The organism is Rhizobium aouanii, from assembly GCF_037002925.1.
In the GTDB taxonomy this organism is placed as follows: Bacteria; Pseudomonadota; Alphaproteobacteria; order Rhizobiales; family Rhizobiaceae; genus Rhizobium; species Rhizobium aouanii.
Map to the genome: position 1 here is coordinate 114,154 of NZ_JBAMYD010000011.1, position 55,080 is coordinate 169,233.

General features: G+C 61.7%; 60 protein-coding genes and 1 tRNA gene (2 of these 61 cut by a window edge). 30 read left to right on the forward strand and 31 right to left on the reverse strand.

The window, feature by feature from the left end; all coding sequences use genetic code 11:
• The 15 genes from V8P77_RS19980 to phnG form a co-directional block, all read right to left on the reverse strand.
• Positions 1-492 carry the 5' portion of a GrpB family protein gene (locus tag V8P77_RS19980; protein ID WP_335913924.1) on the reverse strand. 12 nt of this gene lie to the left of the window's left edge, so only the first 492 of its 504 coding nucleotides appear in the window; it begins with the start codon at positions 490-492; its stop codon lies off the left edge, out of view.
• 19 nt (positions 493-511) lie between these two features.
• On the reverse strand, positions 512-1,108 hold the full coding sequence (gene phnN / locus V8P77_RS19985; protein WP_335914048.1) for a phosphonate metabolism protein/1,5-bisphosphokinase (PRPP-forming) PhnN: 597 nt from the start codon (positions 1,106-1,108) through the stop codon (positions 512-514).
• Positions 1,108-2,247, reverse strand: coding sequence for an alpha-D-ribose 1-methylphosphonate 5-triphosphate diphosphatase (locus V8P77_RS19990; RefSeq protein WP_335913925.1), 1,140 nt, complete (start codon positions 2,245-2,247; stop codon positions 1,108-1,110). The genes phnN and V8P77_RS19990 overlap by 1 nt, the downstream gene beginning before the upstream one ends.
• Before the next feature lie 13 nt (positions 2,248-2,260).
• Positions 2,261-2,956 (reverse strand): DUF1045 domain-containing protein, encoded by a 696-nt coding sequence (locus V8P77_RS19995; protein ID WP_335913926.1) that lies wholly within the window; start codon positions 2,954-2,956, stop codon positions 2,261-2,263.
• Between the two features lie 120 nt (positions 2,957-3,076).
• Entirely contained in the window at positions 3,077-4,429 is a 1,353-nt protein-coding gene (phnE, locus tag V8P77_RS20000) for a phosphonate ABC transporter, permease protein PhnE (protein ID WP_335913927.1), read from the reverse strand.
• Positions 4,429-5,409: a phosphonate ABC transporter, permease protein PhnE gene (gene phnE, locus V8P77_RS20005; RefSeq protein ID WP_011649983.1), complete on the reverse strand. Its 981-nt coding sequence runs from the start codon at positions 5,407-5,409 to the stop codon at positions 4,429-4,431. Before phnE (V8P77_RS20005) ends, phnE (V8P77_RS20000) begins: the two co-directional genes overlap by 1 nt.
• 68 nt (positions 5,410-5,477) lie before the next feature.
• Positions 5,478-6,389: a phosphonate ABC transporter substrate-binding protein gene (gene phnD, locus V8P77_RS20010; protein ID WP_335913928.1), complete on the reverse strand. Its 912-nt coding sequence runs from the start codon at positions 6,387-6,389 to the stop codon at positions 5,478-5,480.
• Between the two features lie 72 nt (positions 6,390-6,461).
• Complete coding sequence (gene phnC, locus V8P77_RS20015) at positions 6,462-7,304, reverse strand: phosphonate ABC transporter ATP-binding protein (RefSeq protein WP_335913929.1); 843 nt, start codon at positions 7,302-7,304, stop codon at positions 6,462-6,464.
• A 120-nt stretch (positions 7,305-7,424) separates the two neighbouring features.
• Entirely contained in the window at positions 7,425-8,042 is a 618-nt protein-coding gene (locus V8P77_RS20020) for a DapH/DapD/GlmU-related protein (protein WP_335913930.1), read from the reverse strand.
• Positions 8,039-8,746: a phosphonate C-P lyase system protein PhnL gene (phnL, locus tag V8P77_RS20025; RefSeq protein WP_335913931.1), complete on the reverse strand. Its 708-nt coding sequence runs from the start codon at positions 8,744-8,746 to the stop codon at positions 8,039-8,041. The genes V8P77_RS20020 and phnL overlap by 4 nt, the downstream gene beginning before the upstream one ends.
• A 26-nt stretch (positions 8,747-8,772) precedes the next feature.
• Positions 8,773-9,549 carry a phosphonate C-P lyase system protein PhnK gene (phnK, locus tag V8P77_RS20030; protein WP_335913932.1) on the reverse strand — a complete coding sequence of 259 codons (777 nt, stop codon included), beginning with the start codon at positions 9,547-9,549 and terminating at the stop codon, positions 8,773-8,775.
• Positions 9,546-10,421 (reverse strand): alpha-D-ribose 1-methylphosphonate 5-phosphate C-P-lyase PhnJ, encoded by an 876-nt coding sequence (locus V8P77_RS20035; protein ID WP_003544415.1) that lies wholly within the window; start codon positions 10,419-10,421, stop codon positions 9,546-9,548. The genes phnK and V8P77_RS20035 overlap by 4 nt, the downstream gene beginning before the upstream one ends.
• A complete protein-coding gene (locus V8P77_RS20040) occupies positions 10,418-11,524 on the reverse strand; it encodes a carbon-phosphorus lyase complex subunit (protein ID WP_335913933.1) in 1,107 nt (368 codons plus the stop codon). The genes V8P77_RS20035 and V8P77_RS20040 overlap by 4 nt, the downstream gene beginning before the upstream one ends.
• Before the next feature lie 4 nt (positions 11,525-11,528).
• Positions 11,529-12,137 (reverse strand): phosphonate C-P lyase system protein PhnH, encoded by a 609-nt coding sequence (gene phnH / locus V8P77_RS20045; RefSeq protein ID WP_335913934.1) that lies wholly within the window; start codon positions 12,135-12,137, stop codon positions 11,529-11,531.
• The gene (gene phnG, locus V8P77_RS20050) at positions 12,137-12,613 is read right to left on the reverse strand and encodes a phosphonate C-P lyase system protein PhnG (RefSeq protein ID WP_335913935.1); all 477 of its coding nucleotides are present in this window, start codon (positions 12,611-12,613) and stop codon (positions 12,137-12,139) included. Before phnG ends, phnH begins: the two co-directional genes overlap by 1 nt.
• A 108-nt stretch (positions 12,614-12,721) precedes the next feature.
• Here phnG and phnF point away from each other — a divergent pair, with 108 nt between their 5' ends.
• Positions 12,722-13,459, forward strand: a complete 738-nt coding sequence (gene phnF / locus V8P77_RS20055; RefSeq protein WP_335913936.1) for a phosphonate metabolism transcriptional regulator PhnF — start codon at positions 12,722-12,724, stop codon at positions 13,457-13,459.
• 39 nt (positions 13,460-13,498) lie between these two features.
• Here phnF and V8P77_RS20060 read toward each other — a convergent pair whose 3' ends face one another.
• From V8P77_RS20060 to mepA, 6 genes are all read right to left on the reverse strand, one after another.
• Positions 13,499-14,134 carry a 2,3-bisphosphoglycerate-dependent phosphoglycerate mutase gene (locus V8P77_RS20060; RefSeq protein WP_335913937.1) on the reverse strand — a complete coding sequence of 212 codons (636 nt, stop codon included), beginning with the start codon at positions 14,132-14,134 and terminating at the stop codon, positions 13,499-13,501.
• Positions 14,135-14,155: 21 nt separating this feature from the next.
• Positions 14,156-14,980: a 4-hydroxy-tetrahydrodipicolinate reductase gene (gene dapB / locus V8P77_RS20065; protein WP_335913938.1), complete on the reverse strand. Its 825-nt coding sequence runs from the start codon at positions 14,978-14,980 to the stop codon at positions 14,156-14,158.
• A 15-nt stretch (positions 14,981-14,995) separates the two neighbouring features.
• Positions 14,996-16,783, reverse strand: coding sequence for an ABC transporter ATP-binding protein (locus tag V8P77_RS20070; protein WP_335913939.1), 1,788 nt, complete (start codon positions 16,781-16,783; stop codon positions 14,996-14,998).
• A gap of 147 nt (positions 16,784-16,930) precedes the next feature.
• Positions 16,931-17,956, reverse strand: a complete 1,026-nt coding sequence (locus V8P77_RS20075; RefSeq protein ID WP_335913940.1) for a glucokinase — start codon at positions 17,954-17,956, stop codon at positions 16,931-16,933.
• A gap of 17 nt (positions 17,957-17,973) precedes the next feature.
• On the reverse strand, positions 17,974-18,354 hold the full coding sequence (locus tag V8P77_RS20080) for a methylglyoxal synthase (protein ID WP_335913941.1): 381 nt from the start codon (positions 18,352-18,354) through the stop codon (positions 17,974-17,976).
• Positions 18,355-18,467: 113 nt separating this feature from the next.
• Complete coding sequence (gene mepA, locus V8P77_RS20085; RefSeq protein WP_335913942.1) at positions 18,468-19,541, reverse strand: penicillin-insensitive murein endopeptidase; 1,074 nt, start codon at positions 19,539-19,541, stop codon at positions 18,468-18,470.
• A 47-nt stretch (positions 19,542-19,588) separates the two neighbouring features.
• On the opposite strand from mepA, the gene V8P77_RS20090 reads away from it, so the two are divergent.
• The 10 genes from V8P77_RS20090 to pncB all read left to right on the forward strand — a co-directional run bounded on the left by V8P77_RS20090 (position 19,589) and on the right by pncB (position 29,412).
• Complete coding sequence (locus tag V8P77_RS20090) at positions 19,589-19,804, forward strand: hypothetical protein (protein WP_335913943.1); 216 nt, start codon at positions 19,589-19,591, stop codon at positions 19,802-19,804.
• Positions 19,805-21,637: an extracellular solute-binding protein gene (locus V8P77_RS20095; protein WP_335913944.1), complete on the forward strand. Its 1,833-nt coding sequence runs from the start codon at positions 19,805-19,807 to the stop codon at positions 21,635-21,637.
• Between the two features lie 150 nt (positions 21,638-21,787).
• A complete protein-coding gene (locus tag V8P77_RS20100; protein WP_017962784.1) occupies positions 21,788-22,876 on the forward strand; it encodes a microcin C ABC transporter permease YejB in 1,089 nt (362 codons plus the stop codon).
• A complete protein-coding gene (locus V8P77_RS20105) occupies positions 22,876-24,024 on the forward strand; it encodes an ABC transporter permease (RefSeq protein ID WP_094086970.1) in 1,149 nt (382 codons plus the stop codon). Before V8P77_RS20100 ends, V8P77_RS20105 begins: the two co-directional genes overlap by 1 nt.
• A gap of 72 nt (positions 24,025-24,096) precedes the next feature.
• Positions 24,097-24,387 (forward strand): hypothetical protein, encoded by a 291-nt coding sequence (locus tag V8P77_RS20110; RefSeq protein ID WP_335913945.1) that lies wholly within the window; start codon positions 24,097-24,099, stop codon positions 24,385-24,387.
• Positions 24,387-24,890, forward strand: coding sequence for a type II toxin-antitoxin system VapC family toxin (locus V8P77_RS20115; protein WP_335913946.1), 504 nt, complete (start codon positions 24,387-24,389; stop codon positions 24,888-24,890). Before V8P77_RS20110 ends, V8P77_RS20115 begins: the two co-directional genes overlap by 1 nt.
• Positions 24,887-26,515 (forward strand): ABC transporter ATP-binding protein, encoded by a 1,629-nt coding sequence (locus V8P77_RS20120; protein ID WP_335913947.1) that lies wholly within the window; start codon positions 24,887-24,889, stop codon positions 26,513-26,515. The genes V8P77_RS20115 and V8P77_RS20120 overlap by 4 nt, the downstream gene beginning before the upstream one ends.
• Before the next feature lie 9 nt (positions 26,516-26,524).
• Entirely contained in the window at positions 26,525-27,484 is a 960-nt protein-coding gene (locus V8P77_RS20125; protein WP_335913948.1) for a 2-hydroxyacid dehydrogenase, read from the forward strand.
• 88 nt (positions 27,485-27,572) lie between these two features.
• The gene (locus tag V8P77_RS20130; RefSeq protein ID WP_335913949.1) at positions 27,573-27,920 is read left to right on the forward strand and encodes a flagellar basal body-associated FliL family protein; all 348 of its coding nucleotides are present in this window, start codon (positions 27,573-27,575) and stop codon (positions 27,918-27,920) included.
• Positions 27,921-28,107: 187 nt separating this feature from the next.
• Positions 28,108-29,412, forward strand: coding sequence for a nicotinate phosphoribosyltransferase (gene pncB, locus V8P77_RS20135; protein WP_335913950.1), 1,305 nt, complete (start codon positions 28,108-28,110; stop codon positions 29,410-29,412).
• On the opposite strand, the gene V8P77_RS20140 is transcribed toward pncB, so the two are convergent.
• The 3 genes from V8P77_RS20140 to V8P77_RS20150 form a co-directional block, all read right to left on the reverse strand.
• The gene (locus tag V8P77_RS20140) at positions 29,394-29,633 is read right to left on the reverse strand and encodes a CrpP-related protein (protein WP_335913951.1); all 240 of its coding nucleotides are present in this window, start codon (positions 29,631-29,633) and stop codon (positions 29,394-29,396) included. The two genes, pncB and V8P77_RS20140, sit on opposite strands and share 19 nt — an antisense overlap.
• A 429-nt stretch (positions 29,634-30,062) precedes the next feature.
• Entirely contained in the window at positions 30,063-30,272 is a 210-nt protein-coding gene (locus V8P77_RS20145) for a KTSC domain-containing protein (protein ID WP_025396685.1), read from the reverse strand.
• Positions 30,273-30,525: 253 nt separating this feature from the next.
• Positions 30,526-30,615, reverse strand: a tRNA-Ser gene (locus V8P77_RS20150).
• A 226-nt stretch (positions 30,616-30,841) separates the two neighbouring features.
• On the opposite strand from V8P77_RS20150, the gene V8P77_RS20155 reads away from it, so the two are divergent.
• The 9 genes from V8P77_RS20155 (at position 30,842) to deoA (ending at position 39,540) form a co-directional block, all read left to right on the forward strand.
• A complete protein-coding gene (locus V8P77_RS20155; RefSeq protein WP_018070333.1) occupies positions 30,842-31,159 on the forward strand; it encodes a hypothetical protein in 318 nt (105 codons plus the stop codon).
• Between the two features lie 316 nt (positions 31,160-31,475).
• Positions 31,476-32,468 (forward strand): BMP family lipoprotein, encoded by a 993-nt coding sequence (locus tag V8P77_RS20160; protein ID WP_335913952.1) that lies wholly within the window; start codon positions 31,476-31,478, stop codon positions 32,466-32,468.
• Between the two features lie 84 nt (positions 32,469-32,552).
• Entirely contained in the window at positions 32,553-34,064 is a 1,512-nt protein-coding gene (locus V8P77_RS20165) for an ABC transporter ATP-binding protein (RefSeq protein ID WP_335913953.1), read from the forward strand.
• Positions 34,065-34,071: 7 nt separating this feature from the next.
• Positions 34,072-35,175, forward strand: coding sequence for an ABC transporter permease (locus tag V8P77_RS20170; protein ID WP_335913954.1), 1,104 nt, complete (start codon positions 34,072-34,074; stop codon positions 35,173-35,175).
• Between the two features lie 10 nt (positions 35,176-35,185).
• Positions 35,186-36,157 (forward strand): ABC transporter permease, encoded by a 972-nt coding sequence (locus V8P77_RS20175; protein WP_335913955.1) that lies wholly within the window; start codon positions 35,186-35,188, stop codon positions 36,155-36,157.
• A gap of 1 nt (position 36,158) precedes the next feature.
• Positions 36,159-36,548, forward strand: coding sequence for a cytidine deaminase (locus V8P77_RS20180; protein WP_028757711.1), 390 nt, complete (start codon positions 36,159-36,161; stop codon positions 36,546-36,548).
• The gene (locus V8P77_RS20185) at positions 36,545-37,345 is read left to right on the forward strand and encodes a purine-nucleoside phosphorylase (protein ID WP_335913956.1); all 801 of its coding nucleotides are present in this window, start codon (positions 36,545-36,547) and stop codon (positions 37,343-37,345) included. Before V8P77_RS20180 ends, V8P77_RS20185 begins: the two co-directional genes overlap by 4 nt.
• 109 nt (positions 37,346-37,454) lie before the next feature.
• Positions 37,455-38,231: a deoxyribose-phosphate aldolase gene (deoC, locus tag V8P77_RS20190; RefSeq protein WP_335913957.1), complete on the forward strand. Its 777-nt coding sequence runs from the start codon at positions 37,455-37,457 to the stop codon at positions 38,229-38,231.
• Between the two features lies 1 nt (position 38,232).
• Positions 38,233-39,540 (forward strand): thymidine phosphorylase, encoded by a 1,308-nt coding sequence (gene deoA, locus V8P77_RS20195; protein ID WP_335913958.1) that lies wholly within the window; start codon positions 38,233-38,235, stop codon positions 39,538-39,540.
• Between the two features lie 6 nt (positions 39,541-39,546).
• Here deoA and V8P77_RS20200 read toward each other — a convergent pair whose 3' ends face one another.
• The 7 genes from V8P77_RS20200 to V8P77_RS20230 form a co-directional block, all read right to left on the reverse strand.
• Entirely contained in the window at positions 39,547-40,116 is a 570-nt protein-coding gene (locus tag V8P77_RS20200) for a TIGR02281 family clan AA aspartic protease (RefSeq protein ID WP_335913959.1), read from the reverse strand.
• Positions 40,117-40,241: 125 nt separating this feature from the next.
• Positions 40,242-40,871: a uracil phosphoribosyltransferase gene (upp, locus tag V8P77_RS20205; RefSeq protein ID WP_003544477.1), complete on the reverse strand. Its 630-nt coding sequence runs from the start codon at positions 40,869-40,871 to the stop codon at positions 40,242-40,244.
• Positions 40,872-40,977: 106 nt separating this feature from the next.
• Positions 40,978-41,946: an adenosine deaminase gene (locus V8P77_RS20210; protein ID WP_335913960.1), complete on the reverse strand. Its 969-nt coding sequence runs from the start codon at positions 41,944-41,946 to the stop codon at positions 40,978-40,980.
• Positions 41,943-43,163: a phosphopentomutase gene (locus V8P77_RS20215; protein WP_335913961.1), complete on the reverse strand. Its 1,221-nt coding sequence runs from the start codon at positions 43,161-43,163 to the stop codon at positions 41,943-41,945. Before V8P77_RS20215 ends, V8P77_RS20210 begins: the two co-directional genes overlap by 4 nt.
• 206 nt (positions 43,164-43,369) lie before the next feature.
• Positions 43,370-43,951: a TadE/TadG family type IV pilus assembly protein gene (locus V8P77_RS20220; RefSeq protein ID WP_335914049.1), complete on the reverse strand. Its 582-nt coding sequence runs from the start codon at positions 43,949-43,951 to the stop codon at positions 43,370-43,372.
• Positions 43,951-44,586 (reverse strand): TadE/TadG family type IV pilus assembly protein, encoded by a 636-nt coding sequence (locus V8P77_RS20225; protein ID WP_335913962.1) that lies wholly within the window; start codon positions 44,584-44,586, stop codon positions 43,951-43,953. Before V8P77_RS20225 ends, V8P77_RS20220 begins: the two co-directional genes overlap by 1 nt.
• A 114-nt stretch (positions 44,587-44,700) precedes the next feature.
• Positions 44,701-45,102: a pilus assembly protein N-terminal domain-containing protein gene (locus V8P77_RS20230; protein WP_062943055.1), complete on the reverse strand. Its 402-nt coding sequence runs from the start codon at positions 45,100-45,102 to the stop codon at positions 44,701-44,703.
• Positions 45,103-45,481: 379 nt separating this feature from the next.
• Here V8P77_RS20230 and V8P77_RS20235 point away from each other — a divergent pair, with 379 nt between their 5' ends.
• From V8P77_RS20235 to V8P77_RS20280, 10 genes are all read left to right on the forward strand, one after another.
• Positions 45,482-45,667 (forward strand): Flp family type IVb pilin, encoded by a 186-nt coding sequence (locus V8P77_RS20235; RefSeq protein WP_064653453.1) that lies wholly within the window; start codon positions 45,482-45,484, stop codon positions 45,665-45,667.
• Between the two features lie 125 nt (positions 45,668-45,792).
• The gene (locus V8P77_RS20240) at positions 45,793-46,305 is read left to right on the forward strand and encodes an A24 family peptidase (protein ID WP_335913963.1); all 513 of its coding nucleotides are present in this window, start codon (positions 45,793-45,795) and stop codon (positions 46,303-46,305) included.
• Between the two features lie 110 nt (positions 46,306-46,415).
• A complete protein-coding gene (gene cpaB / locus V8P77_RS20245; protein WP_335913964.1) occupies positions 46,416-47,231 on the forward strand; it encodes a Flp pilus assembly protein CpaB in 816 nt (271 codons plus the stop codon).
• Between the two features lie 11 nt (positions 47,232-47,242).
• Positions 47,243-48,742 (forward strand): type II and III secretion system protein family protein, encoded by a 1,500-nt coding sequence (locus V8P77_RS20250; protein WP_335913965.1) that lies wholly within the window; start codon positions 47,243-47,245, stop codon positions 48,740-48,742.
• Complete coding sequence (locus V8P77_RS20255; RefSeq protein WP_335913966.1) at positions 48,739-49,491, forward strand: CpaD family pilus assembly protein; 753 nt, start codon at positions 48,739-48,741, stop codon at positions 49,489-49,491. Before V8P77_RS20250 ends, V8P77_RS20255 begins: the two co-directional genes overlap by 4 nt.
• A 14-nt stretch (positions 49,492-49,505) precedes the next feature.
• A complete protein-coding gene (locus V8P77_RS20260; protein ID WP_335913967.1) occupies positions 49,506-50,783 on the forward strand; it encodes a CpaE/TadZ family protein in 1,278 nt (425 codons plus the stop codon).
• 132 nt (positions 50,784-50,915) lie between these two features.
• On the forward strand, positions 50,916-52,391 hold the full coding sequence (locus V8P77_RS20265; RefSeq protein WP_335913968.1) for a TadA family conjugal transfer-associated ATPase: 1,476 nt from the start codon (positions 50,916-50,918) through the stop codon (positions 52,389-52,391).
• A gap of 5 nt (positions 52,392-52,396) precedes the next feature.
• Positions 52,397-53,404, forward strand: coding sequence for a type II secretion system F family protein (locus V8P77_RS20270; RefSeq protein WP_335913969.1), 1,008 nt, complete (start codon positions 52,397-52,399; stop codon positions 53,402-53,404).
• Positions 53,405-53,419: 15 nt separating this feature from the next.
• A complete protein-coding gene (locus tag V8P77_RS20275) occupies positions 53,420-54,406 on the forward strand; it encodes a type II secretion system F family protein (RefSeq protein WP_335913970.1) in 987 nt (328 codons plus the stop codon).
• 200 nt (positions 54,407-54,606) lie between these two features.
• On the forward strand, positions 54,607-55,080 hold the 5' portion of the coding sequence (locus tag V8P77_RS20280; protein WP_335913971.1) for a LysE family translocator. Its footprint extends 159 nt past the window's final position; the window shows 474 of its 633 coding nt (coding positions 1-474); its start codon is at positions 54,607-54,609; its stop codon lies off the right edge, out of view.

Sequence of the window (55,080 nt, forward strand, 5' to 3'; positions counted from 1 at the left end):
CGCAGCCAGCCGAACCGTCTCGCTGACAAACTCGGTCTTTCCGCCGGTGTAAAAATCCCAATCGCCATCTGCCTCAGCAGCCAGCCGGCGTTTCAGATCGGCATAGGCCTTGGCCCTCTCGGCGTGTTCCCTGAGATAATCGCGAAACAGAATGCGGTCCCGATGCCCGCGATTATTGGGCCTGCAAAGATAGAGCTTGAACCCATAACCGTCATGATCGCGGGTGAAGGCCCATCGTTGCTCTCCGGTATCGCCGTGGAAGACGAAGTTGGCAGCGCGCACGATCTCGATCGCCGCTGCCAGGAACGCGTCCGATATCATCACCGCATCGAGGTCGATCTTCGGCTTGGCCGGCAGGCCAGGCACCGACGTGCTGCCGATATGATCGATGGAAAGCAGGCGGTCACCGAGCAAGGCGGAGACCTCGATGCTGATCTCGGCAAATAGCCGCGGCCAGGAAGGATCGTAGTCGACCACCTTGATGGCGCGCATGCCCTTCCTCTCGATCTGTTCAGGGCGCCTTGGTCAGCAATCCGTCGAGGATCTCGATCATCTTCTGCTCGGCCTCTTCGAGCGAGCCGCTATTGTCGAGCTCCACCACGTCATACTCGCCACGCACCGTCAGCGGTCCGCGGGCGAGCCGGGCCATGATATCTTCATGCGTCTCGCGTCCGCGCGCCTCCAGCCGGCCGGCGAGCACTTCGGGGCGGGCGGTGACGTTGATGACCTTAAGCCGCGGGAATGCGGCCTGGAAACGGTGAAGCGCCGAGCGTGAACCGTTAGCGACGACAACGTGGCCTCGCGAAAGCGCCACCGAGACCTCGGCCGGAATGCCGTATTTCAGGCCGTGCGCTTCCCACCAGACGGCGAAGGAGCCTGACTGCTCCATGGAGGCAAAACCTTCGAGGGAGACGGAAAGATGGTCCTCGCCGCCGGCGTCACGGTGACGGGTGATGACGCGGCGGACGAAATGCACATCGTCGCGGCCTTTGAAACGCCGGGCCGCGAGGTTCATCAGCGTGTCCTTGCCGGCCCCGCTCGGTCCGACGACGACGACCATGATGCCGCGCTCGGCTCCGGCTCCTGCGTGGGGTTCGTGCGACGTCATCATGCGACACGGCGTCCCTGGCGCCAGACCGAGCGTGTCACCGGCACGCCGCGCGAACGGTGGACGCGCACGAGATCGGCGCGCAGCCCCGTCGCGATCCGACCGCGGTCATCGAGGCTGACGGTGCGGGCGGGCGTCGACGTTACCATGGCGATCGCCTTCGGCAGGCTGATGCTCTCGACCTCGTCGGCGAGGATGAAGGGCGCATGCAGCAGGCTGAGCGGCACGTAGTCGGAGGAAAGCACGTCGAGCACGCCCATCTCGGCAAGGTCGCGGGCGGCGATATTGCCGGAATGGGATTTGCCGCGCACGATGTTCGGCGCGCCCATCAGCACGCTCATGCCGTGTCCGTGCGACGCCCGGGCGGCATCGAAACTGGTCGGGAATTCGGCCAGGCGCACGCCGTTGTCGATCGCCTCGTCGACATGCGAGAGCGTCGCATCGTCATGGCTTGCCACGGTGATGCCGCGCTCGGCGCAGACCTTGGCGATGGCGTTGCGGTGCGGCGTCGAATTGCGCGCCGATTCTGCCTGGCGCTTGGCGACGAAACGGGCGAAGGCCTCGTCGCTCAGGCCCCGCTTCTTCTGGTAGTAGAAAATGTACTGATCCATCGTCTGGAACTGACGTTGGCCGGGCGCATGATCCATCAGCGAGACGAGCCGCACATGCCGGTCGTTTTCGAAATCGGCGAAATGTTCGAGCACATTGTCTGCCGAGACCTCGCAGCGCAAATGAAGCAGGTGCTCGGCGCGCAGCCTGCCTTCCGTCTCCGCCGACTGGATGGCATCGGCCATCTCGCGCATCTCGCCATGTTCGAAGCCGCCGTCCTCGTCCGCCCCCATGCGCAGGCAGTCGAACACCGTGGTGATGCCTGATGTGACGATCTGGGCGTCATGCGCCTGGATGGCAGCGGTCTTGTTCCAGCGAATGCCGGGGCGCGGCTGATAATGCCCTTCGAGATGGTCGGTGTGCAGCTCGACAAGGCCGGGAATGATGTAGTCGCCTTCAAAATCTTCGCCGGCTATCGAGTTGCCCTCGGCGATATCGGCGATCTTCCCGTCGCGAATGAGGATCGAGCCCGAGAGGATGTCGTCCTCAAGAACGATGCGGGCGTTGGAAAACACGGTCTCTTTGCTCATGGCGTCAGGTCTTTCAGCTTTTGGCGCCGGCAAGCGGCAGCCAGGAATGAACTTTGAATGGGGCGCCGCGCGTCTCCTCGATGAAAACGGCAAGGCCGGAAATCGAAAGCGGCCGGCCGGTGAAATCGGCAAAACGCTCGGTCAGGATCGTTTTCATCACCGCGGCGCGTGTCTCGGGCACCTGGCCGCTCAGCGTCATGTGAAAGCCGAAATCCTCCATAACGTAAGGATAACCCCAGCGCTGCAGATGGGCGCGCTGGCTGTCGCTGAGCTTCTCCGGATTGCGCCGCGCCATATCGGCCTCGGAAAGCGCTGCGCGGAACGGTTCGAACGACCTTACCACCTTCGCGGCGAAATCCTGAAGTGGTTGATGAAGAGAACCGGGAACGAGGGCAAAAAAACGGCCGAGCTGGCCAAGCACAAGTTCGGGAATCTCGAAGGCTTGGGTGCGCTGGGCAAAGTCCTCGGCAACGGTCATGAGATCCTTCTCGGTGACGGAGGAGGCGAGCGAAAACGGCGCCTTGATCGTGGCGTGAAAGCCGTAGCGGCGGGGGTCGGCGGTCAGCTCGAACTGTTCTACAGCACCCAGCTGCTCATGTTCCGGTGCAGGATAGGTCTCGCCGGTGAACGCATTGCGGCCGAGCCAGAGCGAGGCCGCGCCGGTCAGGGGATCATCCTTCGGCGGCGAGAAATAGAGAGCGTAACGCAAGGCTTTTATCCTGGGGATCGTCCAAACGGGGAGCGCACTGTGCAGTGATTTGGCGGCGAACCGCAAGCAGGCTCCCCGGCTAAAAGATTTCCGTGACAGAATGATGATGGCGTCAGTTCGTCAGTGGCCCTTTTTTCCCATCACGCGCGAACGCAGCGCATTCGAGAGGTTGTCGAAGGCGAAGACCACGAGGAGGATCAGCAGGACCATATAGGCGACTTTGTCCCAGTCCGAATTGGTCTTCATGGATTCGAGCAGCTTGAGGCCAATGCCGCCCGCACCGACGGCGCCGATGACGGTCGCCGAGCGGGTATTCGATTCCCAGAAATAGAGCGATTGCGAGATGAACACCGGCAGGACTTGGGGGATGACCCCGTAGCGTTGGACGGCCACCGGTGCCGCACCGACCGATCTCACGCCCTCACGCTGCTTGTCGTCGATGTTCTCAAGCGCCTCGGCATAGACCTTTCCGAGCGCGCCCGTATCGGTGAAGAAGATCGCCGCGATGCCCGGAAGCGGCCCTGGGCCGAAGGCACGGGTGAAGAACAACGCCCAGATCAGCATGTCGATCGAGCGCAGGAAATCGAAGAGCCGCTTCGTGGCCCAGTTCGCGGCGCGGCTGCGCGTGATGTTGCGCGCGGCGATGAAGGCGAGCGGGAAAGCGACCAGCGTGCCGAACAGCGTACCGACAAAGGCCATGACCAGCGTCTGCATCAACTTCGACAGGATGTCGCCATGCTGCCAGCTTGCGTTGTTCAGGAAGTTGTCCAACGCCAGCGAGGCATTGGACTGGTTGGGATCGAACCGTTCGCCGGAGAACATCAGGCCGACCACTTCAAGCAGGTTCCGGCCCCAGAAGGGCGACTGCGTATCGAAGAAGAAGTTCGCCCAGCCGAGAAAGCGGCGCTGGACATAGACCTGGCTGGTACGGATTTCCGCCTGTCCCGCAAAGCCGTAATAGACGATCACCTTGTTGTCGTCCTGCTCCATCTGGGCAGGCGCATCGGACGGCAGGGAGGCACGATCGTGGGTGATGGTCACGGGATAGAGCTTGCCGCCGATATAGACGTCGACGCGGCTCGGCGTCACTTCCATGCGGTTGCCGTCGCTGCCGAAGGTGACGGTGTATCGGCTGCCGTCGGCATTGGGCTTCAGCCAGCTGATATCGGCGCCCTCGGGATACTGGCGGCGGCTTGTCCATTGGGGGACGACCTGATCGTTCTGGAAACGCAGGCGCGGCTGGGCGCGCCAGGAATACCAGTCCTGGACATAGATCGCAGCACGGTCCCAGTTGCCGTTCACGAAGGTGGGGATGACGTTGAAGAAGGCGAAGCAGAAGGCAAGGTAAACGAAAACCGCAGCTGAAATGAGGAGCAGACCCCAGCGCTGCATGAAGCTGCGATGGAAGACGTCCGGATAGGTGGAAAGCAGTCGCTCGCGCTCGGCGGCATTGATGGTCGGAACCGAGGACATCAGGCTGCTCCCTGTCCGAATTCGAAGGACTGCTTGCCGATCAGCCGGCGGCGCAGCCAGGCGGAGAACTGGTCGACGCAAATGACGGTGATCAGCAGCAGGATGATGATTGCATAGGTCTTGGCAGCATGGTCGCGTCCGATCGACAGGCTGAAGACCTCGCCTATGCCGCCGCCGCCGACGGCGCCGATAATAGTCGAGGCGCGCACGTTGATCTCTGTCCGCAGCAGCGTGTAGGAGACGAAGTTCGGCAGCACCTGCGGCAGGATCGCGAAGCGCACGCGCTCCAGCCAGCCGGCGCCGGCGGCGCGCAGGCCTTCATCCGGCTTCATGTCGGCATTCTCGACGACTTCGAAAAACAGCTTCCCAAGCGCGCCGACAGTATGGACCCATACCGCGATGATCGCCGAAATCGGTCCGATCGACAGGATCGCGGCGAGAAGACCGGCGACGACGATTTCCGGGAAGGCGCGCATGATTTCCATGATGCGCCGCACGACCCAGCGCGTCACGCCTGCACCGACCAGATTGGTGGAAGCGAAAAAGCAGAGCAAGAACGCGCCGCTCGCACCGAGAATGGTGGAGACAATGGCGATGTTGAGCGTGATCGCGAGCTGGTAGAAGAAATTCGGGATGTAGAAACTATCGGTGATCCAGACGCGGTCGCTTGTATAGTCGTATTTGATCGAACCATCGGAAAAGGGCGACGGCAGGTCGAACATGGCGCGGAAGATCTCCAGCGGACTGTCCGGCACGAAGCTCTTCATGAAGTCGAAGAAATAGGGAAGGCGCTCGAAGAACTTGCCCGAATTGGCGCTGTTGGCGAAGTCGAGCGAGGCGCCGAGGATGATCAGGAAGACCACGATTGAAACGACGGTATAGATCCGCCGCGTTCGAACCTGGCTCTGATAATGATCGAGGATGGTGCGGGAGCCCTCCTGCAATCCGCTCAGAGAGTCCGCGCCGGCCGAGTGCGCCATATGTGGCTTCCTTCTTGAAAAACGGCGGCATCATCATGATGCCGCCGCAAGACTGTTCAGACTGAGGATCAGCCGCCGATGACGGCCTTACGGGCGTCGATGATTGTCTGATAGAAGCTCTGGTCGACCGGCGCCCAGTCAACGTAGCCGCCGCCCGTGAACGATTCGAAGCAGCTCTTGTCTGTCTTCGGCAGCTCGGCGAAATAGGCGGTAACCTTCTTCTGGAGGTCGGCCGGCAGCTTTTGGGAAACCATCAGCGGACCGTTCGGGATGAGCGGCGACTTCCAGACTTCGACGATATCGTCCATGTCGAGCAGGCCCTTGGTGACCATCTGGTGCAGGTTGCCGGAGGTATAGCCCTGCGCCCAGTCGCCCTGACCGGAACCGAAGGTGGTCCCGACGTCGAACTTTTTGTCGAGAACGCCGAGAACGAGGTTCTCGTGGCCGCCGCCGAAGCCGGTTTCAGAGAAGTACTGCTTGACTGGAGCGCCGGTGTCCTTCGGAAGGGCAACGTTAGGGACAAGGTAGCCGGAGGTAGAGTCCGGATCGGCGAAGCCGAGCTTCTTGCCCTTGGCGTCGGCAAGCGTCTTGATGCCGGAATCTTTGCGGGCAACCATGATCGAGTAGTAGCCGGTCGAACCGTCGGCCTGCTTGGTGGTCAGAACCGGAGTGACGGCGTTCGGATCCTTGATATAGACCGCGGCGTAAGAGGCGGCGCCCATGACGGCGAGGTCGATCGTACCGCCAAGGAGGCCCTGGATGACGCCGTTGTAGTTCGGCGACGGGAAGAGCTGAACTTCGGAAACGCCGGTGGCAGCGATCAGGCCCGGCTTGACGCATTCGGTCCGGCGAACCTGGTCGGCTTCGTTTTCACCGCCATCGAGACCGATGCGGAGGACCTTGACGTCCTGGGCAGCAGCATTGCCGGCGAGGGCGGCGACGGCAATGGTTGCCATCATGATCTTGCGGAATGCAGACATGGAAGTCTCCTTTTGTGACATGGTTTGTTTGTCAGTTATTTTTCCGACCGTTGTCCCGTCGGCCGGAAACGGTCAGTGCACGGCGGCGGCTTTGGCCACCATGCCGGATGAGAGATCCGCGGCGCGCCGCTTGGATTCGAGGCTGGTCGAGGTCAGCGTTTCGTCGATGCCGGCGCCATCCTTGTCGGTCCCGTAGATTTCCTTCACCGCTTCGGCGGTCAGCTCCGAGGGCTGGCCGTCGAAGACGACGCGGCCGCCGGCCATGCCGACGATGCGCTCACAATAGTTGCGGGCGGTATCGAGCGTGTGAAGGTTGGTGATGACGGTGATGCCCTCGCGCTCGTTGATATCGCGCAGCGCATCCATGACGATCTTGGCATTCAGCGGATCGAGCGAGGCGATCGGCTCGTCGGCGAGAACCATTTTCGGGTTCTGCATCAGCGCGCGGGCGATTGCCACGCGCTGCTGCTGGCCACCGGAAAGCGTGCCGGCTGCCTGCAGTGCCGTCTGCTCGATGCCGAGGCGTTCGAGTGCTGCGATCGCATGCACGCGTTCGTCGCGGGTGAAGATGCTGAGCAGGCTTAGAAGCGTCGAGCGATGGTTGAGGCGGCCGAGCATGACATTGGTGAGAACGTCGAGGCGCGGCACCAGGTTGAACTGCTGGAAGATCATCGCGCAGTCGCGCTGCCAGTTGCGCAGTGCCTGGCCGCGAAGCCCGGAGACCTCGACGCCGGCGAAATGAACGGAGCCGGAGCTCGGCTCCTGAAGGCGATTGATCATGCGCAGCAGCGTCGACTTGCCGGCGCCGGAGCGGCCGATGATGCCGACCATCTGGCCTTGGGGAATGGCGAGCGTGACGGAATCGACAGCGAGCTTTTTTCCGAAACGACGTGTGACATTCCTCAGCTCGAACATCATGCTCTCTTCCCTTGCGATACAGGCCCTGATGAGCATCGCATTAGTCCCGCTTGATGAACCTCGCATGTCATATTTGTGTAAGTCCTGTCACAATTCTTCGCCCCTATATCGGGGGTTTTAACCGCCGTAGCGGGACAGGAAATCTTCCGCGTCAAGGTTGCGAAAATCCTGGAGCGCCTGGCGCAGCCGGTCATGCTCCCAGTCCCACCAGGAAAGTCTGTCCATCCGTTCGCCGACCTCTCTTGGAAAGCGCTCGCGGATAAGCTTTGCCGGTACACCGCCGACGATCGTATAGGGCGCGACGTCCTTCGAGACGACGGCGCCGGCCCCGACCACCGCGCCGTTTCCGACGCTGACGCCGGGCAGGATCGTCGCCCCGTGGCCGATCCAGACGTCATTGCCGATCGTCACGCGGTTTGCCCGCCGCCAGGCAAAAAAGCCCGTCTCCATGTCGCCGTCCGGCCAGTAGTCGGCGGCGCGATAGGTGAAATGATGCAGCGTCGCGCGCCAGGTCGGATGGTTGGTGGCGTTGATGCGCACGGCGGCGGCGATATTGACGAACTTGCCGATCGTCGCGCACCAGACGGAACCGTCCTGCATGATGTAGGAATAGTCGCCGAAGCTGGCCTCGCTGATGCGGCAGCGTTCGGAAACCTCGGTATAGCGCCCGAAGGTGGAATCGATGACGGATGCCGTTTCATGAAAGTAGGGCTCGATACCCAGCTTGCGGCTCATGCAGCGATCTTTCTCGGTGAGAACTGCTGGAGGTCGAGGATACGGTCGGCGACGGCTTCGCGCACTTCTTCGTCGTGGAAGATACCGAGAAGGGCCACACCCGCCTTCTTCTTTTCCGCGATCATGCCGACGACGACCGCACGGTTCCTGGCATCGAGCGAGGCTGTGGGTTCGTCGAGAAGCAGGATCGTGTGTTCGGTGATGAAGCCGCGTGCGATGTTGACGCGTTGCTGCTCGCCGCCGGAGAAGGTGGCTGGCGGAAGCTGCCAGAGCGTTTCCGGCAGATTGAGCCTGGCAAGCAGGGCGCCCGCCTTTTCCCGTGCCGTGCCGGCGTCCTCGCCGCGTGCCACCAGCGGTTCGGCAACCACGTCGATCGCCGCGACGCGCGGCACGGTGCGCAGGAACTGGCTGACATAGCCAAGCGTATTGCGGCGGACGTTGAGCACGGTGCGCGGATCGGTGGAGGCGAGATCGACGATGCGTCCGTCGTGGCGGATGAGGATCTGGCCGGTATCGACGGCATAATTGCCGTAGATCATCTTGAGCAGCGAACTCTTTCCAATGCCCGATGGGCCGCCGAGCACGACGCACTCGCCCGAAGCGACCGAGAAGGCGACATCGGAGACGACGGGCAGCTTGATGCCGTCGCGCAGATGCATGGTGAAGCTCTTCGAGACTTCGGAAACGACGAGGGGCGTTGCCATGATTTCTTCTTCCTTGGTTTCTGGCCTCAGACCTGCAGGATCGAGGAGACGAGCAGCTGCGTATAGGGTTCGCGCGGGTCGTCGAGCACGCGGTCGGTGAGCCCGTGTTCGATGACGTAGCCGTCCTTCATCACCATCATCCGGTGCGAGAGAAGACGGGCGACGGCGAGATCGTGGGTGACGATGATGGCCGAGAGGCCGAGATCGTTGACGAGGCCGCGCACGAGGTCGAGCAGTCGCGCCTGCACCGAGACGTCGAGGCCGCCGGTCGGCTCGTCCATGAAGACGAGGCGTGGGCCGGTGACCAGGTTGCGGGCGATCTGCAATCGCTGGCGCATGCCGCCGGAAAAGGCACGCGGCTGGTCGTCGATGCGGTCAGCGTCGATCTCGACGCGTTCGAGCCAGTCGATCGCCGAAGCGCGGATCTTGCCGTAGTGCCGGTCGCCGATCGCCATCAGCCGTTCGCCGACATTGGCGCCGGCAGAAACGGTCATGCGCAGGCCGTCGGCCGGGTTCTGGTGCACGAAGCCCCAGTCGGTGCGCATCAGGAAACGCCGCTCGGCCTCGTTCATGCGATAGAGATCGCGGTAGCTTCCGTCGCGCATGTGATATTCGACGCTGCCGGTGCTCGGCAGCAGCCGGGTGGAGAGGCAGTTGAGCAGCGTCGTCTTGCCGGAGCCCGATTCACCGACGATGGCGAGCACTTCGCCGGGCCAGAGCTCGAAGGAGACGTCGCGGCAGCCAATGCGGTTGCCGTAGAATTTCGAAACGTCACGGACTTTGAGGAGGGACGTATCGCTCATTCTGCAGCCTCCCGGGCCAGCATCTCGCCGGCATGTCCATGCGCGCGGCGGTCTTCGCAATGATCGGTGTCGGAGCAGACGAACATGCGCCCGCCCTTGTCGTCGAGAACCACTTCGTCGAGATAGACGTCCTCGGCGCCGCAAAGGGCGCAGGGTTTGTCGAAGCGCTGGATATCGAAGGGATAATCCTCGAAATCCAGGCTGACGACGTCGGTATAGGGTGGAACCGCATAGATGCGCTTCTCGCGCCCGGCGCCGAAGAGCTGCAGTGCGTCCGACATATGCATCTTCGGATTGTCGAATTTCGGCGTCGGCGACGGGTCCATGACATAGCGGCCATGGACCTTCACCGGATAGGCGTAAGTCCGCGAGATGCGGCCGTTATGGGCGATGTCCTCGTAGAGCTTCACATGCATGAGGCCGTATTCTTCGAGCGCATGCATCTTGCGGGTCTCGGTCTCGCGCGGCTCGAGGAAACGCAGCGGCTCGGGGATCGGCACCTGGTAGACGAGCACCTGCCCGACCCCGAGCTTTTCCTCGGGAATGCGGTGGCGCGTCTGGATGATCGTCGCATCCTTGGTATGCGTCGTCACCGCGACATTGGCGACCTTCTGGAAGAAGGCGCGGATCGAAACGGCGTTGGTCGTGTCGTCGGCGCCCTGGTCGATGACCTTCAGCACGTCGTCAGGTCCGATGATCGAGGCCGTCACCTGCACGCCGCCGGTGCCCCAGCCGTAGGGCATCGGCATTTCGCGCGAGGCGAAGGGCACCTGGTAACCCGGAATAGCGATCGCCTTCAGGATGGCGCGGCGGATCATCCGCTTGGTCTGTTCGTCGAGATAGGCGAAGTTGTAGCTGGCCAGATCGGTCATTCGGCGGCTTCCTTCATGTCTTCGCCACCGTTGCGGGCGGCGTCGAATTCGCGGCGCATGCGGCGGACGAGATCGAGTTCCGCCTGGAAGTCCACATAATGCGGAAGTTTCAGGTGCTCGACGAAGCCCGTCGCCTGGACGTTGTCGGAGTGCGAGATGACGAATTCCTCGTCCTGTGCCGGTGCGGTGATATCCTCGCCGAGTTCTTCGGCGCGAAGCGCCCGGTCGACCAGTGACATCGCCATCGCCTTGCGCTCGCTCTGGCCGAAGACCAGGCCGTAGCCGCGGGTAAATTGCGGCGGCGCCTTGGCCGAACCCTTGAACTGGTTGACCATCTGGCATTCGGTGATCTGGATCGTGCCGAGCGAGACGGCGAAACCGAGTTCCGGCACGTCGAATTCCACCTCGACGTCGCCGATGCGGATTTCACCGGTGAAGGGGTGATTGCGGCCGTAGCCGCGCTGGGTGGAATAACCGAGCGCCAGCAGGAAGCCCTCGTCGCCGCGGGCAAGCGCCTGCAGGCGGAGATCCCGTGTCATCGGGAATTCCATCGGCTCTCGGGTCAGGTCGCCGATTTCGTGATCTTCCGGCATGTCGCCGTCGGCCTCGATCAGGCCCTCTTCGCCGAGGATCTCGGAGACGCGCATGACGCGACCGGTCTCGGCGGCGCGCTGGGCGGGGGTCTCGACCGCCTCGTCCGAAAGCAGCGAGGGATCGAGCAGGCGGTGGGTATAGTCGAAGGTGGGCCCAAGAAGCTGCCCGCCCGGCAGATCCTTGTAGGTCGCCGAGATGCGGCGTTCGATCGTCATATCAGCCGTGTCGAGCGGCTTCGAATAGCCGAAACGCGGCAGTGTCGGGCGGTAGGCGCGCAGCAGGAAGATCGCCTCGATCATGTCGCCCCGCGATTGGCGGATGGCAAGGGCTGCGAGCCTGCGGTCGAAAAGCGAAGCCTCGGCCATGACGCGATCGACGGCGAGCGCCAGCTGCGCCACGATCTGGTCAATGCCGATCGCCGGCAGCGAACGGTCGCCGCGGCGGCGGTCGGCGAGCAGGCGGTGGGCATTGGCGATGGCGGTCTCGCCACCCTTGACGGCAACATACATGAGCTCAGATCTCCGTTGCTGTGATCTTGGTGGTGCGCGGCAGGCAGAGGAAGCGCTTGGCCGATGTCAGTACGATGTCGACGCCGCGCGGAAAGAGCGCACAGTTCTCGGTCCAGAGCCGCAGGAAAGTCTCCGGCAGGCCGATAGGCGCCATCTCCGTTACACTCTGGATGCCCGGACCCATCAGCGCCAGCCTGCGGCCGCCCTCGAGTTCGGCGAGCTCGATGATGAGGGTCGTAGAGCGGTCTGGATATTCCTGCGTGCCTGACGCAAAGAGGCCGAAGGAGGAAAGTGCGGTGCCGGCCTCGGTGAAGGCAAAGCGCGCCTCGGCCTTTTCGGTCGTCAGCGGCGCGCCGGTGTGGAAGCCGAGCCACTCCGGCACGGCGGATTTCGCCAGTCCCTGGGAAAGCCAGACGGGCGTGTCGTGGTCGCAAAGCGTCAGCGCGATCGTGCCGGCGGCGATGCCGAGCGGCGCCGGCGGAGCGACGTCGGGCTGGACGGTCTGGATCGTGCCGGGGCGCGCCATGCCGTCCATCAGCATCTTAAAGACGCTTTGGGCATGGAAGACCGGCTCGGCAAAGCCGCCGGTCAGAGCTTCTGTCTTCAGGCCCATCAGTTGTCTCCCCGCACCATGGTGAAGAAATCGACGCGGGTTGCGGCCGTCTCGTCCGCCTTGCGGCGTTCGGCATCGGCGATCCGCTCAGTGATCGGCAAAAGCAGTGCCTGTTCGACGAAGTCCTTCGTCGCATCCTCCTGCCAGAGCGCGTCGAAGATCGCCGCAAGCCTGGCCTTCTCGCGGTCGGTGCCGAGCGCCTGCGCATGGCCGACCGAGCCGGAGTCGAGCCGGACCGTGGCCCGCGTCACGGTCACTTCGCCCAGATTGAAAGGAGCGCCGCCGCCGCCGATGCGTCCGCGAACCATCACCAGCCCGGTTTCCGGTCCACGCACCGGATGGGCAACAGGCTCTTCCGGCAATGCATCGAAGACCGCCTGGAGTTCGCTGCGTTCCGCCCGCGCCAGCAGATCGGCGGCGCGTTTGCGCCCGGATGCCGTCTGTGACGCAGCGTCTGTCCTGTCCGCTGATATCATCACCGCTTCCCTTAAAATGTCTATTGATATAGACAACCATACAAGATACACTTAGCTCTAAATCGATGTCGTGACAAGCGTGTGACATCGTGAGCAAGCAGGGGCGGAATGGCGGGATTGAAGCAGGTGCAAAGGCAGACCGGCGTGGCGCTCTGGCGCCAGATTGCCGACCGGATTCGCGAAGCGATCAGCACCGGAGCCTATGATGAAACGGGAATGGTGCCGCCGGAAACCATGTTGGCGCTGCAATTCGGCGTCAACCGGCATACGGTGCGCAGCGCGCTGGCGGCGCTGGCGCAGGAAGGCATCGTCCGTGCGGTACAAGGTCGCGGCACGCTGATCGAGCGCAAGGAGCGGCTGAATTTCCCGATCACCAGGCGCACGCGCTTCACTGCCGGCATCGGCGACCAGGCGCGCGAGATGCGCGGCCTTCTGCTCGATGAAGCCAAGGAAGAGGCGAGCACCGAGATTGCCCGCTGGCTGGGCTTGAAGCCAAGAGCACAGGTGATCCGCCTGGAAACGTTGCGCGAGGCCGACAAGCGGCCGGTTTCAAGGGCGACGAGCTGGTTTCCCGCCGAACGTTTCGCCGGCATCGGCGAGGCCTATCGCAAGCGCGAATCGATCACCAAGGCTTTCGCCGAACTCGGCCTGCCGGACTATGTGCGCGCCACGACCGAGGTGACGGCCGCTCATGCGAGTGCAGCCGATATGGCAGATTTGGAACTCACCCCCGGCGCGATCCTTCTGATCGCCAAGGCGATGAATACCGATCTTGAGGGTGTGCCGGTGCAATATTCGATCAGCCGCTTCGCGGCCGACCGGGTGCAGTTCACCATCGAGAACTGAGCGCCTTTCCCCGCCGAAGCGGGGAAAGATCAGCTGACATCAATGCGCGCCCGACATATCGCCGAGCACTTCCTTGGAAGCGACGGTAGAATCCGCCTTCAGCTTGTAGACCATCGGCACGCCGGTCGCGAGGTTGAGGGCGAGCACACCTTCTTTGTTCAGCTTGTCGAGCACCATGACAAGCGAACGCAGCGAATTGCCGTGTGCGGCAACCAGCACCTTTTCGCCCCTGAGCACACGCGGCAGGATTTCGGTGAGGTAGTAGGGCCAGACGCGGGCGCCGGTGTCGCGCAGGCTTTCACCGCCGGGCGGCGGCACGTCATAGGAACGGCGCCAGATATGCACCTGTTCCTCGCCCCATTTGGCGCGCGCATCGTCCTTGTTGAGGCCGGAGAGGTCGCCGTAGTCGCGCTCGTTCAGCGCCTGATCGCGAATCGTCAGGAGATCGGGCTGGCCGACCTTGTCGAGGATCAGCTTCAGCGTGTGCTGCGCACGCACCAGCACCGAGGTGTAGGCGACGTCGAATTTGATCCCGTATTCCGCAAGTGCGGCACCACCGGCATTGGCTTCCTGAACGCCGAGCTCCGTCAGATCGGGATCCTTCCAGCCGGTGAAGAGATTCTTCAGGTTCCAGTCACTCTGGCCGTGGCGAACGAGGACGAGGGTACCGCTCATGAATATGCCTCCGTAGTATCGTTATGGGGAAGAAAGCCCGAGCACGTCGAGCATGGAATAGAGACCCGGCTTCTTGTCGCGCGCCCAGAGGGCCGCCTTGATGGCGCCGCGGGCGAAGATCGAGCGGTCGGCCGCACTGTGCGACAAGGTGACGATTTCGCCTTCGCCGGCAAAAAGCACGGAATGCTCGCCGATGACGGAGCCACCGCGCAGTGTCGCAAAGCCGATCGTACCCGCCTCGCGGGCGCCGGTATGGCCGTCGCGCACCCGGACCGACTTCGAAGCAAGATCGATGCCGCGCCCTTTTGCCGCTGCCTCGCCGAGGAGAAGGGCGGTGCCGGACGGCGCATCTACCTTGTGCTTGTGGTGCATTTCCAGGATCTCGATATCCCAGTCATCAGGATCGAGCGCACGCGCTGCCTGCTCCGCGAGCACGCCGAGCAGATTGACCCCGAGGCTCATATTGCCTGACTTGACGACGCGCGCATGGCGGGCCGCCGCGGCGATCCTGGCATTGTCGTCGTCCGAACAGCCGGTCGTGCCGACGACATGGACGATGCGGGCCTGCGCGGCGAGGCCTGAAAATTCCACCGTTGCGGCAGGCGAGGTGAAGTCGAGCACGCCTTCGGCATCCAGAAAGGCGTTGAGCGGATCGTCGCCGATGATGACGCCGGTCGGGCCGAGGCCGGCGATCTCGCCGGCATCCTTGCCGACGAAGGGCGAGCCGGCGCGCTCCACGGCGGCATGCAGGCTCACGCCCTCGATGGAATGGATGAGCCGGATCAGCGTCTGCCCCATGCGTCCTGCTGCGCCAACCACCGCCAGTTTCATCGCAGCATCGCTCATGTCAGTCTCACCAGGTCAGTTTGAATCGGAGGCCGAAGGCCTCTGCAGGTTGTTGAGGCGAGCGTAAAGACCGTCGCTGACCTTCGCAAGCGTCTCGTGATTGCCTTCCTCGACGACGCGGCCCTGCTGCATGACGACGATCTTGTCGGCCCGCACCACGGTCGAAAGCCGATGGGCGATGACGACGACGGTGCGTCCGCTCATCGCCTCGTCGAGCGCCTTCTGCACGGCGGCTTCGGATTCGGTGTCGAGGGCGGAGGTCGCCTCGTCGAGAAGCAGGATCGGCGCATTGCGCACCAAAGCGCGCGCGATCGATAGCCGCTGGCGCTGGCCGCCCGAAAGCGTCACGCCGTTCTCGCCGACCGGCGTCTCGTAACCTTGCGGCTGCGCAGAGATGAAGTCATGCGCATAGGCAAGCCGCGCCGCCTCTTCCACCTCGGCATCGCTCGCTTCCGGCCGGCCATAGCGGATATTGTCGCGGATCGTGCCCTCGAACAGATAGGGCTGCTGCGAGACATAGGCGAGCTGCTGGCGCAGCGACTTTTTGGTGATGTGGGCGATGTCCTGTCCGTCGATCAGGATTTCGCCCTCGCGCGGATCGTAGAAGCGCGGAATGAGGCTGATCACGGTGGATTTGCCGGCGCCGGAGGGGCCGACCAGCGCTGTGGTCGCGCCGCCCTCGGCGGTGAAGCTGACGCCGCTGAGCACGCTCTCATTGCCGTAGGCGAAGGACACATTGCGGAATTCGATCCTCGCCTGCGTCACCGTCAGCGGCCGGGCATCCGGCAGGTCGCGCTGGCGCGGTTCCATGTCGAGCAGTTCATAGATCATCCGCGCATTGACGACGGCACGCTCCATCTGCACCTGCAGGCGGGCAAGCCGGCGGGCCGGATCATAGGCAAGCAGCAGCGCCGTGACGAAGGAGAAGAAGGCGCCCGGCGGCACATTGAAGTAGATCGAGCGGTAGGCGGCATAGGCAAGCACGCTGGCGACGGCAAAGCCTGCGAAGCTTTCCGTCAGCGGAGAGGTGCGTTCGGAAAGCCGGGCAATCCGGTTCGCCCGGTTTTCGGCGCCCTTGATGAGCTTGTTGACCTTGCGCTCCAGTTCTTCTTCCATCGTGAAGGCTTTCACGATGGCGATGCCCTGGATCGTCTCCTGCATGGCGCCGAGAACGTGGCTGTTCAGATGCACGGCCTCGCGGGTCGCCGAGCGCAGCCGCTTGGAAACATAGCGCAATGCATAAAGCAGCGGCGGCGCCATGATGAACACGGCAAGGCTGAGCAGCGGATCCTGGATGATCATCACGGCGAGCAGCGAAACGAAGGTCAGCAGGTCGCGCACCGTCGAGGTGATCGTCAGGTTGAGCACGTCGCGGATGCCGCTGACATTCTGGCTCACCTGCGCGGCGATATGGGCCGAGCGCGCCTCGCTGAAGAAGCCGACCGAAAGCGTCATCAGATGCGCATAGAGCCGGCGCTGGTAGCGGGCGACGATATCGTTGCCGACCCTGGAAAGCGCCACCGCCTGGCCATAGCTCGCAAAACCGCGCAGCACGAAGGCGATGAAGATCGAAAGACAGATGATCCAGACGACGTCGGCGCGGCGATTGGCGAAGGCCTCGTCGATGATCGCCCGCATGATCCAGGCGGTGAATGCCGTCGAAAGCGCCACCACGATGAGGCAGGCGATCGCAAAGACGTAGCCCCACAGATGATCGCGGCCGTTTTCAGCGATGATGCGCTTCAGGATGCCGGTTACGGTATCGCTGTTGACGCTCTGCGTTCTGCTTTCCGCCGCTTCCAAATAGGGTTTCCTGTCTCGGGCCAAGCGCCCCGCGAGGGCGACACGCACTTTTGCCGGGGTCTATAAAGAGTTGGGACCGGTTTGGCTAGAGCGCCGCGCGTCCGGATGGGACGCGCCAAGAACGCTCTATTGCCTTGCATGCCGAGCTTAGCGCCGCCAGCGGCGGCCTTCCGTCGAGACGCCGAAATTCGCCGGCATGCGCGCATAGGAGGAAAGCCCGGCAAGCGCCGCCAGCGGATGTGTCACCACATAGGTCGGGATGGTGCGAAGCAGCGCCGTATGCGGCGCCTTGTCCTCGAAGGCGATGCGGAATTCCGGTCTCTTCAGTGCCGGGAGGATTTTCTGCGAAATGCCGCCTGAGAGATAGACGCCGCCGCGCGCCATGAACACCATCGCCATGTCGCCCGCCACGCGGCCGAGATAGGTGGCAAACAGCGAGACGGTCTCTACCGCCGCCTTGTCGCTGCCGGCAAGCGCGTGCGAGGTGATATCGGCGGGATCCTTCATCGTCGGCGCGATGCCGTCGACCACGCAGATGGCATGGTAGAGGTTGACGAGGCCGCGGCCGCAGAGGATCTGCTCGGCCGAGACGCGGCCTTCGATCGTCTCGATATGCGGGAAGATTTCATAGTCGCGCTTGCTGCGCGGCCCGAGATCGACATGGCCGCCTTCGCCGGGAACCGGGATCCAGCTGTGCTGGGCATGCACGAGCCCGCCGACGCCGAGGCCGGTGCCCGGTCCGAGCACGACGCGCGAGGCGATCATGTCGCCGGTGGCGTTGCCGATGCGCTCGCGGTTTTCATCCGAAAGTGCGGCGATCGCCAGCGCCTGCGCCTCGAAATCGTTGACGACGAGTACGTCCTCGATGCCGAGGCCCTCGATCATCGTCTTTGGCCGCACCACCCAGTCGCAATTGGTCAGCGGGATTTCGTCATCGTTGATCGGGCCGGCGACGGCAAGGATCGCCGAGCGCGGCTGCACGGCGGTCTTGTCGAGCACGCCTTGCTGGATCGCTTCGTCGATCGTGGCGAAATCCGCCGTGCGCACGTTCGGAAACTGCTTCGGCTCGGCATAGGCATCGGTCAGGATGGAGAAGCGGGCATTCGTGCCGCCGATATCGCCGATCAGGATCGGGAAAGGCAGCGGAGCGGTGCTGTTGTTCGGTTTTGGCATGGCCGGTTCCGTGCTGATCAGGCTTTAAGTGTGGGAAGGAGTTTTATAGCGGTCGCGTGGTTGAGCGCCATCGGAATATCGTAGACGATCGCCAGCCGCATCAGCGCCTTCACGTCGACATCGTGCGGCATCGGCGTCAAGGGGTCGACGAAGAAGATCAGGGCGTCGACCTCGCCGGTCGAAATCAGCGCGCCGATCTGCTGGTCGCCGCCGAGCGGTCCGCTCTTCAGCCTCGCAACGTTGAGATCGGGGGCGGCGTCGAGCACGCGCCCGCCGGTGGTGCCGGTGGCGACGATCTTCCAATGGGAGAGAATGTCCCTGTTGGCGCGGGCGAAATCCGCCATTTCGTCTTTCTTCTGGTCATGCGCAATCAATGCAAGGCATTTGCCGCCGGCCATCAACCCCTCCGCCCGAGAAATTCAATCGATTTGACCGCTTTATACCAAGAATTTGCGATTTGAAAGACAGCTATCCCGGGTCACCGTCCCCGGGTTCGGTCCCAGGACCTCGATCATTGTATCGCCGGCTTGTCGTTCGGAACCGGGCCGACATCGGGCAGAGCGCCATCGGCATCGGCGGCAGGGGCTGCTGCCGGAGCGGCGGCGAGCGCGCTTGCGGCGGAAGCTCCGCCGTAGGTGGCTGCCTGCATCGAGGCGACGGATGCAGCATTGAGCACGGCGGCGCAGGCCTTCGGCAGGTCGGAGACCATCATCTCGCGCGGCTTCGGCGGCTTGGCACCGGGCTTCGGCGGTTTCGGCGGCGCCCAAGGCGCCGGCGTGAACCAATAGGCGAGCGACTTGTCGCAGCCGTCGCCGGCGGGGACAGGAGCTTGCGGCGTGCATCCGGCAGCGCCCGGCGGGCATTTGATGCGGATGTGGAAATGCGAGTCATGGCCGTATATCGGCCGGAGCTTACCAAGGTTGGTGCGGTCGCCGGCCCAGGTGTCGCACATCTTCTTCTTGATCGCCGGATTGACGAAGATACGCTCCACCTCGGGATAGCTTGCCGCCAGCATCAGCAGCCGCGCGTGCGATTGCGTCCACACCTTGGGGTCGACGGTCAGGAACTTGCCCTTCTGCAGCATGGTGGTGAAGGGCAGATCCTGGCGCTCCTCGGCCGTCATGCGGCGCGTGGGCATCGGCGTAAACCAGATGTCGGCATCGAGGCCAATCTGGTGCGAGGAATGGCCGTTGAGCATCGGCCCGCCGCGTGGTTGCGCGATATCGCCGACAAGGATGCCCGGCCAGCCGGCATATTTGACCCCATCCTGCGAAAACCGCTCCAAGAGCGCGATCATCGCCGGATTGCCCCAGCGGCGATTGCGCGAAAGCCGCATCGCCTGCCAGGTCGGCCCGTCGGTCGGCAGCGCCACCGCACCCGTCATGCAGCCCTTTGCGTAAAAGCCGATCGGCTGTGCCGGCCCCTGTGTCGGCAGGCCGGCGGCGCCGAACTGCCCTTTGGCGCTCGCCGGGCTCGGCGTCTTCTGCTGGGCGCTGACATCGCCGGCGGCAAGGCTTGCGCCGATTGCGCCGGCAAGCGTCAGTTTGCCGAATGTCCTGAAAGCCTGAGCGAAGCCGAAAGCCATACTGTTCCCTTGAGTCGCTGCCGAAGTGATTTGCGATCGAACCTATCGTGAAAAGCAATTTTGGTGAATCGATGATTTGGCTGGCCGCCGTCGAAGGAGGCGGTGACGGATCGCCGCATGCTGCGAAGGCGACCGGAAGAGGCGACGCTCTGACACGAGCCGATGCTCAAAATTTCGCGCGCCCGGCAAAAACCGAATTCTCTCCTGTTTTTCGCCTGTATTTTTCGTATTGTCGAACCATCAATAATCAGGGGAAAGCGTGAATGGCGGCTCTGTGGTCGAAGATCGGTTTGCTTCTGTCGCTTGCGGGTGCCTTGGCGCCAATGACGGCAGCGGCTCAGGACCAGCCGTTTCTGATCGGAAGCTCGGTCATCAGCGAGATGAAGTACAAGCCGGGCTTTGCGCACTTCGACTACGTCAATCCCGATGCTCCGAAAGGCGGAGATCTGCGCCTCTCCGCAAGCGGCGCCTTCGACACCTTCAACCCGCTGCTTGCCAAAGGTCAGGCTGCAGTGGGCTTGACGCTCGTTTACGACACGTTGATGAAGCCCGCCGCCGACGAACTCCTCGTCTCCTACGGTCTGCTTGCCGAAGGGCTGTCTTTTCCCGCCGACGTCTCGAGCACGACTTTCCGCCTGCGCAAGGAAGCGAAATGGGCGGATGGTCAGCCGGTAACGCCCGAGGATGTCATCTTCAGCCTGGACAAGACCAAGGAGCTGAATCCCCTTACCGCGAACTATTACCGCCACGTGGTGAAGGCCGAAAAGACCGGTGATCACGACGTCACCTTCACCTTCGACGAGAAGAACAACCGGGAGCTCCCGAATATTCTCGGCCAGTTGGTGGTCGTGCCGAAACATTGGTGGGAGGGGCAGGGACCAGACGGCAAGCCACGCGATATCTCAAAGACGACGCTCGAGCCCGTGATGGGTTCGGGACCGTATAGGATCGCATCCTTCTCGCCTGGCGCGACGATCCGCTATGAACTGCGTGACGACTATTGGGGCAAGGACCTCAATGTGAATGTCGGCCAGAACAATTTCCGCAATGTCATCTACACCTACTTCGGCGATCGGGATGTCGAGTTCGAAGCCTTTCGTGCCGGCAATAGCGACTATTGGCAGGAGACCACGGCCGCTCGCTGGGCGACGGGATATGATTTTCCCGCGGTGAAGGAAGGACGCGTCAAGAAGGAAGAGGTCGCAAATCCGCTGCGCTCCACCGGTATCCTGCAGGCTCTGGTGCCCAATATGCGGCGTGACCTCTTTAAGGATGAGCGGGTCCGCGAGGCACTGAACTACGGTTTCGACTTCGAGGAGTTGAACCGCACGGTTGCCTTCAACAGCTACAAGCGTATCGACAGCTATTTCTGGAATACCGAGCTCGCCTCCTCCGGCCTGCCGCAGGGGCGTGAGTTGGAAATACTGCAGGGCATGAAGGACAAGGTTCCGCCCGAGGTCTTCACGACGCCCTATGCCAATCCCGTCGGCGGCGACCCGCAGAAAAGCCGCGACAATCTCCGCAAGGCGATTGCGCTTCTGAAGGAAGCGGGGTGGGAGATCAAGGGCAATCGCATGGTCAATACCAAGACCGGCCAGCCGATGAGTTTCGAGATCCTGTTGTCGAGCCCCATGCTGGAGCGCTGGGCGGTGCCCTATGCCAGCAATCTCAAGAAAATAGGCATAGATGCGCGCGTGCGGACGGTCGACGCCTCGCAGGCCGTCAATCGCGAACGCAGCTTCGATTACGACATGATCTGGAATGTCTGGGCCCAGACGATGAACCCTGGCAACGAACAGTCCGACTATTGGGGCTCCGGTTCGGTCAATCAGCAGGGGTCTCAAAATTACGCAGGCATTGCCAATCCGGCTGTCGATGAGCTCATCCGCATGATCATCTTCGCGCCGAACCGCGATGAACAGGTCGCGGCGATCAAGGCGATGGACAGGGTACTGCTTGCAAACCACTACGTCATCCCGCTGTTCTACCGCGGTACCCAGAACATCGTCTATTGGAACACGATCACGCATCCCGCCGAATTCCCGGCCTATAGCCTAGGCTTCCCCGATGCCTGGTGGTCGACCTCGGCGAAATGAGCGGGCTTGCATTGAAGGCGGCCTCGGCTCCAAATGGCGCAAGCGAATCACGACAAGCCGGTACGGCCGGCAAGGGAAGGCTGGCGGATTGAGCAGCATCGGACTGGACGGCAGGCAGACAAGAAGAAGATTTCCGGAGGCTGAAGGCTGATGGGCGCCTATGTCATTCGCCGCCTGCTTCTGATGATCCCGACCATCGTCGGCATCATGGCGATTTCCTTCATCGTCATTCAATTCGCACCGGGTGGTCCGGTCGAGCAGGTGATCGCCCAATTGACCGGCCAGGCCGATGGCGCCGATCAGCGCCTGTCCGGTGGCGGTGACCTGATGGGTGACGGAGGAGGGGACGAAGGCTCCAGATATCGCGGCGCCCAAGGGCTCGATCCTGAACTGATCGCCAAGCTCGAAAAACAGTTCGGCTTCGACAAGCCGCCGCTGACGCGTTTTGGCGAGATGATGTGGAATTACATCCGCTTCGATTTCGGCGAGAGCTTCTTCCGCAACACCTCCGTGCTCGACCTCATCAAGGAGAAGCTGCCGGTGTCGATCTCGCTCGGCATCTGGATACTGATCTTCTCCTATGCGATCTCCATCCCGCTCGGCATTCGCAAGGCGGTCAAGGACGGATCGACCTTCGACGTCTGGACCTCGGGTGTCATCGTCGTCGGCTACGCCGTGCCGAGCTTCCTCTTTGGCATTCTGCTGATCGTGCTTTTCGCCGGCGGCTCCTTCTACGACTGGTTTCCGCTGCGCGGCCTGGTTTCCGACAATTTCGATCAGCTCGCCTGGTGGCAGAAGCCGCTCGATTATTTCTGGCACCTCACCCTGCCGCTGATCTCGCTTTCGCTTGCAGCCTTCGCGACGACAACCTTGCTGACCAAGAATTCCTTCATCGAGGAGATCAAGAAGCAGTATGTCGTCACCGCCCGCGCCAAGGGTCTGAATGAGCGGCAGGTGCTTTACGGCCATATTTTCCGCAATGCCATGCTGATCATCATCGCCGGTTTCCCCGGCGCCTTCATCTCCGCCTTCTTCACCGGATCGCTGCTGATCGAAAATATCTTCTCGCTCGATGGCCTCGGCCGTCTCGGCTATCTCTCGGTGGTCAACCGGGATTATCCGATCGTCTTCGCCACACTCTACATCTTCTCGCTGCTCGGTCTGTTCGTCAGCTTGATTTCGGACCTGATCTACACCTGGATCGATCCGCGCATCGATTTCGAGCGGAGGGATGTCTGATGGACGCCGCCGCAAATCCTGTCACTGCAACCCCCGTCAAGCCGCCGCGCAAGGGGCTGCTGTCGCCGACCAACATCCGTCGCTGGAAGAACTTCCGGGCGAACGGCCGCGGCTACTGGTCGCTGTGGCTTTTCCTGCTGCTGTTCGGGCTCAGCCTGTTTGCAGAATTCCTTGCCAACGACCGACCGGTCATCGCCTCCTACAAGGGCGAAATCCTGTTTCCCGTGCTGATCGACTATCCCGAAGAGAAGTTCGGCGGCTTCCTGGCCGAAACCGACTACCGCTCCTCGGTGATCGCAGACGAGATCAACGCCAATGGCTGGATGATCTGGCCGCCGATCCGTTATTCCTACCGCTCGGTCAATTCGAACATTCCGCATTCGGCGCCGACCGCCCCGTTCTGGCTGATGACGAAGGAGGAGCGTTGCTCCGGCTATCCGCAAGGGATGAACGATCCCGCCTGCACCCTCGGCAATCTCAACTGGCTCGGCACCGATGACCAGGCCCGAGATGTGCTCGCCCGCGTCATCTATGGTTTCCGCATATCGGTGCTCTTCGGCCTGGCGCTCACCATCTGCTCGGCGATCATCGGCGTCACGGCAGGTGCGGTGCAGGGCTATTTCGGCGGCTGGACCGACCTCCTGCTGCAGCGTCTCATCGAAATCTGGTCGTCGATGCCGGTGCTTTACATCCTGCTGATCATCGCCGCCATTCTGCCGCCAGGCTTCTTCGTGCTGCTCGGCATCATGCTGCTCTTTTCCTGGGTGGGTTTCGTCGGCATCGTGCGCGCCGAATTCCTGCGCGCCCGCAATTTCGAATATGTCCGCGCCGCCCGCGCGCTCGGCGTCAACAACCGCACCATCATGTGGCGGCATATGCTGCCGAACGCCATGGTCGCGACGCTTACCTTCCTGCCCTTCATCCTCTCCGGATCGATCACGACGCTGACTTCGCTCGATTTCCTCGGCTTCGGCATGCCGCCCGGCTCCCCCTCGCTCGGCGAGATGATCGCTCAGGGCAAGACCAATCTGCAGGCGCCGTGGCTCGGGCTGACGGCCTTTTTCACCATGTCAATCATGCTTTCGCTACTGATCTTCATCGGCGAAGCGGTGCGCGATGCCTTCGATCCGAGGAAGACGTTTCAATGATTGGAGTCATCTCGTCATTTGCAGGCGTTCAGACTAAGGTTGGGTATGACGCAACTTTTGAGGCACAGGCCGATGAACAAGATCGTGTTTGAGCATTATCCTGCATCGAAGCTGCCGGAAGAACTCCGAAAGGGCCTGGAGAAAGACGCCATGGTGCGTGTGGTGATCGAGGAAGAAGCCAAGGACGAGCGGAGAGATCCTTTTCCGGGATTCAAAAACCTGCCGAAGATTGAGCGGAAGCCGATGACCACAGGCGAAACCCTCGCCGCCATTCGGCGCATAAAAGCGGAAGACAGGCCATCTGTGACTGCCGAGGAAGCGGTCGCCAGAATTCGCCGGCTGCGGGATGATTGGGATGATTGATGCAAGGTGTCAGTAGAATTTATCTCGACACGAATATTTTCATCATGGCATTCGAGAGGCGGGACGAGACGAGTGATCGCCTCGCTCAACTGCTTGCCGCAGGCGACGCTTCCGCCGAGCCGAGATTCGTGACGAGTGAGTTGACGCTGTCCGAGCTTCTGGTGACGCCATATCGTCAGAATGACGACAGCCTGATTGATGTGTATGAAGGGCTGATCCTGACGAACAGCTGGCTTGAAGTGCTTCCGGTCGCTTCGCCCACACTTCGGTATGCTGCTGTGCTGCGGTCTCAATATGGCAGTCTGAAACTACCGGACGCCATTCATCAATCGACGGCCATCGGCGCAAACTGTTCGCATATCCTGACGGACGATCAGCGAATAAAGGATGAATACCAGCTCACGCATCAGAGATATGGGCGGACAGCGCAAGCTCGGCCCTTGACCATTCTTCGTCCGGATGAGCCCACTCTTTCCTCCCTCCTGAAAAGTCTGCCCGAATGACAGAACCGCTCCTCTCAGTCCGCGATCTCTCGGTTGCCTTTCATCAGGGCGGCGAGACCTCGCTCGCCGTCGATCACATCTCCTTCGATATCGCCAAAGGCGAGGTCGTGGCGCTGGTCGGCGAATCCGGCTCCGGCAAATCGGTCTCGGCCAACTCGATCCTGCGGCTTTTGCCTTATCCTTCGGCAAGCCATCCCTCCGGCGAAATCCTGTTCAAGGGCAAGGACCTCCTGAAGGCGTCGGAGCGGGCGCTGCGGGAAGTGCGCGGCAACGACATCACCATGATCTTCCAGGAGCCGATGACCTCGCTCAATCCGCTTCATACGATCGAGAAGCAGATCGCCGAGATCCTGGCCCTGCACCAGGGCCTTACCGGCCAGCCGGCGCGTGAGCGCGTGCTGGAATTGCTGAACCAGGTCGGCATCCGCGAACCGGAAAAGCGGTTGAAGGCCTATCCGCACGAACTGTCAGGTGGCCAGCGCCAGCGCGTCATGATCGCCATGGCGCTCGCCAACCGGCCAGAATTACTGATCGCCGACGAGCCCACCACGGCGCTTGACGTCACCGTGCAGGCGCAGATCCTCGAATTGCTCCGGCAGTTGAAGGCCGTCCACGGCATGTCGCTGCTGTTCATCACCCATGATCTCGGCATCGTCCGCGAATTCGCCGATCGGGTCTGCGTCATGACCAAGGGCAAGATCGTCGAAACCGGGACGGTCGCGGAGGTCTTCGCCGATCCCAAGCACGAATATACCCGCCACCTTCTCGCTTCCGAACCGCGCGGCGAGCCGCCGCTTGCCGATCCGTCGAAACCATTGGTGATGGAAGGTTCGGATATCCGCGTCTGGTTCCCGATCAAAGCGGGGCTGATGCGCCGCGTTGTCGATCACGTGAAGGCCGTCGATGGCATCGATCTTTCGCTGCGCGCCGGCCAGACCCTCGGCGTCGTCGGCGAATCCGGTTCCGGCAAGACCACGCTCGGCCTGGCGCTCACACGGCTGATCTCCTCGCAAGGACGAATTGCCTTTGTCGGCAAGGATATAGCCGGCTATTCATTCAGCGAGATGCGGCCGCTGCGCAACCAGCTGCAGGTCGTCTTTCAGGATCCCTATGGATCGCTCAGCCCCCGCATGTCGGTCGGCGATATCGTCGCCGAAGGGCTGAAGGTGCATGAGCGCTCGCTGACATCAGAAGAACGCGATCAGCGCGTCTGCTGGGCGCTGGAGGAGGTGGGTCTCGATCCCCTGACCCGCTGGCGTTACCCGCACGAATTCTCCGGCGGCCAGCGCCAGCGCATCGCCATTGCCCGGGCCATGGTGCTGAAGCCACGCTTCGTCATGCTTGACGAGCCGACCTCCGCGCTCGACATGAGCGTGCAGGCCCAGGTGGTCGATCTCCTGCGCGATCTGCAGAAGAAGCACGATCTCGCCTATCTCTTCATCAGCCACGACCTGAAGGTAGTGAAGGCGCTCGCCAACGACGTCATCGTCATGCGTTTCGGCAAGGTAGTGGAGCAGGGACCGTCGGCGGAAATCTTCCGCGCGCCGAAGGACGATTACACCAGGGCGCTGATGGCCGCCGCTTTCAACATCGAGGCGGTGCCGACACCCGCCGTACAGCAATAAAAGAAGATCATGCCCGCAACTCCTCCCGTTCTCGTCGATATCAAGTTCAATCCCGAAGGCGTCGCCCTCGTACTGAAGACGGCCTTCGCCGACCGCGGCAGCATCAATCTCGCCGATCCGGCCGATCGGACACGCGATCTCCGCGACGTCGAATACGCGCTTCTCTGGAAGCCGGATGCCGATCTCTTCAAACGGGCGCCGAACCTGAAAGTGATCTTCTCCGGCGGCGCCGGCGTCGACCATATTATCGGCATGGACGGCCTGCCCGAGATCCCGATCGTCCGCTTCGTCGACCGCAGCCTGACGACCCGCATGAGCGAATGGGTGGTCATGCAATGCCTGATGCATCTGCGCGGGCAATACACCCATGACAGCCACCAGCGGCAGCGTGAGTGGGCCAAGCTGATCGCGCCGGAGGCGGCAGAAGTGACGGTCGGCGTCATGGGTCTCGGCATTCTTGGGCAGGATGCGGTCGCCAAGCTGAGAGTGATGGGGTTCAACGTCATCGGGTGGTCGCGCAGCCGCAAGCAGATCGACGGCGTCGAAACCTTCGATGCCAGCGAGTTTGACAGCTTCCTCGCAAGGACTGACATCCTCGTCGGCCTGCTGCCGCTGACGCCTGAAACATCAGGCTTCTATGACGCCGGGCTGTTTGCAAAGCTGCGCCGCAACGGCGCGCTCGGGCGGCCGGTCTTCATCAATGCCGGCCGCGGCAAGAGCCAGGTCGAGGCCGATATCGTCTCCGCCATCCGTGACGGTACCCTCGGCGGCGCTTCCCTCGATGTCTTCGAGGCGGAGCCGCTTGCATCAGACCACCCGCTATGGGACTTGCAGAACGTCTTCATCACGCCGCATGACGCGGCCGTCTCCGAAGAAAACGCGCTGTTCCGGCATGTCGAGACGCAGATCGCCCGTTTCGAGCGTGGTGAGCCGCTGCAATTCGTCGTCGACCGCGCCGTCGGCTATTGAGCTTTCGGAACCTTCCTGACAGCCACCCGTTTCTTCTGCGGAAATTCTTCGCGGCCGGATCGGCCCGTCAATACAGCGGAAGGAGACGATGATGGCCCATCAGACCGAAACACGCTGGGAAAAGTCGGATGGCAAGCTTCACAAGGAAGAGCAGATCCCGCCGGTGAAGGCAAGGCAGGGACGCATGGGTTATCGCATCCTGACGGTGCTGATCGTCGCGCTGGTGCTTGCCTTCGTGGTTTGGATCCCGGTCGAAATTTGGGGTAATCGCGAGGCAGAAGAAGTGGCGCCGCAACAGCCGGGTGAACAGCTCCAGTCGCAGCAGCCTTCGCCGGCTCCCGCGCCGGCGCTGCAGAATGGGACTGCCGTTCCAACCGAAACGCCGAACATCACGCCGGCCGCTCCGAATGTGGCGCCTGCAACCCCGGCCCAATAATCGTGAGCAAAACCATGTTCACGTCCCGTCGCGACACTGTGGCGGGACGTTTATTGTTTTGTCTGGACTTTAGCCGCCGATTTTTCGATAAGAAGGCGCACGAGCCGGTTTTGTGCGCCGGCTGGGAACTTGGCAGTACCCGGGAATTTGGCAGCACCTGACCGGAGTGGACAGGGGCGGGAGTTTGATGGCCAGGACCGATATCGCAAGACGCGTCTACAATCACGCCTGGAAACTCGATCCGATCATCCGCAGTCTGATCGATACCGACTTCTACAAGCTTTTGATGCTGCAGATGATCTGGAAGCTCTATCCGGAGGTGAACGCTTCGTTCACCCTCATCAACCGCACCAAACGGGTGCGTCTGGCCGAGGAGCTCGACGAAGGCGAATTGCGCGAACAGCTCGATCATGCTCGCACGCTGAGGCTTTCGAAGAAGGAGATGATCTGGCTTGCGGGTAACAGCTTCTATGGTCGCGCGCAGATCTTCGAACCGGAATTCCTTGCCTGGCTTTCCAATTTCCAGCTTCCCGAATACGAGCTGTCGAAGAAGGACGGCCAGTATGTGCTGGATTTCCACGGATCGTGGAAGGAAACCACCATGTGGGAAATCCCGGCGCTCGCCATCGTCAACGAGCTGCGCTCGCGCTCCGCGATGAAGGCGCTCGGTCCCTTCACCCTCGATGTGCTCTATGCTCGCGCCAAGGCGAAGATGTGGTCGAAGGTCGAACGGCTGAAGGAATTGCCGGGCCTGCGTATCTCCGATTTCGGCACTCGCCGCCGCCACAGTTTCCTCTGGCAGCGTTGGTGCGTCGAGGCGCTGAAGGAAGGCATCGGCCCGGCCTTTGCCGGCACCAGCAACGTATTGCTGGCGATGGATTCCGATCTTGAGGCCGTCGGCACCAATGCTCACGAGCTGCCGATGGTGGCCGCCGCCCTTGCCGAAACCGACGAGCAGTTGCGCAACGCGCCCTACAAGATCCTGCGCGACTGGAACAAGCTCTATGGCGGCAACCTTCTGATCGTCCTGCCGGACGCCTTCGGCACCGCTGCTTTCCTGCGCGACGCGCCGGAGTGGGTCGCCGACTGGACCGGCTTCCGCCCGGACAGTGCCCCGCCGATCGAAGGCGGCGAGAAGATTATCGACTGGTGGAAGAAGATGGGCCGCGATCCGCGCCAGAAGCTGCTGATCTTCTCCGACGGCCTCGATGTCGATGCCATCATCGATACCTACCGGCATTTCGAAGGCCGCGTGCGCATGAGTTTCGGCTGGGGCACGAACCTGACGAACGATTTTTCCGGCTGCGCGCCGATCGAGATCTCCGGCCTCAACCCGATCTCCGTCGTCTGCAAGGTCAGCGACGCCAACGGCCGTCCGGCAGTAAAACTCTCCGACAATCCGCAGAAGGCGACCGGCGACCCGGCCGAGGTCGAACGCTACCTGAAATTCTTCGGCGCCGAGGACAGGATCGATCAGACCGTTCTGGTGTAGGTCTGGGTCAATGTGCCACCATGCCGGGGCATGTTGATGTGCCCCGCCATCGCATCCTCGATCGACCAACCGAAGCGCCAGGCGTCGAACATCGAGTACCATTCCTGAAAATCAGCGATCGGCAGGATATCCGGCTTCGACATCGGATTGTCGGCCAGACTGCGGCCACGCGCACGGTCTCGTGCGCCACGCTCCTGCATCTCAAGCAGATTCTCGAACATCATTACCCCCGTCTTTATTCCGATTTATGCAATCATTCTAATAAAGCGTTGTCGAGTCCGGATGCGATAATTCGGGTTTTTCACAGGATTAGCCCCAATTCGCTAGTTCAGGAGATGATGAGGTCGCAGCCGTTCTGGGTCATTCCAGACAAACAGAGCATGGCGGCGTCCGAGAGCTGCTCATGCGCTTCGCCATCACGCACACCGAGCATCGGTGACGGGGAGGCTCGGCTTCCTGGCTGGGGTCCGCCGCCGAGCCTCCTGGCTGGCCGACCTTGAACAAAGCCGACAGCGCCGACACGTTGCCGCTTTCCGACAGCCGCGATCCAACCCGGATGGTATCGAGGGTTAACAGCCGGTTACTATCCACCGGCCTTGTCCCGATCTCGCACAATCCCGCAATGCGCGCTGGCGGTATCGGCTCGGGTTTCAGGCTGCCAATCTGCGAAACCGGGTTCTGATCCGGTCGAGATAATAATGGCCGGGAGACGGCGCCACCGTCATCGCGTGCGCTTCCGAGGAGGGAACGCCTTCAAACAAACGTTCCTCGCCATTCTTGAAACAAATCCGCAGTCGTCCGTCTTCCTGGCCGAAATAGACGGATTTGATGATCTTCGACTTTACCGAAAGTTCTTCCACCTGTTTTACCTCTGTTTTTGATTTTGGCAGACGGTAAACCCAAACGTGCAAAGAGGCGGTGAAGCCGCATGGTAAAAATTCAGGAATCTTTCGACGTGCTGAACTTGAGTTCGCGCTGCGTTTCCAAGGCACGGAGATCACGGCGCTGGCGATGACGAAGGTGGAGCACGTCTTCCACGAACGTAGATTGGGGATCCGACAGCTTCGGCCAGTTGTCGACAACGGTTTAAGGTGAATATCGAAATCGATACCATGGCGGACAGGGTGGGATTCGAACCCACGGTACGCTTTCACGTACACACGCGTTCCAGGCGTGCGCCTTAAACCACTCGGCCACCTGTCCATTGGGCGTTCGCGCCTAGGGTAGGAGCAAATCGTCGGAACGGCGCGATATATACCGATGAATTTTTACCGATCAACCTAAATCTAACAGTTTTTTGACTTCTTCGGATAAAACTCGCCTCGGCCCATCCATTGTGCTTCACCTCATCGACGACTATGTAATTCTCTAGGTGGAGAATGGCGCGGCCGGCCGGAATTGTCCGGCATATCGAGCGTCGGAGGAATTGATGCGTTTCCTGTTGCGTCTGGCGAGTCTTGTCGCGCTTGCGGCGGCCGTGATTGCCGGGACCATCGATTCGATCCAATCGGTTGCGGCGTCCTCCGTGGTGATGACGCCGATCTCCGATGCCTGGCAGGATGTGAGCCCGACAACGCTGACGTCGCTGCAATCCTCCCTTTCCTACTATATCCACCCGCGTTTCTACACCTTCATCTTCCAGTGGCTGATGCTCCAGCCGGCCTTTGCCGTTTTCCTGGTGATCGCGCTGCTTCTGTGGATGATCGGCTACAAGAAGCCGCCGGTGGCCGGCCGCTTCACCGCATAGGAAACCGGTTCTGCCGGCACGATCCCGCTTGAAATCGGCGTAGGTACCGCCCCTTTCTTTGCCTCGGCATTGCTGTTGGATTGGCTAGAAATCCAGCATCCGGGCGGCGGAAATGTCCAAAAATAAGCCCCGAAGAGCTGATTTTCGGCAATCACTGCAAATCTTTACCAGCTGAAAAATTTCTGGTGAATTTTTCCGTGAGCCATGCAAGGATGCACGCAGCCAGGCCTCCGGGGGGAGGTCGGTGGTTCCGCAGACATGCCCGAAAAGGGCTTGCGGGAGGACCCCTAACGAATAGCAACAACAGGGCTGCACAATGAAAAAATCCCTTCTCACTCTCTTTGCCGTGGCTGCCATGTCGACGACGGCGCTTGCCGCCGATGTCAAGCCGGCGCTGGTTTACGGCACCGGCGGGAAGTTCGATAAGTCCTTCAACGAGGCGGCCTATAACGGTGCCGAGAAGTTCAAGACCGAGACCGGCATCGCCTACCGCGACTTCGAGCCGACGGGCGACACCCAGGGCGAACAGGCCATCCGCAACTTCGCCAGCCGCGGTTTCAATCCGGTGGTTGCCGTTTCCTTCGCCTGGACCTCGGCCATCGAGAAGGTTGCAGCCGAATTCCCGGATACCAAATTCATCATCGTCGATTCCGTCGTCGACAAACCGAACGTCCGCTCGGTTGTCTACAAGGAAGAAGAAGGCTCCTACCTCGTCGGCGTTCTCGCCGGCATGGCCTCGAAGACCGGCAAGATCGGCTTCGTCGGCGGCATGGACATCCCGCTGATCCGCAAGTTCGAATGCGGCTACGAGCAGGGCGCACGCTCGGTCAAGGCCGATATCGAAGTGTTCCAGAACATGACCGGCACCACGGGCGCTGCCTGGAACGACCCGGTCCGTGGCGGCGAGCTCACCAAGAACCAGATCGACCAGGGCGCTGACGTCGTTTATGCGGCAGCCGGCGCCACCGGTCTCGGCGTTCTGCAGACCGCCGCCGACAACAAGAAGCTGTCGATCGGCGTCGACTCCAACCAGAACCATCTGCATCCGGGCTCGGTCCTGACCTCGATGGTCAAGCGCGTCGACCTCGCCGTCTACAACGCCTACAACGACACCAAGAACGACAAGTTCACCGGCGGTGTCCAGGCGCTCGGCGTCAAGGAAGATGGTGTCGGCGCCGCGATCGACGACAACAACAAGTCCCTGATCACACCGGAAATGCAGGCTGCCGTCGACAAGGCTAAGGCCGATATCATCGCGGGCACCATCAAGGTTCACGATTACACCTCGGACAACGCTTGCCCGAAGTGATCCGCGCCCGAAAGTGATGATTGAGATCAGGCGTATGGCGGAGGGGATTTTCGCCATACGCCCTTTTCTTATTTGGAGCCTGCAGTGACAGATAAGCCCGCTATCGAGCTTGTCGGCATCGACAAGAAATTCGGTGCCGTCCATGCGAACAGGGACATCAACCTGACCGTTGCCAAGGGGACGATCCACGGCATCATCGGTGAAAACGGCGCCGGCAAATCGACGCTGATGTCGATCATTTATGGTTTCTACCATGCCGATAGCGGCGAGATCCGCGTCAACGGCAATCCCGTCACCATCCGCGACAGCCAGGCGGCGATCGCCACCGGCATCGGCATGGTGCATCAGCACTTCATGCTGGTCGATAATTTCACGGTGCTCGAGAACATCATGCTTGGCGCCGAAGGCGGCATGCTGTTGGCGAGGGGCGTCGCCTCGGCCCGCGCCGAGCTCAAGCGGCTGGAAACGGAATATGGCCTGGAGGTCGATCCGGACGCGCTGATCGAAGAGCTCCCGGTCGGCCTGCAGCAGCGTGTCGAGATCCTGAAAGCGATGTATCGCGGCGCCGAGATCCTGATCCTCGACGAGCCGACCGGCGTTCTGACGCCGGCAGAGGCCGATCATCTCTTCCGGATCCTCAAGGTGCTGCGCGACCAGGGCAAGACGATCATCCTCATAACCCACAAGCTGCGCGAGATCATGGCGATCACCGATACGGTCTCGGTCATGCGCCGCGGTGAAATGGTCGCGACCCGCAAGACGGCGGAGACGACGGTGGAGGAACTCGCCGAGCTGATGGTCGGCCGCCGCGTGCTGCTGCGCGTGCAGAAGGGCGAGGCCAACCCCGGATCTCCCGTGCTGTCCGTCCGCAACCTGACGGTCAAGGACAATCGCGGCGTCACCATGGTCGACAATGTCTCCTTCGACGTGCGCGCCGGTGAGATCGTCGGCATCGCCGGTGTCGCCGGCAATGGCCAATCCGAATTGCTGGAGGCGATTGCCGGCATTCGCAAGCCGACCTCCGGTGAAATCCTCCTCGACGGCCAGACGATCGACAAGGCCGATCCCGCCCGCCTGCGTGATCTCGGCCTCGCTCATATTCCCGAGGACCGACACCATATGGGCCTGGTGCTGAAATTCGAGGAATATGAAAATTCCGTGCTCGGCTATCATCGCCACCCGGCCTACAGCAAGGGCCCGCTGCTCGATCTCGAAGCGATCCGCAAGGATGCGATGGAGAAGATCGAGAAATACGACATCCGCCCGCCGAACCCGCGTCTGAAAACGGCGAATTTCTCCGGCGGCAATCAGCAGAAGATCGTCGTCGCCCGCGAGATCGAACGCGATCCGAAGATGCTGATCATCGGCCAGCCGACACGCGGCGTCGATATCGGCGCCATCGAATTCATTCACCGCCGGATTATCGAAATGCGCGACGCGGGCAAGGCGATCCTGCTCGTCTCCGTCGAACTCGATGAAATCCGCTCCCTTTCAGACCGTATCCTTGTCATGTTTGCCGGCCACGTCGTCGGCGAGAAGACGCCCGATGCCGGTGAACAGACCCTCGGCCTGATGATGGCCGGCATTGCCGCGTGAGGCCTTTATGAGCACTGCTTCCGTTCCGCTACCAAACTGGATCAACTACGGCCTCATCCCGATTTTGAACCTCACCGTCGCCTTCCTGATCTCCGGCTTCGTCGTTTGGCTGATCGGCGAGAGCCCGCTCGATGCGCTGTCGCTGCTGATCCAGGGCGCGCTCGGCAATGGCGAAGGCATCGGCTTCACGCTATACTATGCGACGAGTTTCATCTTCACCGGCCTTTCCGTCGCGGTGGCGATCCATGCCGGACTTTTCAACATCGGTTCCGAAGGCCAGGCCTATCTCGGCGGCCTCGGCTGCGCGCTGGTGGCGCTGGCGCTCGACCGCTACGTCCCATGGTATGTAACGATGCCGATCGCGGTCGTCGGCGCCGGCCTGTTTGGTGCGGCCTGGGCCTTCATTCCGGCCTTCCTGCAGGCAAAACGCGGCAGCCACATCGTCATCACGACGATCATGTTCAATTATATCGGCGCAGCGCTGATGGTGTACCTCCTGGTGCATGTGCTGATCGTGCCAGGCAAGATGGCGCCGGAAACCCGCACCTTCCTCGAAGGCGGTCAGTTGCCGAAGCTCGGCTGGGTCATGCAGCTGTTCGGCGCCAAGCTGGGGGCTGCCCCGTTCAACGTCTCCTTCATCATTGCGCTCGTCGTCAGCTACCTCGTCTGGCTGCTCGTCTGGCGCACCAAGCTCGGTTTCGAGATGCGCACGCTGGGCGTCAGCCCGACGGCAGCGGCCTATGCCGGCATCCCCTATGCCCGCACCGTGATCATCGCCATGCTGCTCTCCGGTGCGCTCGCCGGCATGATGGCGCTGAACCCCGTCATGGGTTCGTCGGCCCGTCTGCAGGTGGAATTCGTCGGCGGCGCCGGCTTCGTCGGCATCGCCGTATCGCTGATGGGCCGCAACCATCCGCTCGGCATCATCGTGGCCGCGATCCTCTTCGGTATCCTCTATCAGGGCGGTGACTGGATTTCCTTCGAAATGCCGAATATCACCCGCGAGATGATCCTCGTCATCCAGGGTCTGGTGATCCTCTTTGCCGGCGCGCTGGAATATATGTTCCGGCCGGCGATGGTGCGCCTCTATCAGCAGTTCAAGCGCGGTTAAGGAGCGGGCGATGGATTATTACGACATCCTTATCAACGTTTTGAGCTCGACCATCCGCCTGTCGATCCCGCTGATCTTCACCGCTCTTGCCGGTCTGTTTTCGGAACGCGCCGGCATTTTCGATATCGGCCTGGAGGGCAAGATGCTGGGCTCGGCCTTTGCCGCCGCCTGCGTTGCCTATCTCACCGATTCGGCCTGGCTCGGTCTCGGTGCCGGCATCCTCTGCTCGGTGGCGCTGAGCCTGGTGCATGGCTTTGCCTCGATCACCAATCGCGGCAACCAGATTGTGTCAGGCGTCGCGATCAACTTCTTCATCGCCGGCATCACCATCGTGCTCGGCCAGGCCTGGTTCGGCCAGGGCGGACGTACGCCGCAGTTGTCGCCGGATTCGCGCTTCGCGCCGATCATCCTGCCGGGCGCCGATGCCGCCCGCGACATACCGATCATCGGCCCGATCTATGCCAATGTCATATCGGGCAACAACGTCCTCACTTATCTCGCCTTTCTCGCCGTGCCGTTTTCCTGGTGGGTGCTTTACCGCACACGCTTCGGCCTGCGGCTCCGCGCCGTCGGTGAAAACCCGGGCGCAGTGGATACGGCAGGTATTTCCGTTGCCTGGCTGCGCTATCGCGCCGTCATGTGCGCCGGCATCCTTTGCGGCTTTGCCGGCACCTATCTGGCGATCGCCCAGTCCGCTGCCTTCATCAAGGACATGTCGGCCGGCAAGGGCTACATTGCGCTCGCAGCACTCGTCTTTGCCAAGTGGAAGCCGGTGCCCGTCATGTTTGCCTGCCTGCTCTTCGGCTTCCTCGATGCGCTCGCAAATTTCATGCAGGGAAAGCAGGTGCCGCTGATCGGCGAAGTGCCGGTTCAGGTCTTCCAGGCGCTGCCCTATGTCCTCACCTGCGTCCTGCTTGCTGGCTTCATCGGCGTCGCGACCCCGCCGAAAGCTGGTGGCGTGCCCTATACGAAGGAGCGTTGATATGTCTCACGATCTGTTCGAAGCCGCCCGCGGCGCCATGGCCTTTGCCCATGCGCCCTATTCGAAATTCCCGGTTGGCGCCGCGATCCGCGCCGAGGACGGCAAGGTCTATACTGGCGCCAACATCGAAAACCTCTCCTTTCCGCAAGGGTGGTGCGCCGAGCCGACGGCGATCGGCGCGATGATCATGGGCGGCGCCAAGAAGATCGTCGAAATGGCGGTCATTGCCGAGAAGCTGCCGCTCTGCCCGCCCTGCGGCGGCTGTCGGCAGAAGATCTCCGAATTCGCCTCCAAGGAGACGAGGATCTATCTCTGCGATGAGGCGGGCGTGAAGAAGACCATGACGATGGAAGAGCTTCTTCCCTTCAGTTTCGAGACCGAACTCGGATGAAGGCGACCGTCAACCTGCTTGCCGCATTGCTCGGCGGCATCAAGCCGCGCCACGGTATCGTGCTCGGCTCCGGTCTCGGCTCCCTCGTCGGTGCGCTGGACGGCGCTGTGCGTGTTCCCTATCGCGACCTGCCGGGCTTTCCCGTCAGTGCCGTCTCCGGCCATGCAGGCGAAGTCGTCGCCGGCCGCCTCGGCGGCGTGCCTGTCGTCATGCTCTCCGGCCGCGTGCATTATTACGAGAAGGGCGATGCCAATGCCATGCGCCTGCCGATCGAGGTGCTGAAGGCGCTCGGCGTCGAGGCGCTGATCCTGACCAATTCGGCCGGATCTCTGCGCGACGACCTGCCGCCCGGTTCGGTGATGCAGATCACCGATCACATCAACTATTCCGGCGTGAACCCGCTGATCGGCGAGGAAAGCGATCATCGTTTCGTCGGCATGACCAATGCCTATGATGCTGGCCTTGCCGCGGCGATGCAAAGGGCAGCGGCAAAGCTTAAAATCGAGCTGGCGCAGGGAGTTTATATGTGGTTCTCCGGTCCAAGCTTCGAAACGCCGGCGGAAATCCGCATGGCGCGCATCCTGGGCGCCGATGCCGTCGGCATGTCGACGGTGCCCGAGGTCATCATCGCAAGAATGCTGGGCCTGAGGGTTGCAGCCGCCTCCGTTATCACCAACTATGGGGCAGGCATGACCGGCAATGAGCTCAGCCATGAAGAAACCAAGGACATGGCGCCCATCGGCGGCGCCCGTCTCGCCGCCATATTGAAAGACATGATTGCAGCTGGAACAGGATGATTTTAGGCCGGGTCGGCCTAAAATCTGAATCCTGTTCTAAATTAGATAGTTAGAACATGGCGCCGAAACCGCGCACACTTTGCGGCTTCATGCTCTAGAGGAAGCGAAGATGAATAGCCATTCCAACCGGGAGACGGCGGCTGTCGCCCTTTCTCTTCTCGATCTCACCAATTTGAAGGATGATTGCACCGAGGCGCAGATCGACGCGCTCTGTGCCCGTGCGCAGACGCCCTACGGCACCAGCGCTGCGATCTGCATCTGGCCGCGGTTCGTCGCTCAGGCCCGCACTATCCTTGGCACTGGGCACGCCGTGCGTATCGCGACCGTCGTCAACCTCCCTTCCGGCGATATGGAAGTAGCCGATGTCGCCGCTGAAGCCCGCGAGGCGATTGCCGATGGCGCCGATGAGATCGATCTGGTCATCCCCTACCGCAAGCTGCTCGCGGGCAATGAGAAGGCGGTGACCGACATGGTCAAGGCCGTGCGCGCAGAATGCGCCGGCCCCGTCCTGCTGAAGGTCATTATCGAGACTGGCGAGCTGAAGGATGCCGCATTGATCCGCCGTGCCTCCGAACTCGCCATCGAAGCCGGCGCCGATTTCATCAAGACCTCGACCGGCAAGGTCGCCGTCAATGCTACGCTCGAAGCCGCCGACATCATGATCCGCACCATTCGTGAAAGTGGACGCAAGGTCGGCTTCAAGCCATCAGGCGGCATCGGCTCGGTGACCGATGCCGCACTCTATCTGAGTCTTGCCGAAACCATCATGACACCGGACTGGGCGATGCCGTCGACGTTCCGCTTCGGCGCTTCCGACCTGCTCGACGATATCCTGGCGGTTCTGGGCGGAACACAGTCGGCACCGGCTACTGCGTCGAGCTACTGAAATGATTCCGCAGGAGATCATCCGACGTAAGCGCGACGGCGACGAACTCGACGCCGCCGATATCAGGTCCTTCATCGCTGCGCTTGCTGCTGGCCGATTGTCGGAAGGCCAGATCGGCGCATTCGCCATGGCCGTCTGGTTCAAGGGCATGTCGCGGGCCGAAATCGTGGCCCTGACGCTGGCGATGGCCGATTCCGGTGACAGACTGCAATGGGCCGATATCGACCGCCCGATCGCCGACAAACATTCGACCGGAGGCGTCGGCGACAATGTTTCTCTGATGCTGGCGCCGATCGCCGCTGCCTGCGGCCTCGCCGTTCCGATGATCTCCGGACGCGGCCTCGGCCACACCGGCGGCACGCTGGATAAGCTCGAATCCATTCCCGGCTATATGATCACCCCGGACGCGGACCTGTTCCACAAGGTCGTGAAGGAGGCGGGATGCGCCATCATCGGCCAGACCGGGACCTTGGCGCCCGCCGACGGCAGGCTCTATGCCGTGCGCGATGTGACCGCCACCGTCGATTCCATTCCCCTCATCACCGCTTCTATTCTCTCGAAGAAACTTGCGGCCGGGCTCGAGACGCTGGTGCTCGACGTCAAGGTCGGCAACGGCGCCTTCATGGCTGACCGCGGCCAGGCGGAGATCCTGGCGCAATCGCTGGTCGAGGTGGCCAATGGCGCAGGCGTGAAGACCTCGGCCCTGATCACCGACATGAACCAGCCGCTTGCCGATAGTGCCGGCAATGCCGTCGAGATGCGCAACTGCCTGGATTTCCTGGTGGGCGGGAAAAAGGACACGCGGCTTGAGACTGTCGTTCTTGCTTTCGCCGCCGAAATGCTGGTGAAATCCGGCATTGCCGCTTCCTTTGATGAAGCCGAGAGGATGGCGCGTCAGGCTCTGTCATCGGGAAAGGCGGCTGAAGTCTTCGCGCGTATGGTATCGATGCTCGGCGGCCCGGCCGATCTCATCGAAAATCCCGACCGACATCTGGCCAGGGCGCCGGTCGCAAAGCCTGTTCCGGCCGCCCGGTCCGGCTGGCTTGCCGCCTGCGATGCGCGCGGTATCGGCGTCAGTGTCATCGATCTCGGCGGCGGAAGACGCCATCCGGCCGACCGGATCGATCATCGCGTCGGCTTTTCCGAACTCCTGCCGCTCGGCACCCGCGTCAATGCCGGCGAACCGATCGCGCTGGTTCACGCCGCCGACGAAGCCGCGGCAGAGAGGGCTGCTGCGGCACTTGCCGCGCACTACCGCATTACCGAGGAGAAGCCGGAGCTGACACCGGTGATTGCCGGCCTGATCTGACGCGGTTTACTGCTTGAGGCTGAGCGAACCGTCGGCGACGGAATAGGAGGCGAGCTTCTGCAGGAAGCTCATGCCCACCAGCGTCGTCGTCAGCGCATTGTCCTTCAGGACGAAGGCTTCGACCTCACGCACGCGAATACCGCCGATCTCGACCCGGTCGAGCGTCACATGCGCGGCCTTGGTCTGGCCGTTCGCGGTGTTCACCCCATAGCGGAAATCGAGCTGGTTGGCGGTGTAGCCGAGCCGGCGGGCGAGCGTCTCGTTGAGCGCCACATAGGTGGCGCCGGTGTCGATCAGGCCCTGCACCGGCTTGCCGTTGATCTTGAAGCTGCCGGTGTAGTGGCCCTGCGCATCGGCCCGCAGGCGGATCGCATTGCTGCCGTAGAGGGGCTCCGGTGCGACCGGCTGCTCGGTTTCGGTCGATGCGTAATTGGCGGAGAGAGCGTCAGCGGGCTTCTGGCTGGTGCCTCCGAAGAAGGAAGGCACCTGTGTGGCGAGCACCGCGGCGATGCTGGCGAATAGAACGGTACGCACGAGCATGAAACAGAAATCCTTCCTGTATAAACCCGGCTTCATGCAGGGCCTCATGCTTCAAGCTTGCTAAACTTCAAGTGCTGATAAGTTGCTAATATCGACAACAAAAGGCCCGGAACGAACCTCCAGGCCTCAAAGTCTTTCGATTTGGTAAAGGAAGGTTGAAATTACTTGGTGCCGTACATGCGGTCGCCGGCATCGCCGAGGCCGGGCATGATATAGCCCTTCTCGTTGAGATGACTGTCGATCGATGCGGTGAAGACAGGAACATCGGGATGCGCGGCGCGAAAGTTGCGGATGCCTTCCGGGGCGGCAAGCAGGCAGAGGAAGCGGATATTGTGGGCGCCGCGTTCCTTGAGCTTGTCGATCGCCGCGATCGAGGAATTGCCGGTCGCAAGCATCGGGTCGACGACGATGATCAGCCGCTCGGCAACGTCTTCCGGCGCCTTGAAATAATATTCGACCGGCTGCAACGTCTCGTGGTCGCGGTAGACGCCGATATGCGAGACGCGGGCGGACGGCACGAGATCGAGCATGCCTTCGAGCAGCCCGTTGCCGGCGCGCAGGATCGAGGCGAAGACCAGCTTCTTGCCCTCGAGGATCGGCGATTCCATCGTCTGCAGCGGCGTCTCGATCGTTTCCATCGTCAGTTCGAGATCGCGGGTCACTTCGTAGCAGAGCAGCGTCGAGATTTCGCGCAGCAAGCGCCGGAAACTTCCCGTCGATGTCTCCTTGCGCCGCATGATGGTGAGCTTGTGCTGCACAAGCGGATGATCGATGACAGTGACGCCGTCCATGGGGAAGCCTTTCATTCTTTCTATCGAACGTTTCTTTCACGGAAATCGGCCCGACCGCAAGAGTGGCGGTCAATTTGCGTCGATCTTCCCCAGCCTCTCGAGTCTTTTAAAGCCGAGCGAGCAAAGCCTTTTGTGTCTCATCGTCGACGAAGGCGGCTTCGATCGCCGTGCGCGTCATGGCATCGATCTCGGCGTCGCTGAAGCCGAAGGTCCCGGCCGCAAGTTCGTATTCCCGCTTGAGCGAAGTATGAAAGAAAGGCGGATCGTCCGAGCTGATCGTCACCCTGACACCTGCTTCCTTCAGCCGGCGCAGCGGATGGGACGCGAAATCGGGAAAGACCCCGAGCGCGATATTGGAGCCCGGGCAGATCTCGAGCACGGTGCCGAGATCGGCAAGCCGCGTTACGAGATCGAGATCCTCGATAGCGCGCACGCCGTGGCCGATGCGCGAGGGGCGCACCGCATCGAGCGCGTCGGCGACGCTGAAGGCGCCGCAGACCTCGCCGGCATGGATGGTGAGCCCGAGGCCGGCATCGCGGGCGATATCGAAGGCGCGGGCATAGTCGGCCACACGGCCCCTGCGCTCTTCGCCGGCAAGGTTGAACCCGGTAATCAGAGGGTTAGCGGCCTTTGCCGCATATTCGGCAGCACCAATCACGCTCTCCGGACCGAAATGCCGCTCGCCGGTGACGATCAGTCGGGCCTCGATGCCGCTCTTTTCCTTGGCCCGCCGGATGCCTTCGCAGATACCGGATATATAGGCATCGGCGCCCAGCCCGATGCGCTTGCCGTGGTCGGGCGAAACGATGAGCTCGCTGTAGATCGTATCGATGCCGGCGAGTTCGTCGAGATAGGTTTCGGTCAGAAGCGCATAGTCCTCCTCCGTCCTGTAGACCTCGGAAACCTTGTCGTAACATTCGAGGAAGCTTGCGAAATCATGCCAGACATAGGCGCCGTCGCGAAGCTCGGCGCTGATGTCGACGCCGTATTTCTGCGCCTGCGCCGCGGTCAGAGCGGGCGGTGCCGCACCCTCCAGATGGCAGTGCAGTTCGACCTTCTTCAAATGCGATGTCACAGAAAACTCCTTCCGTGCGCTCCGGCCGGGATGCCGAGATGCCGCGCGATGCTCTCGCCGATATCGGCATAGCTGCGGCGCACGCCGATCGAACGCGATCGGATGCCGGGACCATAGGCGATGACAGGCACGCGTTCGCGCGTATGGTCCGTGCCGCGCCAGGTCGGGTCGCAGCCATGATCGGCGGTGAGCACGACGAGATCGCCGGGCTTCAGTTTCTTGTGAACGTCGGGCAAGCGCGCATCGAAGGCTTCGAGTGCCGCGGCATAACCCGGCACGTCGCGGCGATGACCGTAGATCATGTCGAAATCGACGAAATTGGTGAAAACGAGATCGCCGTCCTCAGCCTCGTCGATCGCCGACAGTGACGCATTCATCAGCGCCTCGTTGCCGTTCGCCTTGATGACCCTGGAAATGCCCTGATGCGCGAAGATGTCGCCGATCTTTCCCACAGCATGCACGTGCCGGCCATGCTCGATCAGCCGGTCGAGCAGCGTCGGCTCCGGCGGCAGCACGGAGAAGTCGCGCCGGTTTCCGGTGCGCTGGAAAGTAGAGGCGGACTGGCCGATAAAGGGCCGGGCGATGACGCGGCCGATATTGTAGGGATCGAGCAGCCCCCGGGCCAAACGGCAGAAGGCGAGCAGACGATCGAGGCCGAAATGTACCTCATGCGCGGCGACCTGAAAGACCGAATCCGAGGAGGTGTAGCAGATCGGTTTGCCGGTGCGGATATGCTCCTCGCCGAGCCGGGCGATGATCTCCGTTCCCGAGGCATGGCAGTTGCCGAGGATGCCGGGCACGCCAGCCTCCCTGCACAGCGCCTCGATGAATTCCGGGGGAAAGGCGTCACCCTCTAGCGGGAAATAACCCCAATCGAAACTGACAGGTGTTCCCGCGATCTCCCAATGGCCCGACGGCGTATCCTTGCCACGGGAAATTTCGGTGGCGGCGCCATAAATGCCGTAGACCTTCTCCGGGACGGGCATGCCGGCCGGAAACCGGCCGGAGGCGGACCGCGCGATCTGCATCAGCCCGAGTTCCGACATGTTGGGCAGGGATAGCGGCCCTTGGCGCAATCCGGCGCGGTCTCCGGCTCCGGCCGCGCAGAATTCGGCGATATGGCCGAGCGTATCGGCGCCCTCGTCACCATAGGCCGCCGCATCCGGCGCTCCGCCGACACCGAAGGAATCCAGAACGAAAAGAAAGGCACGCGCCATTTTACACCCGAGAGAGCCGATCGCCGGCCTCTGGAATGTCGGAGGCGGCTGAGATCCAGCCATATAATGCTGCGGCCGGCTTGGCAAATTGCGGCGCCGAGCGTCTTATTCAGACGCGCAAGGACGCTGTAACATTTTGAATTGCTGCATACTCCCATCGATTTCGGTTGAGGGAGTGATGCGGCAGAGAAGAGCGGGAAGGGCCGTCAGCAGTCGCCGCAGGGAATCGAGTCGCCTTGCCGCTGGCGGTAGAAATAACTGCGGCTGATGGTGATCGTACGCATGCCGTCCGGCATGAAGTTCGGGGCGAACAGGAACATCGTATAGGGGATGCTGACCTCGGTACGAACAAGGAAGCTGTTCGCCGTCTTCATGTCTGACGGCACGTCGCTCACCGCGGCGTTCTTGGCATAGGGCACCGTCCCGTCCTGCGCCCAGGACCAGAGCACTTTCGCATTGGCGCCGGCGTCGATGCTGATCCCGGTGATCTTCATCGTCAGCGACGTCGTGTTGTAGGGCAGGAAAATTGCGTTTGCGACCGATGGCATTTGCGCAAGCGCACTCTTGGTGACGGATTGCTGCTGGGTGATGAGGTCTGCCACCGTTCCTGCGGCGCGTGTCACGCGCTTGCTGACGCTGAGGCCGATCGTGATCTCGAAAGCGCCGATATAGAGCATGACCAGCACGGGAAAGAGGATCGCGAATTCGATCGCTCCGGCGCCCTTGCGGTCGCAGGCCAGCCGCCGCACCGTCAGGACCAATCTGGTGAACGGGTTGCGCAACGCCATCATGGATACTGCTCGTTCTGGAAGGCCGCGGTCCCGACGATCAGATATTGGCTCGGCATCGAGCCGCCGGAGGGACGTATCGTGGTGATGTAAGGCCGGACCAGATCCGCGGTGATTTCCCAGCGATAATAGGCGCGTAGCATGTTGATCGTGCCGGCGCCGCCCGGCGTATATTTGAAGGCCGCCGGGTTGATGTCGGCATATTTGTCGGTGGAAAGCTTGGGGATCGTCGTCGGAATGGCCGAGAAGGTGCTGAACGTCTGCACATCCAGGTAGAGCTTGCTCGGCGTGGCGACTTCGGTCGCCGAGCAGCGGACCAGGATCGAGATCTCGTCGCAGAAAGCCTGGCGGAATTGCGCCTGGTTCATATCGGTCGTGCGGCCGAGATTATAAGTGATTTGCCCGGTTCGCATCCGGCGGCCCATCGTATCGACGGCATTGGAGACGAGTTCTTCGGCGGCGAAGGCGACGAAAGTTTCGAGGATTGCGAAAATCACCAGGAAATAGGGAATGGCGAGCAGCGCGAATTCGATCGCCGCAGCACCGTCGCGTGAGCGGGCGAGGGCGCGAAACCGTAAGAAACGGAACGGCGCAAAAGCGCGCCCCTTATCCGTCTTCTGATCAATTACCGTCATTGCCTGGACCCGAGCGACATTTTCCAGTCGTCAGACTAAGGTCCGTTCGTTGATTTTCCGTTTCAACCTGACACGAGGATTTTAACGATGATCGAGAAAGCTCTGAGATGGTGCTCAGGGTGAGGCGGCCGCTTGCTGCGCATGCTGCTCACAATTCGGTGTGCAGGACAGCACGGAGCGCTCGGTCTGCCGATAGACACGCACGGTATTGCCCTCGTCGATCGACACCAGGATGCGTTCGTCGAGGATCGCGTTGCCGTCGGCATCGAGAAGGACCAGATTAGTGGTGCCGAAGCTGCGTCCCGTGAGCACGATGGTCTTGGCGTCGGCCACGGTCGCATCGGCGACTGCGGCATTGCCGACGATCACCTTGCTGACAGGGCGGTCGAGCTTCAAGACGCGCGCGTGATCCATATAGACGCGCAGCATGTCATCGTCTGCGGCCGCGGAAACTCCCGAAATACCGAAAACGGCGATCATGCCGGCAAAGAAAATGGTTTTGCCGCTCGATGACATTGGGTCCTCTTTCACGATCACAGCGCAATATGCGCATAGAATGGAAAAAAATGGTGAACGAAGGCTTAAGTCCCCCCACTCTGTTCCGGGATGAAGCGTAATGATCCGATTTGGTACGGCTTTAGGATGGTGCACGCCTCGGTTGGAAACAGAATATGTGCTATTTCCGGATGAATGGCGGTTATTCCAGGAATATCGGTAAATATTGAGCGAAGCGCGTAAGAAAATACTGACTCTACAGGGGCGTATTGTCTCGTTCACATGTCGTTAACTCTTTTCCTTAAGCCGATGGAAACGGCCATTCGCTAGGTTGCAGTCATCCGATCAACGGCAAACAGTTGGCGGACGTGCTGAACATCAACTGGAGTTAGGAGTTACCATGACCAAGCTTTTTAGCCGTTTTCTGAAGGACGAATCCGGCGCGACCGCAATCGAATACGGCCTGATCGCCGCTCTCATTTCCGTAGCGCTCATCACCGGCGCAACGGCACTCGGCAACAATATCGGCAACACGTTCACCAACCTGAGCGGCAAGATGAGCACCGCGGCCACTGCGGCCAAGTAAAATAAGCGATGCCGACGCGGCGTCTGCATAATGCCGGTCGGATTTAATCTGGCCGATATATCGAGTGGGCTCACAGGCTGAACGGCCGTGGGCCTTTTCGCATCAAGTCACGATCGGGTATACGCATGATCGCAGCTGCAGTCTTTGTGATACTGCCACTCTGCCTGGCCATGGCGGCTTTCTCGGATCTGTTCACCATGACGATCCCGAACCGCATTTCCCTGATCCTGATCGCCTCTTTCCTCGTCCTTGCGCCGTTCTCCGGCTTGGGGCTGGGAATGATCGGCATGCATCTTGCCGGCGCCGCCATCGTCTTCAGCGCCTGCTTTGCTCTCTTCGCCTTCAATGTGATGGGCGGCGGAGACGCCAAGCTGTTGAGCGCCACCGCGCTCTGGTTCGGTCTGAACGAATCCCTGCTTTTCCTGATGGCCGATGTCGCCGCGATCGGCGGTCTCATCACCTTGCTCATCCTGCTGGTGAGAACGCAATCCAATACCATCCTCGCCATCGGCCTGCCGGTGCCGAACTCAGTCCTGCTTGCCAAGAAGATCCCCTACGGCATCGCGATCGCGATCGGCGGCTTCATGGCCTTTCCATCCTCGCCGCTGTTCGTCGCCGCGCTGGAAAGCCTGAAATAACGGCATTTTAAATGCCCGTTAACTTAAAATGTAAGCGTTCCATTAACCATAATTATACCAATTGCTGAGCATTCTACAGGGCGAACATATCGTGCCCCGAGGAATGATCGATGAAACCGGCCCGCCTTATAATCCTAGCTGTCGCCGTGGCGGCAGCCGGCCTTGCCGGCCTCCTGGCAATGCAAATGGCGGGCAGTGGCGGTGTCGTTACCCAGGTCCAGTCGGTCATCGAGAAGGAACCGACCGTCAACGTCCTCGTCTCGAGCGGCAATCTGCCAGTCGGCGCAAGGCTGGACGAAAAGTCGGTTCACTGGATGGCCTGGCCGCAGGATGGCGTCGTCCAGGGCGTGATCACCGAAGCCGACAAGCCGGATGCGATCAAGGATCTGCAGGGTGCCGTCGTGCGGCTGCCGATCTTCGAAGGCGAACCGATCCGGCCGGAAAAGGTTGCCGATTCCAGCAGCCGCATCCTCTCCTCGCTGCTGCCGGCCGGCAAGCGCGCCGTCGCGACCGAGATATCGGTGGCAACGGGTGCCGGCGGTTTCATCCTGCCGAATGATCGCGTCGACGTCATCATGGTCCGCAAGGGTGCTGAGGCCGACAAGCTCATCACCGAAACCGTGCTGAGCAATGTCCGCGTCCTCGCCATCGACCAACAGATCCAGGAAAAGGACGACGGCTCGAAATCGGTGGTCGGCACGACCGCGACGCTGGAGCTTACGCCCGATCAAACGAAGGTTCTTGCCGTCGCCCAGCAAATGGCGGACCGGCTGTCGCTGGCGCTGCGCTCGGTCGCCGATGCGCAGGAGCAGGATACCAGCGCCGCCGACTATCTGCTGAGCGGCGACAACGGCAGTGCGATCATCCAGGTCATCAAATCGGGCGCCATCGTCACGGATGCCGGCGCCGCGCCGAAGGCGGAATAAGGGACGTGCAAATGGGCAACTCAACGCGGCGCGCCGGACCTCTCCTGACAGGCTGCCTTTCGCTGGCAGTCGGCGTCTCCGGTATAGTGCCGGCTTCTTTCGCCCCGCTTTTCGGAGCAGGCGAGGCGCGCGCCGATTCCGACAGCCTGGTTCGGATCTCGCAGACCGGCTCCAATGCTCATCGCCGGTTGAAGCTCGGACTCAACAAGGCCGTCGTCGTCGATCTGCCGGAGGATGCGCATGATATCCTCGTCTCCGATCCGACCATGGCCGATGCTGTGACCCGCACCTCGCGGCGTATCTACCTGTTCGGCAAGAAGGTCGGCCAGACGAATATCTTCGTCTTCGGTGCCGGTGGACAGGAGATCGTCAACCTCGACATCGAGATCGAGCGCGACGTCTCCGGCCTCGAAGTCAATCTCCGTCGCTTCATTCGCGACTCCAACATCAACGTCGAAATCGTCTCCGACAACATTGTGCTGACCGGCACGGTGCGCACGCCGCAGGATGCCACACAGGCGGCTGATCTGGCGCAGGTGTTCCTGAAAGGGGGCGAAGCGACGACCAGAACCGAAACGGCATCCGGCACCGGCGGCGACAGCTCGGTGGCGCTCTTTGCCGAAGGTCGCCAGAGCTCGCAGGTCGTCAACCTCCTGCAGATCGAGGGCGAGGACCAGGTCACCCTCAAGGTGACGATCGCCGAGGTCCGTCGCGAGGTGCTGAAGCAGCTCGGCTTCGACAATCTGGTTTCCAATTCCTCCGGCATGACGGTCGCCCAGCTCGGCAGTCCGAGCGCCGACAGCGCGACAGCGACGGTCGGCGGCGGCTTGGCGGCGCTCTTCAAGAGCTCGATCGGCAAATACGACATCTCCACCTACCTCAACGCGCTGGAGCAGGCCAAGGTTGTCAAGACGCTCGCCGAACCGACGCTGACGGCGATATCGGGTCAGGCCGCGACCTTCAATTCCGGCGGCCAGCAGCTTTATTCGACGACCGACAGCGACGGCAACGTCACCGTCGTACCGTTCAATTATGGTATCAACCTCGCTTTCAAACCGGTCGTGCTGTCATCGGGACGCATCAGCCTGCAGATCAAGACCAATGTCTCCGAACCGGTGGCCGGCAGCGGCAACGCCACTTATCAGCGCCGTTCGGCGGAGACCTCGGTGGAGCTGCCTTCGGGCGGCTCGATCGCGCTCGCCGGCCTTATCCGCGACAACGTTTCCCAGACGATGGGCGGCACACCCGGCGTTTCGAAGATCCCACTGCTCGGGACGCTCTTCCGCCAGAAGGGGTTCGAGCGTCAGGAAACCGAGCTCGTCATCATCGCAACGCCCTATCTGGTGCGCCCGGTGGCGCGTAACCAGCTCAACCGGCCGGACGACAATTTCAGCCCTGAGAATGACGGTGCAACCTTCTTCCTCAACCGTGTCAACAAGGTCTATGGCCGCCGCGAGGCGCCCGTCGCCGATGCGCAGTTCCACGGCTCGATCGGGTTCATCTACAAATGAGCGGGGCGCGAGCGGCAGCGATGGCAGGAAACAGAGATCAGGCGATGGCCCATATGAATGCGACGACACCCCGCCTCGGAATCTCGAAGGCGCTTTTTGCCACGGTCGCCATTTCGGCGGCGATACTTTCCGGATGCGCCGGCCCGCATGACCAACTGACGACCGGCGGCATTCCGGACGATTACCGCGCCCGCCACCCGATCATCGTCACGGAGGCGGAGCAGACGGTGGATATACCCGTCGCCTCCACCGATCGCCGCCTGACCATCGCCCAGCGCGACCTCATTCGTGGCTTTGCCGCAAACTATATCTCGCGCGCCTCGGGCCCGGTTTACGTGCTGTCGCCGCAAGGTTCGCCCAATTCGGCTGCCGCCTATCAGCTGCGCAATCAGGTTCGTGCCGAGCTGACATCGAGGGGGATTGCAAGCTCGAAAATCGTCAACACCTCCTATGCCGCGGTCGGTCCCGGCGATGCGGCGCCGATCCGGCTGAGCTTTACCGGCACCACAGCGGTCACCACGCAATGCGGTCAGTGGCCGAAGGACATATCGAACGACTTGACCAACCAGAACTACTATAATTTCGGCTGCGCCTCGCAGAACAATCTTGCCACCCAGATCGCCAATCCGGAGGATCTGGTGGCGCCCCGCGGCATGACCCCGATCGATGCGCAGCGGCGCAACAATGCGATCCAGGAATACCGGACGACGACGACGACGATCGAAGATGCCAGCGACAGCGGATTCTGAGGCGGAACGGAACGATGAGCGCGATCGAATACGAAATCAGGAACCCCAGCGAGCTTCGCAATGCCGAGGAGGCGGTGCGCATGGCCGATCTGGAAAACATGCGGCCGCTGCCGCGCATCTCCGTCCATGCCTTCTGCGAGAGCGAGGCCCTGCAGCATGTCATGGAACGCTGCGCCAATGACCGGCGCGTGGCGAAAGTCACCATGCGCATTACCAGCGGCGGCATCGCCGCTGCCGCCAATATGTTCTCCGGCGCCCCGACGCCGAACCTCATCATCCTTGAGACCAAGGCGAATGCCGGAAACCTGCTCGGCGAACTCGCGCCGCTCGCCGCAGTCTGCGATCCGACGACCAAGGTCGTCATTATCGGCTATTACAACGATATCGGGCTTTATCGCGAGCTCATCCGCAACGGCATTTCCGAATATATGGTCCAGCCCGTTGCCATGCCCGATATCCTCACGGCGATGGCCTCGATCTTTGTCGATCCGGACGCCGAGCCGCTCGGCCGCAGCATCGCCTTCATCGGCTCGAAGGGCGGCACCGGCGCTTCGACCATCGCGCATAATTGCGCCTTCGGCATTTCCAATCTTTTCTCCACCGAGACGATCCTCGCCGATCTCGACCTGCCCTACGGCACGGCGAACATCGACTTCGATCAGGATCCGGCCCAGGGCATCGCAGAAGCGGTCTTCGCACCCGATCGTCTCGACGAGGTCTTCCTCGACCGCCTGCTGACGAAATGCTCCGAGCATCTGTCGCTGCTTGCCGCACCCTCGCTGCTCGACCGTGCCTATGACTTCGACGGCCAGGCCTTCCAGCCGGTGCTCGACGTCCTGCAGCGCAGCGCGCCCGTCACCGTGCTCGATGTTCCGCATGCATGGTCGGAGTGGACGCGCTCGGTGCTGTCGAGCGTCGACGAGGTGGTCATCTGCGCGGTTCCCGATCTCGCCAATCTGCGCAACGCCAAGAACATGCTGGACGCGCTGCGCAAGATGCGGCCGAACGACAGGCCGCCGCATCTCATCCTCAATCAGGTCGGCATGCCGAAACGGCCGGAGATTTCGCCGTCGGACTTCTGTGAACCGCTGGAGATCGATCCGATCGCGATCATCCCCTTCGACATCAATCTCTTCGGCAACGCCGCCAACAGCGGCCGGATGATTTCCGAAGTCGACCCGAAGTCGCCGACGGCGGAAACCTTTTCGCAGATATCGCACATCGTCACCGGCCGGGTCGCGATCAAGAAGGCGAAGAAAGGTGGCCTGCTGGGCCTCCTGAAGCGCAAGTAGACGATGAGCAATTCCAGCAAAACTGTGCAGCGGTTTTGCGTCCGGAATTGCGTGAAAACAAAAAGATAGTGCATTTCCTTGACTCGGAGAGATCGGGAAATGCTCTGGAACGAGCAGATTGGATCGAGTGGCATGTTTGGAAAACGCGGAAACGAAGGTTCCGGAAAGGTCGGGGGGGCGATTGCTCCGCCGCCGCCGGTTCCGGCCGCCGCCCCTGCGGCCTCTTCCCCCTCCATTCTGGTCGAACCCGCGCGCGAGGCCGCACGCCAGCAGGTGACGCCACCGCCGATGCAGACGCCGCAGCGCAAGCGCCCGGCCCGCACCGATGAATATTACCACACCAAGGCGCAGGTCTTTTCCGCGCTGATCGACACGATCGATCTCTCGCAGCTCTCCAAGCTCGACGGCGAAAGCGCCCGCGAGGAAATCCGCGACATCGTCAACGACATCATCACCATCAAGAACTTTGCGATGTCGATCTCCGAGCAGGAAGAACTGCTCGAAGATATCTGCAACGACGTCCTCGGCTACGGCCCGCTGGAGCCGTTGCTGGCGCGCGACGACATCGCCGACATCATGGTCAACGGCGCCGGCCAGACTTTCATCGAAGTCGGCGGCAAGACGATCGAATCCGAGATTCGTTTCCGGGATAATGCACAGCTTCTCTCGATCTGCCAGCGCATCGTCAGTCAGGTCGGCCGCCGCGTCGACGAATCGAGCCCGATCTGCGACGCCCGCCTGCCGGATGGTTCGCGCGTCAACGTCATCGCGCCGCCACTGTCGATCGACGGGCCGGCGCTCACCATCCGCAAGTTCAAGAAGGACAAGCTGACGCTCGATCAGCTCGTCCGTTTCGGCGCGATCACGCCGGAAGGCGCAACCGTGCTGCAGATCATCGGGCGCGTGCGCTGCAATGTCGTCATTTCAGGCGGCACCGGCTCGGGCAAGACGACGCTTCTGAACTGCCTCACCAACTATATCGACAGGGACGAGCGCGTCATCACCTGCGAGGATACCGCCGAACTGCAGCTGCAGCAGCCGCACGTCGTCCGTCTCGAAACGCGTCCGCCGAATATCGAAGGCGAGGGCGAGATCACCATGCGCGATCTGGTCAAGAACTGCCTGCGTATGCGTCCCGAGCGCATCATCGTCGGCGAAGTGCGCGGACCGGAGGTCTTCGACCTCCTGCAGGCGATGAACACCGGTCACGACGGCTCGATGGGCACCATCCACGCCAATACGCCGCGCGAATGCCTGAGCCGCATCGAATCGATGATAGCCATGGGCGGCTTTACCCTGCCGGCAAAGACGGTGCGCGAGATCATTTCCAGCTCGGTCGACGTCGTCATTCAGGCGGCGCGCCTTCGCGACGGTTCGCGCCGCATCACCCAGATCACCGAGGTGATCGGCATGGAAGGCGACGTCATCATCACCCAGGACCTGATGCGCTACGAGATCGAAGGCGAGGATGCGAACGGCCGCCTGATTGGCCGGCACACTTCGACCGGCGTCGGCAAGCCGCATTTCTGGGATCGCGCCCGCTACTTCAACGAGGAAAAGCGTCTTGCCGCCGCCCTCGACGCGATGGAAGCGAAAACAAAGGAATAGGCGAGATGTTCGGGTTCGATCCGATAGTGCTGGCAATCGTCCTCCTCGCGGCCGTCTCCGCGGCGGCGGTAGCCTACGCCCTGTTGTTTTCGAAGATCGAGGCCGACAAGAAATCGGCAAGCCGCATCAATCGCGTCAAATCGGCCGAAAGCGACCGGGTCAAGGTCAAGGCCGCTCGTGACCGAGTGCAAGAACTGTCGAAGCGCCGCAAATCCGTGCAGGACAATCTGAAGGATCTGGAAAAGCGCCAGCATGAGAAGACCAAGAAGACCCTGTCGATGAAATCGCGGCTGGTGCAGGCCGGCCTGACGATCACGGCAACGCAATTCTATCTCTTCAGCGCCGTCTTCGCCTCGGTGCTGCTGCTCGTCGCCCTGGTCATCGGTGTATCATGGATGGTCATGCTCGGCGTCGCCGTCGTCGCCGGTTTGGGCCTGCCGCGCTGGGTCGTCGGTTTCCTGATCAAACGCCGCCAGACCAAATTCCTCAACGAACTCCCCAATGCGCTTGACGTCATCACGCGCTCGATCAAATCGGGACTGCCACTCAACGATGCGATCCGCCTTATCGCCACCGAAGGCACCGAGCCTGTCAAGAGCGAGTTCCTGCGGGTGATTGAGGCGCAGCAGGTAGGCCTCAGTATCCCCGACGCCTGCGCCCGCATGACGATCCACATGCCGCTCCAGGAAGTCAGCTTCTTCGCCATCGTCATCGCCATCCAGTCGCAGGCCGGCGGCAATCTGTCGGAAGCGATCGGCAACCTCTCCAAGGTGCTGCGCGAGCGCAGGAAGATGAAGGCCAAGGTCCAGGCGCTTTCGATGGAAGCCAAGGCGTCGGCCGTCATCATCGGGGCTCTGCCCTTCATCGTCGCGACCCTCGTCTACATGACGTCGCCGAGCTACATGATGATCCTTTTCACCGATCCGCGCGGTCATTTCATCATGGGTGTCTCGGCGATCTGGATGTCTATCGGCATCTTCGTCATGCGCAACATGGTCAATTTTGACATCTAGCCGGAAGGAAGCACCATGTCGCAGGATCTTGCCGCAACGCTGACCAATCCGAGCATGCTGATCGCCCTTCTCGTCGCGATCGCCGTCTTAGCCACTTTTTACACGATTGCCGTTCCCTTCTTCGAGCGCGGCGATCTGAACAAGCGCATGAAGGCTGTTTCCACAGAGCGCGAGCAGATCCGTGCCCGCGAACGCGCCCGCATGAACACGGAAACAGGCGCCGGCAAGGCCTCGCTCAGGAGCCAGAACAACCGCTCGGTCCGTCAGATCGTCGAGCGCTTCAACTTGCGCAAGGCGCTGGTCGACGAAAACACGGTCAACAAGCTGCGTGCCGCCGGTTTCCGTTCGGAGAATGCGCTGAATACCTTCCTGGTGGCGCGTTTTCTTCTGCCTTTCCTTTTCCTGGCGCTTGCTGCCTTCTGGGTCTTCGGCCTCGGCAATCTCGCCGAAAAGGGCACGCCCATCCGCCTCTTCGCCGTCATCGGTGTCGGTTATCTAGGCTTCTACGCGCCGAATATCTTCATCTCGAATCGCATGAGCAAGCGCCAGCACTCGATCAAGCGCGCGTGGCCGGATGCGCTGGACCTGATGCTGATCTGTGTCGAATCCGGCATCTCGATCGAGGCCGCGATGCGCCGTGTGTCGGAAGAACTCGGCGAGCAGTCGCCGGCGCTCGCCGAGGAGATGGTGCTGACCACGGCCGAGCTTTCCTTCCTGCCGGATCGCCGCGTGGCGCTCGAAAATCTTGCCACGCGTACCCAGATCGAGCTGGTGCGTTCGGTGACTCAGGCGCTGATCCAGGCCGATCGCTACGGCACGCCGGTCGCGCAGGCGTTGCGCGTTCTCGCCCAGGAAGGACGTGACGAGCGCATGAACGAGGCGGAAAAGAAGGCGGCCGCGCTGCCGCCGAAACTGACGGTGCCGATGATCCTGTTCTTCCTGCCGGTGCTGATCGCCGTCATTCTCGGTCCGGCCGGCATTCAGGTGGCAGACAAGTTCTGATGATTGCGCCAGCCCGGAAAGCGGATGCCGCTTTCGGCAGAAGACGATGTTGCCTCAAAGACCATTGGTCCGATCTGCAGCCTTCAATCACGGGTGACCGCCGCTGGCATAGCTGGTAAACGGGATGGACGACCATTGGCAAGTGCGCGGATGCAGCCGCAGTGCCCCTGGCGCTCGTTCATCCAAGAGTGAGGTCTCCGATGTCTTCTGCCGGCATTTTCATCAGCATCATGGCAGCCTTGGCGGTCGGCGCGATGAGCCCTGGCCCGAGCTTCGTCGTCGTCTCCAGGATCGCCATCTCGCGTTCAAGGCTGGATGGCCTTGCGGCCGCGCTCGGCATGGGCGCCGGCGGTGTCGTTTTCGCCGTGCTGGCGCTTGCCGGGCTGACGGCGCTGCTGTCTCAGTTCGAATGGCTCTATGTCTTGCTAAAGGTCGCAGGCGGCGCCTATCTCGTCTATATCGCCGTCAATATCTGGAGGAGCGCCGGTCAGCCGCTCGAAGTCTCTGACGCCGTTAACGGCAACCGCGCGCTGAGATTGAGCTTCATGACTGCGCTGCTGACCCAGCTCAGCAACCCGAAAACCATCATTGTCTATGCCAGCCTCTTTGCGGCACTTCTGCCGAGGACGGTGCCGCTCGATCTCATCGTCGCGCTGCCGCTCGGCGTCTTTGCC

Excerpts from the sequence above, each read along its gene's own strand:
- V8P77_RS20020 (WP_335913930.1), bottom strand. The coding sequence starts at position 8,042 with ATGAGCCGCAAGCTGGGTATCGAGCCCTACTTTCATGAAACGGCATCC.
- deoC (WP_335913957.1), top strand. The coding sequence starts at position 37,455 with ATGAATAGCCATTCCAACCGGGAGACGGCGGCTGTCGCCCTTTCTCTT.
- V8P77_RS20200 (WP_335913959.1), bottom strand. The coding sequence starts at position 40,116 with ATGAAGCCGGGTTTATACAGGAAGGATTTCTGTTTCATGCTCGTGCGT.
- mepA (WP_335913942.1), bottom strand. The coding sequence starts at position 19,541 with ATGGCTTTCGGCTTCGCTCAGGCTTTCAGGACATTCGGCAAACTGACG.
- V8P77_RS20250 (WP_335913965.1), top strand. The coding sequence starts at position 47,243 with ATGGGCAACTCAACGCGGCGCGCCGGACCTCTCCTGACAGGCTGCCTT.
- upp (WP_003544477.1), bottom strand. The coding sequence starts at position 40,871 with ATGGACGGCGTCACTGTCATCGATCATCCGCTTGTGCAGCACAAGCTC.
- V8P77_RS20220 (WP_335914049.1), bottom strand. The coding sequence starts at position 43,951 with ATGGCGTTGCGCAACCCGTTCACCAGATTGGTCCTGACGGTGCGGCGG.
- V8P77_RS20115 (WP_335913946.1), top strand. The coding sequence starts at position 24,387 with ATGCAAGGTGTCAGTAGAATTTATCTCGACACGAATATTTTCATCATG.
- V8P77_RS20125 (WP_335913948.1), top strand. The coding sequence starts at position 26,525 with ATGCCCGCAACTCCTCCCGTTCTCGTCGATATCAAGTTCAATCCCGAA.
- V8P77_RS20140 (WP_335913951.1), bottom strand. The coding sequence starts at position 29,633 with ATGTTCGAGAATCTGCTTGAGATGCAGGAGCGTGGCGCACGAGACCGT.
- V8P77_RS20060 (WP_335913937.1), bottom strand. The coding sequence starts at position 14,134 with ATGAGCGGTACCCTCGTCCTCGTTCGCCACGGCCAGAGTGACTGGAAC.
- phnF (WP_335913936.1), top strand. The coding sequence starts at position 12,722 with ATGGCGGGATTGAAGCAGGTGCAAAGGCAGACCGGCGTGGCGCTCTGG.
- phnN (WP_335914048.1), bottom strand. The coding sequence starts at position 1,108 with ATGACGTCGCACGAACCCCACGCAGGAGCCGGAGCCGAGCGCGGCATC.
- phnE (WP_011649983.1), bottom strand. The coding sequence starts at position 5,409 with ATGGCGCACTCGGCCGGCGCGGACTCTCTGAGCGGATTGCAGGAGGGC.
- phnC (WP_335913929.1), bottom strand. The coding sequence starts at position 7,304 with ATGTTCGAGCTGAGGAATGTCACACGTCGTTTCGGAAAAAAGCTCGCT.
- V8P77_RS20110 (WP_335913945.1), top strand. The coding sequence starts at position 24,097 with ATGAACAAGATCGTGTTTGAGCATTATCCTGCATCGAAGCTGCCGGAA.
- dapB (WP_335913938.1), bottom strand. The coding sequence starts at position 14,980 with ATGAGCGATGCTGCGATGAAACTGGCGGTGGTTGGCGCAGCAGGACGC.
- V8P77_RS20175 (WP_335913955.1), top strand. The coding sequence starts at position 35,186 with ATGGATTATTACGACATCCTTATCAACGTTTTGAGCTCGACCATCCGC.
- V8P77_RS20235 (WP_064653453.1), top strand. The coding sequence starts at position 45,482 with ATGACCAAGCTTTTTAGCCGTTTTCTGAAGGACGAATCCGGCGCGACC.
- V8P77_RS20040 (WP_335913933.1), bottom strand. The coding sequence starts at position 11,524 with ATGTATGTTGCCGTCAAGGGTGGCGAGACCGCCATCGCCAATGCCCAC.
- V8P77_RS20215 (WP_335913961.1), bottom strand. The coding sequence starts at position 43,163 with ATGGCGCGTGCCTTTCTTTTCGTTCTGGATTCCTTCGGTGTCGGCGGA.
- phnE (WP_335913927.1), bottom strand. The coding sequence starts at position 4,429 with ATGTCCTCGGTTCCGACCATCAATGCCGCCGAGCGCGAGCGACTGCTT.
- V8P77_RS20035 (WP_003544415.1), bottom strand. The coding sequence starts at position 10,421 with ATGACCGATCTGGCCAGCTACAACTTCGCCTATCTCGACGAACAGACC.
- V8P77_RS20155 (WP_018070333.1), top strand. The coding sequence starts at position 30,842 with ATGCGTTTCCTGTTGCGTCTGGCGAGTCTTGTCGCGCTTGCGGCGGCC.
- V8P77_RS20100 (WP_017962784.1), top strand. The coding sequence starts at position 21,788 with ATGGGCGCCTATGTCATTCGCCGCCTGCTTCTGATGATCCCGACCATC.
- deoA (WP_335913958.1), top strand. The coding sequence starts at position 38,233 with ATGATTCCGCAGGAGATCATCCGACGTAAGCGCGACGGCGACGAACTC.
- phnD (WP_335913928.1), bottom strand. The coding sequence starts at position 6,389 with ATGTCTGCATTCCGCAAGATCATGATGGCAACCATTGCCGTCGCCGCC.
- V8P77_RS20170 (WP_335913954.1), top strand. The coding sequence starts at position 34,072 with ATGAGCACTGCTTCCGTTCCGCTACCAAACTGGATCAACTACGGCCTC.
- V8P77_RS20230 (WP_062943055.1), bottom strand. The coding sequence starts at position 45,102 with ATGTCATCGAGCGGCAAAACCATTTTCTTTGCCGGCATGATCGCCGTT.
- phnH (WP_335913934.1), bottom strand. The coding sequence starts at position 12,137 with ATGGGCCTGAAGACAGAAGCTCTGACCGGCGGCTTTGCCGAGCCGGTC.
- V8P77_RS20160 (WP_335913952.1), top strand. The coding sequence starts at position 31,476 with ATGAAAAAATCCCTTCTCACTCTCTTTGCCGTGGCTGCCATGTCGACG.
- V8P77_RS20105 (WP_094086970.1), top strand. The coding sequence starts at position 22,876 with ATGGACGCCGCCGCAAATCCTGTCACTGCAACCCCCGTCAAGCCGCCG.
- V8P77_RS20265 (WP_335913968.1), top strand. The coding sequence starts at position 50,916 with ATGTTTGGAAAACGCGGAAACGAAGGTTCCGGAAAGGTCGGGGGGGCG.
- V8P77_RS19990 (WP_335913925.1), bottom strand. The coding sequence starts at position 2,247 with ATGAGCAAAGAGACCGTGTTTTCCAACGCCCGCATCGTTCTTGAGGAC.
- phnK (WP_335913932.1), bottom strand. The coding sequence starts at position 9,549 with ATGAGCGATACGTCCCTCCTCAAAGTCCGTGACGTTTCGAAATTCTAC.
- pncB (WP_335913950.1), top strand. The coding sequence starts at position 28,108 with ATGGCCAGGACCGATATCGCAAGACGCGTCTACAATCACGCCTGGAAA.
- V8P77_RS20130 (WP_335913949.1), top strand. The coding sequence starts at position 27,573 with ATGATGGCCCATCAGACCGAAACACGCTGGGAAAAGTCGGATGGCAAG.
- V8P77_RS20270 (WP_335913969.1), top strand. The coding sequence starts at position 52,397 with ATGTTCGGGTTCGATCCGATAGTGCTGGCAATCGTCCTCCTCGCGGCC.
- phnL (WP_335913931.1), bottom strand. The coding sequence starts at position 8,746 with ATGGCAACGCCCCTCGTCGTTTCCGAAGTCTCGAAGAGCTTCACCATG.
- V8P77_RS20240 (WP_335913963.1), top strand. The coding sequence starts at position 45,793 with ATGATCGCAGCTGCAGTCTTTGTGATACTGCCACTCTGCCTGGCCATG.
- V8P77_RS20095 (WP_335913944.1), top strand. The coding sequence starts at position 19,805 with ATGGCGGCTCTGTGGTCGAAGATCGGTTTGCTTCTGTCGCTTGCGGGT.
- cpaB (WP_335913964.1), top strand. The coding sequence starts at position 46,416 with ATGAAACCGGCCCGCCTTATAATCCTAGCTGTCGCCGTGGCGGCAGCC.
- V8P77_RS20180 (WP_028757711.1), top strand. The coding sequence starts at position 36,159 with ATGTCTCACGATCTGTTCGAAGCCGCCCGCGGCGCCATGGCCTTTGCC.
- V8P77_RS20080 (WP_335913941.1), bottom strand. The coding sequence starts at position 18,354 with ATGGCCGGCGGCAAATGCCTTGCATTGATTGCGCATGACCAGAAGAAA.
- V8P77_RS20255 (WP_335913966.1), top strand. The coding sequence starts at position 48,739 with ATGAGCGGGGCGCGAGCGGCAGCGATGGCAGGAAACAGAGATCAGGCG.
- V8P77_RS20185 (WP_335913956.1), top strand. The coding sequence starts at position 36,545 with ATGAAGGCGACCGTCAACCTGCTTGCCGCATTGCTCGGCGGCATCAAG.
- phnG (WP_335913935.1), bottom strand. The coding sequence starts at position 12,613 with ATGATATCAGCGGACAGGACAGACGCTGCGTCACAGACGGCATCCGGG.
- V8P77_RS20075 (WP_335913940.1), bottom strand. The coding sequence starts at position 17,956 with ATGCCAAAACCGAACAACAGCACCGCTCCGCTGCCTTTCCCGATCCTG.
- V8P77_RS20275 (WP_335913970.1), top strand. The coding sequence starts at position 53,420 with ATGTCGCAGGATCTTGCCGCAACGCTGACCAATCCGAGCATGCTGATC.
- V8P77_RS20225 (WP_335913962.1), bottom strand. The coding sequence starts at position 44,586 with ATGACGGTAATTGATCAGAAGACGGATAAGGGGCGCGCTTTTGCGCCG.
- V8P77_RS20260 (WP_335913967.1), top strand. The coding sequence starts at position 49,506 with ATGAGCGCGATCGAATACGAAATCAGGAACCCCAGCGAGCTTCGCAAT.
- V8P77_RS20120 (WP_335913947.1), top strand. The coding sequence starts at position 24,887 with ATGACAGAACCGCTCCTCTCAGTCCGCGATCTCTCGGTTGCCTTTCAT.